The following is a 54405-nucleotide window of genomic DNA, read 5'->3' as shown; positions in this document are numbered from 1 at the left end:
CCGCCCTTGCGGGTGAGGTAGGCCGGGCTGACCGCCTTGGCGATGGCCCGGCCGCCCAGGACCGGGCTGTACCGCTCGGTCGCGGGCCGGACGACGACGCCCTCCCGCAGGTGCGCCTCCCGGCCGGAGACCGTCTCCCGGCCGGTCGCGTGCGCGAGGACGGTGTCCAGGTCGTACGGGCCGGAGTACAGGCGCGGGACGAGCGGGACCTCGCCGGGCTCCAGGACCTCGGCCGGGTCCAGCCAGCGGACCTGTCCGTCGATCTCGGCGGACACGTCGAACAGCGCGTACCCGACGGTCTCGCTCCGGGCGTCGGCGCCGTACGCCAGGTCCTGGACCCCGGAGCCGTACACCTCGCCGAAGAGGCCGACGCGGCGGGCGCCGAGGCGCTTCGCCAGGCGCTCGGCGACGGCGGCCAGGCCGTGGCCGTGGACGGCGCGCCAGTACAGGTTGCGCGGGTCCTCCTTGAGCGCGAGGCCCTTGGCCCCGAAGCCCTTGGAGGAGACCCGGACGCGCCCGTCCTCGGCCCCGTACGTCAGCAGGCAGGCCGTGCCGTGCAGCTTCTCCGTCAGGACGACGGGCTCGCCGGGCTCGAAGACGTCCGGATACCGCTGGATGTTCTCGACGTCGACCCAGGGCAGCAGGTCGGGGGCGCTCTCCACGTCCCCGCTCATGTGCGTCGGTATCGGCGGCGCCCACTTGACGATGCCGAGCCGCTCCGCGAAGTCGGTGCCCTCGGCCGCGGCCCGTACGAGGTCGGTGTCCGCGAGGGCGCCGGGACGGCAGACGAGCCCCTGGGACAGCTCCCCGCGCAGCCGCACCGCCTTGACCCGGTCCGCGTTCCCCCCGGCGAGGCGCCCGGTCAGTCCCAGCTCCTCGATGAGCGCGGCGGGCAGCACCGCCTGCTCGGGGATGTAGACGGCGGCGTCGCCGGTCTCGTAGGCGCCCTTGGCGACGACGGCCCGGTAGAGGCCGACCTGGGCCAGTTCCAGGGCGTCGGCGTTGGGATGGGGGTGGACGGTCAGGACTTCGGCGGTGACGCGCAGGGTCGACATGGTTCAGGACTCCGGTTCCGGTGGCTCGGGTGTCGCTCTCATCCCGGCCACCCTGCCGGGCCGGGAAACCGGTGGCCCACCGGTTTTCGCGGCTGGTAGCGTCACGCGCCCCCGTCTCCCGGCGGGTCCAGGCCCGGCAGGACGTCCTGCTCCACCTCGTGGCGGCGGGTGCGGATGTCCGGGCCCGGCGGATGGAGCTTGGCGTCACAGGTCGGGCCGAGGCCGGTGCGGCGCGAGTCCGCGCCCTTCAGGGGGCGGCCGCAGAGCCGGCACCGGATCCGGCGCGGCGCCCCCTCCGTGGTGGAGTCGATCGCGATTGCCATTGGTTCGTCGCCCATGGTCAGATCAAACCCCATCCCCCGTGCGCACGAGGAGCGGCCATGAGCCTGTACGACATCCCGCTGAAGACCCTGACCGGCGAGCCGGTCTCCCTGGCCGACTACCGGGACCGCGCGGTCCTGGTCGTGAACGTCGCCTCCAAGTGCGGTCTGACCCCGCAGTACGCGGGCCTGGAGCGGCTGCAGAAGGAGTACGGGGAGCGCGGCTTCACCGTGCTCGGCGTGCCCTGCAACCAGTTCGCGGGCCAGGAGCCGGGCAGCGCGGAGGACATCCAGACGTTCTGCTCGACGACGTACGGGGTGTCCTTCCCGCTCCTGGAGAAGACGGACGTCAACGGCGCGGACCGCCACCCGCTCTACGTGGAGCTGGTGAAGGTCGCGGACGCCGGGGGCGAGGCCGGTGACGTGCAGTGGAACTTCGAGAAGTTCCTGATCGGCCGGGACGGGCAGGTCACGCGCTTCCGTCCGCGCACCGAGCCGGACGCCCCCGAGGTCGTGGCGGCCATCGAGGCGCAGCTTGTCTGACGTACTGCTCGACGCGGGGGTGGTCGAGCGGCTGCGGGCCGCCGGCTGCGTCTTCGCCGAGGAGGAGGCCGCGATGCTGCTCGCGGCGGCGCCCGGGCCCGCCGAGCTCGACCTGATGGTCGAGCGGCGGGCCTCCGGGCTGCCCCTCGAGCACGTCGTGGGGTGGGCGGAGTTCGCCGGGCTGCGGATCGCCGTCGGCCCCGGGGTGTTCGTGCCCCGGCGGCGGACCGGGTTCCTGGTCGAGCGGGCCGTGGCCCTCGCCGCGCCCGGCGCGCTCTGCGTCGACCTGTGCTGCGGCTCGGGCGCGGCGGCCGCGGTGCTGCTCGACCGGGTCGAGGGCGCGGAGGTGCACGCCTCGGACGTCGAACCGGCGGCGGTGGACTGCGCCCGGTGGAACGTCGAACCGCGCGGCGGCCGGGTGTACGAGGGGGACCTCTTCGCGCCGCTGCCGCCGGAGCTGCGGGGCCGGGTCGAGGTCCTGGTCGCCAACGTGCCGTACGTGCCCACCGGGGACATCGGCCTGCTGCCGCCCGAGGCCCGCGACCACGAGCCGCTCGTCACGCTCGACGGCGGCCCGGACGGCCTCGACGTGCTGCGGCGGGTCGTCGCCGGGGCGCCGGAGTGGCTGGCGCCGGGCGGACACCTGCTGGCGGAGACGAGCGAGCGGCAGGCAGCGCGGGCGGTGGAGGCGGTCTCCGCGCACGGCCTGGAGGCGCGGATCGTCACGTGCGAGGAGCTGTACGCGACGGTGCTCGTCGCCACGCGGGCGGGGTGACGGGGGCCTTCCCGGAAGGCCCGTGGCGGATCGGCGGCTTTTACCGGATCGGCGGGTCGGCGGGTCGGCGGGTCAGCGGGTCGACGGCTCAGCGGGTCGACGGCTCAGCGGCTCAGCGGCTCAGCGGCCGAAGGTGTCGATGTTCTCGACGAGCCAGCGGCCGTCCCGGTGGACGACGTCCACGGCGAACATGGCGCCCGCGTAGACCCCCTGGTCCTGGGCCTTCGGCTGCTTGCCGCCGGTCTTGGCGGTCCCGGCCGTGCTCACGCTGCTCTGGTCGGCGTAGACCAGGACCCGGGCGCGTTCGCCGTCGATCCGCTCGACCGCGCTGTCGGTGACCGCCGTGGTGATCACCGTCTTCTGCTCGGCCGCCCGGGCGAGGACCCCGCCGAGGAGCGTCCGGTGCTGTTCGACCGCCTTCCCGGTGAGGAGGGTCTTCCCGGCCTTCTCGAAGGGGGCCGTGTCGGCGTGGTCGTAGGAGAAGAGCGCGGCGACGGCCGCGGCGGTCTGCCCCTTGATCTCGCTGGTACGGGCGAGGTCGGTGAGGGCGGTGTTGCCGCGCGCGGGGTCGTCGCGGAGCTCTCCCGCCCGGCTGTGCGCCCATCCGGCGAAGCCGCCGAGGAGGAGGGTCAGCACGCAGAGGACCACGAGGGGGGCGAGGCGGCGTGACCGGGTCCTGTCCCCGGCGGCCTCCCGCCCCGGCTCCCCGGCCCTCTCCCGTACGGGCTTCTCCGGTGCTCCGGCCTTCTCCCGTACGGGTTTCTCCGCCGTCCGCTGCCGGGGTTCGGTGGCGGGGTCGGTCAGGAGGCCCACGGAGGCGCGGGGGCGGGGGCCCGTGCCCTCGGGCGCGGCGGCGAGGGCCTGGCGGCGGCGCTGGCGGTTGAGGTGGTGGCGGGGCGTGGGCATCGTGCGTCGTCCTTTCGGGTGCGGGCGGCTCTCGCGGGTGCGGTCCGGTCAGCCGGCCGCCGTGCCGCCCACGGGGGCCTGCCCCAGGGCGCTGAGCTTCCACTGCCCGTCGGTCCTGGTGAGTTCGCCCAGCATGCGGCTGTCCTTGTCCGTGCTCTTGCTGTCGGGCGTCGTGACGGTGATGCGGAGGGCGACGAGCAGCCGGGCCCGCCCCGCGCGGTCGTCGAGTTCCGTGACGGCGCCGGACAGCACCCGGGCCGTGGTCACCGTCTTCGCGGCCTTCACCTGCCCGGCGAACTCCGTGCGTCCGCCCACGAGCTGCTCGTGGAGTTCGCCGGTCGTGGAGGACTCCCAGAGGTCGAGGCCCTGGTCCACGCGCCGGTGGTCGAGCGTGTTGAGGTTCTGCACGGCCTGCTCCCCCGCCGCGAGCGCCCGGTCGCGCTGCACGGCGTACGCGGCGGAGTCGTCGTGGGCGGCGGCGTACCAGTCCCGGCCCGCCCAGGCCGCGAAGGCGCCCGCGACCAGGGTGAGGACGAGGGCCACGGCCAGGGCGGGGCGGATGCCCGCCGGGGTGCGGACCGCGCGTGTCATGGGGTTCTCCCGTCTCCCGCTCGTGTGCGTGCTCGTGCGCACGCTCAGCGGGCCTTGATGTCGACGATCAGCCACCGGCCGTCGCGGAACTCCGCGGTGACGGTGAGCTGGGCGGCCGCGGACGTGGCGGGCGCCTCGCCCCGCCGCGAGGTCTGGTCGAGGAACACGAGGAGGCGCGCGGTGTTCCCCTTGAGCTCGATCACCCCGGTGCGGACGGCCTGGGTGGTGAGGGTGATGCGCTGCTCGACCAGGCCGGCGCGGACCTGCGCGAACAGGTCGGCGTACTGGCGGGCGGCGCGTCCGCCGAGGACGGTTCCGGCGGAGCGTTCGGCGGCGTCGGGCTGGGCGGGCGCGTAGGAGAAGACCCGGGCGAGGCCTTCGCCGACGTCGCCGCCGACGCGGGTGGTGGCGGCGGTGTCGGTGAGGGCGTGGTTGCGGGCCGACGGGGTCGACCGGAGCTGGTGGGCCCCGTAGAAGAACGCGCTTCCGCCGAGGAGGAGGGCGACGACGGTCGTGACGAGGGCGATCCGCCGCAGGCGGGGGGTGAACCGACCGGTGGCGGTGCCGGTGCCGGTGTCCGGGCCGCTGTCACCGTCGTCCGGGGCGGCCGTCCCGGAGACCTCCGCGTCCGGGACCTCTCCGGCGGGTCCGTCGGCCGGGGCATCCGTCCCGGAGCCCTCCGCGTCCGGGGCCTCTTCGGCGGGTCCGTCGGCCGGGGCGGTCGTCTCCGGGGTCGTCCCGGCCGACGTCGCTCCGGGGTCCCGGACCTTCCCGTCCGTGTCCCCGGCCGGTCCGGTCGTCGTCTCCTCCGGGTCCGGCGAGGCGTCCCGGGGTGCTCCCCCCGCGCTCTCCGGAACCCAGCGGACCGTTCCGCGCAGCAGTCGCGTCACTCGTCCCCGCCCTCCTTCTTCTCGTTCTCCTCCGCGCCGGCGACGGGGACCGCGCTCAGGGCCGCGACCTTCCACGTGGTCTCGCCGGTGCGGGTCAGGACGGCTTCCAGGCGCTTGCGGTCGGTGGTCGGGGCGGTGCCCCCGCGCGGGGTGACGTCGACGCGCACGGTCGCGATGAGCTTCGCCGTACCGGCGCGCGTGTCGAGCGCGGTGAGCGCGGCCTCGGTGACCTCGGCCCGCGCCGAGGCGCCCACCGCGGGCGCGGTGCGGCCCAGTTCGGTGCGGAGCGGGCCGGTGGAGGCGTCGCGCCAGGCCCGTACGCCCGCTTCGGCGCGCTCACGGGTCGAGGCGTCGAGCGTGTTCAGGGCCGTGAGGCGCTGCCGGCCCTCGGTGAGCGCCGCGTCCCGCTCGCGGCTGAAGGAGAGGCCCTCGTCGGAGCGGGCCTGCGCGTAGGTCCACGCGCCGGTCCCGCAGAAGCCGAGGGCGACGACGAGGGCGCCGGTGCCGAGGATCCTCGCCCGCCTCACCGCGCGCTCCCGGTGCCCAGGCCGAGGAGCCCGGCCATGTCCGTCGGCCCGGCGCCCTGGCCGGGCAGCGCGAGCGCGCCGGGCAGGGCCTGCTTCCGCGAGTCAGCCGTACCGGTCGCGCTGCCCGAGGGCAGGGAGCCCGGCTTGGCGGGGGCGGGCACGGGGCCGCCCTTCGGGGCGTTCGCCGAGCCGCGCACGTTGATCCCGGCCGCCGCGGAACCCGTGCAGGCCGCGCCGGTGTTGAGGGCGGGCGCGGTGCCCAGGTCGAGGCCGTTGCGGTAGCGCGTGCCGCCGTACCCGGAGGTGCAGGGCAGCGGTTTGAAGAAGGTGACGGCCATGCCGAAGTTCACCTTTCCGCCGTCGACGGCGGTGGCTCCGGCCGAGACGGCCGCCGGGTACTTCACGAGCAGTTCCTCGATGCCGCGCTGCCGTGTGACGGCGACCTCCGAGGTGGTCAGGAGGTTGGCGAGGACGACGCCCAGGCTCGGGTCGAGGTCGCGCAGGAGCCCGCTGACCTGGCCGGCCGCGTCGGGGGTGACGGTCAGGACGCGCCGCAGGTCGGCGTCGGAGCCCTTGAGGGCGGCGGCGAGGTCGCGCGCTCCGGTGGCGAAGCCCCGGATGGCGCGGCTCTCGTCGGCCTGGGTGCGCAGGACGACCTCGCCGTCGTTGATGAGCCGGGTGGTGGACGGCAGGGCCAGGTCGGCGGCCTGGACGAACGCGCTGCCGTTGTCCAGGAGGGCCTGGAGGTCGTCTCCGTGTCCCTCGAAGGCCTTGCCGAACTCGTCGACGACCGTGCGCAGGGACTCCAGGGGTACGGAGGCGGTGAGGTCGTTCATGCTCGCGAGCACGTCGGTGACCGGGGCCGGCACCTGGGTGTCGTCCTGTTCGATGCGGGCGCCGTCGGCGAGGTAGGGGCCGCCGTCGCTCTCGGGGCGCAGGTCGACGTACTGCTCGCCGACGGCGGAGAGTCCGGCGACCACGGCCTGCGCGTCGGCGGGGATCCGGGGGGCCGACTTCTTGATGCGCAGTTCGGCGACGACCCCTTCGGCGGTGAGGCCGATGTCGCCGACGCGTCCGACGGAGACGCCCCGGTAGGTGACGTCGGAGTGGGTGAACAGGCCTCCCGTACGGGCGAGGTGGACCTTGACGGTGTAGTGGTCGGCGACGCCGACGTGGCGGCCGAGGTCCGCGTAGCGGACGCCGACGAAGCCGAGGACGAGGACGGCGATGACGAGGAACGCGAGGTTCTTCAGCCGTACGGTGCGGGTGATCACCGGTTCTCGCCTCCGTGCGTCGGGGTGCCGCCCGTGCGGACGGGTGGCAGCGGCAGGGTCGGTCCGGCGCTCTGTCCCTGTCCTTGGCCCTGTCCCTGGCCCTGTCCCTGGGCCTGGGCCTGTCCCCGGCGGGCGCCCGGCTCGGGCTCCGGTTCCGGTTCGGGCTCGGGCTCGGGCTCCGGGTCGGTCGTCTCCGGGGACGACGGGGTGGGGTCGGGGGTGGGCTCCGTCTCGGGGATCAGGGGCGGGATCACCTCGGTGCCGGGGGCGGCGGCGAGGTGCAGATAGGCGTTGAGGTAGTCGCCCTTGATGCCCCGCATCACCTCGTCGGTGAAGGGGTACGTCAGCAGGACCTGGAGCGATTCGGGCAGGTCGGCGCCGGCGTCCGCGAGCGCCTTGAGGGTCGGTGCGAGGGCCTTCAGGTCGGCCACCATGTCCTTCTGGCTCGCGTTGACGGTGGAGACGGCGACGCCGGACAGGGTGTCCAGGGCGCGCAGCATGGTGAGCAGGGAGCCCCGCTGGTTCTCCAGCGTCTTCAGGCCGGGCGAGAGGCCGGTGAGGACCGTGTCGACGTCCTTCTTGCGGCTGGCGAGGGTGGCGGAGAGCCGGTTGATCCCGTCGAGGGCGCGGGTGATGTCGCCGCGGTGCGCGTCCAGGTCGGTGACCAGGGTGTTCACCCGCTTCAGCATCGAGCGGACCTCGGGCTCGCGTCCGCCGAGCGCCGCGTTGAGCTCCCGGGTGATGGTCTTGAGCTGGTTGACGCCGCCGCCGTTGAGCAGCAGGGACAGGGCGCCGAAGACCTCCTCGACCTCCGTGTTCCGGCCGGTGCGCGCCAGCGGGATGACGCTGCCGTCGACGAGCCGCCCGCCGTCGTCCTGCCGTGCGGCCGCCTGCCGCGCGCCGCCGCGCTCGGTGCCGCTCCGGTTCGGCGCGACGAGCTGGACGTACTTCTCGCCCAGGAGGCTGGACTGCTCCAGGCGCGCGCCGGCGTCGGCGGGCAGCCGGACGTCGCCGTTGATCTTCAGGGTGACCCGGGCGGTCCAGCTCCCGGGCACCAGCTCGATGGCGGTGACGCGCCCGACGGCGACGTCGTCGACCTTGACCGCGGACTGCGGCACGAGGCTCAGTACGTCCTGGAGTTCGGCGGTGACCGTGTAGGGGTGGGAGCCGAGGTCGGCGCCGCCGGGCAGCGGCAGGTCCTCGATGCCGTCGAACCGGAGCGGGTTCGCGGGGACCGCGCCGAGGACGACGGCGATGCCCAGGCCGAGGGCGACGGTGGCGACGGCTCCGGCGCCGAGGAGCTTCCCGGAGGGCGAGGTGCCGCGGCTCATCGCTCCCCCTTCCCGGTGCCCGCCGCGGAGCCGCCGGCCACCGGCAGCGGGAGCAGCGGTCCGCCCAGGCTGATCTCGTTGAGGTTGGCGCGGCCGTCGAGGGTGCGGGTGGCCGGGTTGTAGGCGTTGACGAGGTTGCCGGCGGCGAGCGGGCCGACGTCGAGGGCCTCGGCGAGGGAGGCGCGCTGGTCGACGAGGGTCTGGGTGAGGGGCACGAGCCGGTCGACGTTCTTCTTCAGCTCGCCGCGGTTGTCCTTGATGAAGGTCTTGACCTGGGCGAGGGCCTTGCCGAGCTCCTTGAGGGCGCCGGTGAGGTCGTCCTTGTTGTCGGCGAAGTAGCCGACGACCTCGTCCAGCCGCTCCTGCGCGGTGCGGACGTCGCCGTCCTTGTCCTTGAGCATGGTGGTGAAGGTCTGGAGCTGTCCGAGGCTGGTGAACAGCTGCTCGCTGCTGCCGTCGAGGGTCTTGGCGGCCTTGCCGAACTCCTCGATGGAGGTGCCGATGGAGGCGCCGTTGCCCTTGAGGTTCTTCGCGCCGGTGTTCAGGAGCTCGGACAGGGCTCCGGCGGAGTTGGCGCCGTTCGGGCCGAGCGCCTCGCTCAGGTCGGTGATCGACGCGTAGAGCTGGTCGATCTCGACGGGGACGCGGTTGCGGGAGGCCGGCAGTTCGGCGCCGTCGGCGAGGGCGGGGCCGGTGCTGTAGGCGGGGGCGAGCTGGACGTAGCGGTCGGCGACGATGCTCGGGGCGACGACGGCGGCCCGGACGCCGGCGGGGACGCGGACGCCCTCGTCGAGGTGGAGCCGGACGCGGACGCGGGTGCCCTGCGGTTCGACGGACTCGACCTCCCCGACCCGTACGCCGAGGACGCGCAGGTCGGATCCGGCGTAGACGCCGACGGCCCGGTCGAAGTAGGCGGTGATGCGGGTGCCGTCGGGTTCGAGGACGCGTACGGCGACGAATCCGCAGGCGGCGAGCACCACGAGGGCGAGTCCGGCGGCGAGGGGCGTTCTGGGCCTGGTCATCATTCACCGCTCCCCTTGGCCGTCGCCGTCTTTTTCGGCGGCAGGCATCCGGTCGTGGGCTGCGAGGCTTCGGGCAGGTAGGTCCGGGGCACCACGCCGCACAGGTAGCTGTCGAACCAGCGCCCGTTGCCGAGGGTGTTGCCGACGAGCCGGTAGTACGGGCCGACGAGCGCGAGGGTCTTGTCGAGCTGGCCGCTGTTCTTCTCCAGGACGGCGGTGACGCGGCCGAGGGCCTTGAGGGTCGGGCCGAGCTGCCGGTCGTTGTCGCCGACGAGGCCGCCGAGCTGGGTGCCCAGTTCCCTGCTGCCCCTGAGCAGGGCGCGGATGGCGTCGCGGCGCTTCTTGAGCTCCCCGAGCAGGGAGCCGCCGTCCTCGATGAGCGTCTCGAAGCTGGACTTCTTGTCCTCCAGGGTCTTGGTGAACTTCTTGCTGTTCTCCAGGAGCCGGGCGAGTTCGGTGTCGCGCTTGGAGACGGACCGGGACAGTTCGGACAGGCCGGTGGCGGCGTTGCGGACGTGCGGCGGGGAGTTCTTGAAGGTGTCGGAGATGGTCTCGAAGCTCTCCGCGAGCTTCTCGGTGTCGATGGCGTCGACGGTGCCGCTGAGGTCCTGGAAGGCCTGCGTCACGTCGTACGGGGAGGTGGTGCGGGACTGCGGGATGCGGGTGCCGGGGTCCTGCGGGGCGGAGCCCAGCGGGTCGAGCGCCAGGTACTTCTCGCCGAGGAGGGTCTTGATGGCGATGGCGGCGGTCGACCGGTCGCCGACCCAGGCGTCGCCGACCTCGAACGTCACCTTGACCTTGGGTCCGTCGAGGGCGACTCCGGTGACCTTGCCGACCTTGACGCCGGCGATGCGCACCTCGTCGCCCTCGTCGAGTCCGGCGGCCTCGGTGAAGTCGGCGCTGTAGGCGGTGTCGCCGCCGACGAGGGGGAGCCGTTCCACGTTGTAGGCCAGGGCGGCGAGGAGGGCGAGGAGGAGGAGTCCGACGAGGGCGACGGCGACGGGGCTGCGTTCCTTGACCGGCTTGAACCGGGGGCGGGGGCTCATCCGCGGCACCTCGATTCGGTCACGGCGACGCCGGTCGGGGGCTTGGAGCCGTCGGAGGTTCCCACGCCGCTCACGCGCGCCTCGCAGAGGTAGAGGTTGAACCACGACCCGTACGAGGAGAGGCGGGCCAGGGCGGTCAGCTTGGCGGGGGTGTTGGCGAGGAAGAACTCGATGCGGGGGGTGTGCTCGCCGAGGTTCCCGGAGAGCCGGCCCAGTTCGCGGATGTCCTGTTTGAGGGGGGCGCGGCCCTCCTGGAACAGTCCGGCGGTCGTGGTGGTGAGGTCGCCGATGGCCTGGACGGCCTGGCCGAGGGGCTTGCGGTCGGCGTTGAAGCCGGTGACGAGCTTCTGGAGGGTGACGACGAGCTCGTTGAAGCCGGCCTCGCGGGTGTTGAGGGTGGTCAGGACGGTGTTGAGGTGGGTGACGACCTGGCCGATGACCTCGTCCTTGGCGGCGACGGTCTTCGTGAGGGAGCCGATGTGCCGCAGGAGGCTGTCGACGGTTCCGCTCTCGCCCTGGAGGACCTGGACGAGGGAGCCGGCGAGGTCGTTGACGTCGGCGGGCGAGAGGCCCTCGAAGAGCGGCTTGAAGCCGTTGAACAGCAGGGTGAGGTCGAGCGCGGGCGTGGTGCGCTCCAGGGGGATGGTGTCGCCGTCCTGGAGGGTGCCGGCGAGGTCCCCGCTGCCGCGGTCGAGGGAGACGTACCGCTGGCCGACCATGTTGAGGTACTTCACGGCGGCGGTCGCGGAGCGGGGCAGGGAGCGGTCCTCGCGGACCGTGAAGGTGACCTGGGCGGTGCGGCGTTCGACGACGCGCACGCCGGTCACCTCGCCCACCTTCACCCCCGCGATGCGGACGGAGTCGCCCTCGGAGAGGCCGGTGACGTCGGTGAAGAGCGCCTTGTACGAGCGGGTGGCGGAGCCGACGCCGGTGTTGGCGATGCTGAGGCCGAGGACGGTGGTGGCGAGGGCCGTGACGAGGACGAACACCAGGGACTTCAGGACCGTCCCGGTCAGGCCGCGCCGTCGCGTGTGGGCGGGGGGCTTCGTCATCGGAGGGTCACCTCCGCTCCGCGGAGGGCCGGTCCGGCGAGGAGGCTGCTCCAGTCCGGCAGGTCGCCGGGCCGCTTCTTCGCGGCGGGGGCGAGGAGTTCGTTGACGAGGTCGTTCTCCTGCGGGGAGTTGGCGGGCCCGAGGTCCTGGTCGGCGGCGGCGGAGGCCCGGGCGGCGGGCGCGGCCGGGACGCCGAGGTAGGGCACGGGGTGGCAGCGCGGGCCGCCGCCGGAGCCGTAGGAGGGGGCGTCGCGGCCGGGGACGTAGGCGCCGCGCGCGGGCACGGTGGTGACGTTCACGTGGATTCCCGGCCGGTTCGTGCCCTTGCCGAGCGCCTTGTCCATGGCGGGCACGAACTGGGCGAGGGTGCGCAGGGTGCAGGGGAAGGACGGGGAGTACTCGGCGAGCAGCTCCAGGGTGGGCCTGCTCGTGGCGCTGAGCCGGATGATGTTGTCCTTGTTCTGGCGCAGGAAGGCGGTCAGGTCCTGGGCCGTCCGGGTGGTGGCGCCGAGGGCGCCGGCCAGTTCGGCCTCCTTCTCGGCGAGGGTGCCGCTGGTGGTGGTGAAGTCGGTGAGCGCGGTGACGATGTCCGGGGCGGCGTCCGCGTAGAGGTGGCTGACCTTCACGAGTTCTTTCAGGTTGCGGTTGAGGGCGGGCAGCTGGGGGTTGAACTCGCGGAGGTGGGCGTCGAGTTGTCCGAGGGTGTCGCCGAGCTTGTCGCCGCGTCCCTCCAGGGCCCGGGAGACGGCGGAGAGGGTCGCCGAGAGCTTCTGCGGCTGGACGGCGGTCAGCAGCGGCAGGACGTTGTCGAGGACCTGCTGGAGTTCGACGGCGTTGCCGGAGCGGTCCTCGGGGATGACGGCCCCGGGGCCGAGCGGTTTCGCCGAGGGGTTCGCGGGCGGTACGAGGGCGACGAACCGTTCGCCGAACAGCGTGGTGGGCAGCATCTGGGCGCTTACGTCGGAGGGGACGTGGTCCAGGGTCCCGGGCCGCATGGCGAGGGTGAGCCGGGCTCCGGTGCCGGTGGTGTCGATGGCGCGGACCTCGCCTATGACGACGCCGCGCAGCTTCACCTCGGCGCCGAGGTGCATCTCGTTGCCGACGCTGCCGGTCTCGACGACGACCGGGTCGGAGTCGGTGAAACGCTTGTCGTAGACGGCGACCGCCAGCCAGGCGAGCAGGGCGGGCACCAGCAGGAAGACGACGCCGGCGGACCGGCGGCGCAGGGTCTCGCCTCGTGGATCGCTCATCTCACCCCGCCACCTTCACGGTCGTGGTCGCGCCCCAGAGGGCCAGCGACAGGAAGAAGTCGGTGACGCTGATCAGCACGATGGCGTTGCGCACGGAGCGGCCGACGGCGATGCCGACGCCGGCGGGGCCACCGGAGGCGCGGAAGCCGTAGTAGCAGTGGGCGATGATCACCATCACGCTGAAGATCAGCACTTTGAGCACCGACAGGAGGACGTCCGTCGGTGACAGGAAGAGGTTGAAGTAGTGGTCGTAGGTCCCCGCCGACTGGCCGTTGAAGAGGACCGTGATGTAGCGGGAGGCCAGGTAGGAGGAGAGCAGGCCGATCGCGTAGAGCGGGACGATGGCGACGACGCCGGCGATGATCCGGGTGGTGACCAGGTACGGCATGGAGCGGATGCCCATGCCTTCGAGGGCGTCGACCTCCTCGTTGATGCGCATGGCGCCGAGCTGGGCGGTGAAGCCGGCGCCGACGGTCGCGGAGAGCGCGAGTCCGGCGACGAGCGGGGCGATCTCCCGGGTGTTGAAGTAGGCGGAGACGAAGCCGGTGAAGGCTGCGGTGCCGATCTGTTCGAGGGCCGCGTGGCCCTGGAGGCCGACGACGGTGCCGGTGAAGAGGGTCATCGCGACCATCACGCCAATGGTGCCGCCGATGACGCCGAGGCCGCCGGAGCCGAAGGCGACCTCGGCGAGGAGCCGTTGCACCTCCTTGAGGTAGCGGCGCAGGGTCCGCGGGATCCAGAGCAGCGCCCTGACGTAGAACAGGAGCTGGTCGCCGGAGCGGTCGAGCCAGACGAACGGGGAGGCCATCGGCCTCAGCCTCCCTTCGGCGGGACGATCTGCAGGTAGATGCCCGTCAGCACCATGTTCACGAAGAACAGCAGCAGGAAGGTGATGACGACGGACTGGTTGACGGCGTCGCCCACGCCCTTGGGGCCGCCGCGGGGGTTGAGTCCCCGGTAGGAGGCGACGATGCCCGCGATGAACCCGAAGATCAGGGCCTTGAGTTCGCTGATGTAGAGGTCGGGCAGCTGGGCGAGGGCGGAGAAGCTGGCGAGGTAGGCGCCGGGGGTGCCGCCCTGGAGGACGATGTTGAAGAAGTAGCCGCCCAGGGTGCCGACGACGGAAACCATGCCGTTGAGGAGCACGGCGACCGCCATGGTGGCGAGGACGCGCGGGACGACCAGGCGCTGCACGGGCGAGACGCCCATGACCTCCATGGCGTCGAGCTCCTCCCGGATCTTGCGGGAGCCGAGGTCGGCGCAGATGGCGGAGCCGCCGGCGCCGGCGATCAGGAGGGCGACGATGAGCGGGCTGGCCTGCTGGATGACGGCGAGGACGCTGGCGCCGCCGGTGAAGGACTGGGCGCCGAGCTGCTGGGTGAGCGAGCCGACCTGGAGGGCGATCACGGCGCCGAACGGGATCGAGACGAGCGCGGCCGGCAGGATGGTGACGCTCGCGACGAACCAGAACTGCTCGATGAACTCCCGGAACTGGAAGGGGCGCCGGAAGACGGCCCGGCTCACCTCGGCGGCGAGGGCGAAGAGGCGGCCGGTCTGCCGCAGCGCGCCGGTGATCACGCGCCGCTCCCGGCGGCCGGCATGCGCAGGGTGGGCGCCCCGGCGGTCCGCGCGTAGGTGTCCTGGATGGCGGCGCGGGCGGCGGGCGGCAGCCGGTCGAGCATGCCGAGGACCCGCTCGCGGCGGCGTGCGACGGCCGCGCGGGGCGGCAGGCCGGGCGAGGGTTCGAGCTGCGGGACGATGACGCGGGGCCCGCCCGTCCGTACGCCTCCGGCGCCGTCCGCCTCGGCGGCGAGGGTGGCCGCGTCCTTCTCCTCGGACATGCCGATGGGGCCTTCGCGGCGGCCGGCGAGGAACTGGGTGACGACCGGTTCGTCGCTGGTGAGGAGGACTTCGCGGGGGCCGAAGGTGACGAGCTCGCGCCGGAAGAACATCCCCATGTTGTCGGGGACGGTGGCGGCGATGTCCAGGTTGTGGGTGACGATGAGCATCGTCGCGTCGATCCGCGCGTTGAGGTCGATGAGCAGCTGGGAGAGGTACGCGGTGCGGACGGGGTCGAGGCCGGAGTCCGGTTCGTCGCACAGCACGATCTGCGGGTCGAGGACGAGGGCGCGGGCGAGGCCGGCGCGCTTGCGCATGCCGCCGCTGATCTCGCCCGGCAGCTTCCCCTCGGCGCCGAGGAGGCCGACGAGTTCGATCCTCTCCATGACGATGCGGCGGATCTCCGACTCCCGCTTGCGGGTGTGCTCGCGCAGCGGGAAGGCGATGTTGTCGAAGAGGGTCATGGAGCCGAAGAGGGCCCCGTCCTGGAACATGAGGCCGAAGAGCTTGCGGGTCTCGTAGATGTCGCGTTCGGGGCTGCTGACCATGTCGACCCCGTTGATGAGGACACGGCCGCGCTGGGGTTTCAGCAGTCCGATGAGCGATTTCAGGAAGACCGTCTTGCCGGTTCCGGAAGGGCCGAGCATCACGCTCACCTCTCCGGCCGGCAATGTCAGCGTCACGTCCTGCCAGATGTTCTGCTTGCCGAAGGACATGGTCAGACCCTCAACAGCTACTTCGATTCCCATACCACCTCCAGCAGGCGTGAGTCGGGCGTGCGCCGCGGGCGCACGTTAAGTCGGTGCGGATCACCGGGACAATAGGCGCGGCGCCGCAATCCTTGATCCGCTTCCGTACTTGTCACCGCGGAGACAAACTTGGAGCTGTCTTTGTCTCCGCCGAGACACAGTGGGCATCGCTTCTCCCCAGGGCCCGGCAGGCGGGTCTCCGCCGGCGGAGTTCCGCCCCGGTGCGGTGCTCGGGTCGGCCCACAGGGCTGCGCCGACCTGCGACTGAGCACCGCCCGGGGAACGTTACGGCCGAGTAACCTCTCGGGGCAATACCGGGTTCCGAGTTTTCGGAAGACAGGGGAGAACGGCCGGATATTTGTCATCGGGGAAACAGTTCCGCCGTCCGGATTATCACTGGGAAGAGCGAATACAAGCCTCTCGGGGGCTCTCGGGGCCGTCGCGCCACGGCTTGTTCCGAACCCTCGGACGATCGATCATAATTGTCGACATTGCGCACCCCGGAACCAAGGCGATTCTCGTTACCGCTCACCCACTTGACAGGCAATGGGACGACTTAAAAGAATCATGGACTTCGCCATTGTTCAGCTAAGTTTCCCGCAAGTAACGTCAGGTTTCGCAGCCGGGCAATCCCGTGCCGCCGGCCGCTCGTCCCCCTCCACCGCGGCCACCTCTGCCGGTCAATCCCCAAGGAGAGTCCCAGAGCCATGAAGAAGCCCATCAGAAAGCTCGCCGTCGTCGCCGGTGGCGCCTCCGCCGCGTTCGCCCTCGCGGTGTCCCCGGCGTCGGCCGTGCCCTCGACGGTCTGGACCGTCAGCCCGGCGCCGTCGCCGGTCGGCGTCTCCGCGACGAACAGCGGGAACATCGTGCTGAGCGTCAACGGCATCGCCATGACGTGTACGAAGTCGGCCGCCACGGCCTCGATGTCCAGCGCCACCGGCAACCCGGCGACCGTCGCCTCCATCAGCGCCATCTCCTTCGGCGCCTCCGGCGCCCCCTGCACCAGCGTCCTGGGCAACGTGACCACCGTCGCGACCACCCCCTGGACCATCGTGGCGCAGGACTACACCGCCGGGACCGGGGTCACCAAGGGCTACGTCGGGAACGTCGACGCCAAGGTGACCGTGGGCGCCTGCGTCTTCCGCGTCACGGGCAAGGCGTCCGGCACGTACACCAACTCGACGGGCAAGCTGTCCGTCAACAGCCTCGCCGGCGAACTGACCGTCGTCTCGTCGACCGGTTGCGGCAGCGCCGTCCCGGTCGGCGCCAAGCCGACCTTCAAGGGCGACTACCTCGTCAAGAAGACGGGCACCACCGTCATCCCGACGATCGTCGGCTCCAACCCGTAAGGCGTTCCCTTCGCGTCCGCCCGGTCGGCGACCCCGGCCGGGCGGGCGCGGGCTGTCCGCGCACCCCACCGCCCTTCCCCTCCGCTCCCGCGCGGGGGCGACGACCACCGAGGAGAGTCCCGCACCGTGAAGAAGCCGATCAGGAAGTGCGGCATCGCCGCCGGAGCGGCCGCGGCCGCGTTCGTCCTCACGGTGACCCCTGCCTCGGCGGCCCCCTCGACCGTCTGGACCGTGGGTCCGTCACCGGTCGGCGTCTCCGCGACGAACAGCGCGAACGTCGTCATGCTCATCGAACTCGTCAAGGACAACGGCGTCGCCGTGACGTGCTCGCGGTCGTCCTTCTCGGGCGGCCTGCGGAGCGCCACCGGCAACCCCGCCACCGTCGGCACCGTCGACTCCTTCGCGTTCGGCGCCTCCGGCGCGCCCTGCAGCAGCGTGCTCGGCACCATGAGCTTCGCCCCCACCACCCCCTGGATCCTCGTCGCCCGGGACCACGACGCCTCCACCGGCGTCACCAGGGGCCACCTCGGCGACGTCGACACCCGGGTCACCTGGGGCGCCTGTGTCTTCCGCGTCCGCGGGACGATACCCGTCACCTACACCAACGCGACGGGCAGGCTGAACCTCGCCGGCACGACCGGCGGTCTGACCGTCGTCTCGCAGACCAACTGCGGTGAAGCCGCCCCGGTCGGCGCCAGTCTGGTCGTCAAGGCCGACTACCTGCTCAAGAAGACGGGCACCGCCACCGTTCCGACGATCGTCGGCTCCCACCCGTAAGGGCGCGGCTTCCCGCCTTCGCGGGCCGACCGCGCCCCGCGCCGGCCCCTCCTCCCGTCGGCCCCCAACGACCCGAGCGGAGCACCCAGATGAGAGCCCCCGGGCCCACCACTCGATCCCCCCGCGTCCGCGCGCGCGGCGCGACGATCGCCGCGTTCGTGGCGCTCGCCCCCCTGCTCCCGGCCTCGGCCGTCGCCATGGGGACGCTGAAGGTCGACACCGCACTGCCCTACGTCTGCACCCTGCCTTCGGGACAGCAGCCCGCGACGGTACGGATCACGGCGACCTTCCCCGAACGGGCGGCCGTGGGCGAGGAGATACGCCCCGCCGACGTCACCACGACGGTGGAGCTCCCCGCCGGGGCCGTGGCCGACCTCACCGCGCTCAAGGCCGCCACCGTACGGGCGGAGACGCGGCTCGCGGTCGGCGTGGCCCAGCGGGAGCAGCACGCGGAAGCCGTGTGGAGCGGTACGTCGCAGCCCGTCGCCGTGCCCGCCGGAGGACCTCTCGCACTCACCACGACCGGGGACGTTCCCTTCCTGACGACGGACACCCCCGGCGATCTGACCCTCGTCGCCGGGGCGTTCGCCGTCGACCTCGCCCCGAGCACGGCCGACGGCGCGGCCACCACTCCCGCGGCCCTCTCCGTCACCTGTGCCCCCGGCCCGGACGCCGGGGAGCGCACGCGGCTCGCCACCCTCCCGGTCGGCGCGGACGCCCCCACCACGGAACCGACCTCCCCTCCCACGTCATCGGCCGTCCCTTCGCCGTCCGCCCCCTCGTCCGGTCCGCCCGCGCCGTCGCTCCCGGCGGACCGGACGGCCCCGGCGAAGCCGGAGACCACGAAGGGGACGAGCGGAGCCCCGAAGGGTCCGCAGGTCGGCCGGCAGACGGACGGGAGCGCGACGGCGGCCGACGGGACCGCGTCCCCCACGCCGGCGACCCGGCCGGCGGCGCCCCCCTGCCTGACCGAGAATCCGACGCCCATGTCGCTGTCCGCCTACGTCACCGGCTACACCAACGTGCGGAAGCTGAAGGGCGCCTCGCTCCTCCCGCTGTCCTGCATGCTGATCGAACAGGGCCTCTCGGGAGAGCCGCCCTACCCCGCCCCACCGGGCGAGATCAACTTCTTCGTCCCGTCGACGGCCAACCTGTCCTACCAGGGGCGCAAACAGACCCCGCCCTTCACCTCCACCTTCCTGACCTTCGACTTCCAGCCGGTCACGGCGACCATGGTCCTGGAACAGACCGGTCCCATCACGGTCGAAGCGCTCCTGCGCATCTTCCTGTCGGACTTCTCGAACTTCACGGAGACCGTGGTCCGGGCACCGCTCGTCCTGCGCGTCCTCGACGTCAAGGTCAACGGCGTCGAACTGGACGTGGGCCCCTCCTGCCGTACGGCGCAGCCGCTCACCTCCACCGATCCCGACCCCGCCCGGCACCCGGGGAAGCACCTGGTGCTCCTGGGGGAGGGACGACTCGTCAACGGCACCGACGCCGTCGGTTACCTGGTCTCCAGTGGCGGCCCGCTCACCGGCGAGACGACCATTCCGGCCTTCGAGGGCTGCGGTGCCGGCGGAGAGGACCTCGACCGGCTGCTCACCGCCTCCATCTCCGGTCCCGGCAACTACGTGAAGCAGATCCAGGGCCAGACCTGTGCCGTCGACCCCAACGCCTGGAACCCGCTCGAGTGCACCGAGGACTCCCAGCCCCTCGTCATCCCCAAGCCCGAGCGCTGACCCGCCCCGCCCCGTCCCGTTCCCCTTCCGCCAGAAAGGCCTCTGCCATGCCCCTCCTCCCCGCCCGGACGAAACTGGCCACCGTCTCCGCCCTCACCGCCCTCGGCGCCTTCGCCTCCATGGGCACGGCGACCGCCGCCGCCCCCGAGCTGAACGGCGGCTGGGGGCCGTCCACCCGCTGCCCCGTCGACGCCCCGGCGATGCTCGCCGCCGACGGCCTCGACAGGACGCCGCAGTGCGTCGCCTCCTTCTCGCTCAGCGGCTCCATCAAGCTGGGCAAGACGACCGTGAACACCGGGAAGACCAACCTCCAGATCGGTGCCATCCAGAACGCCGACGGCACCAGCACGGTCGTCGCCCCGCCCGCCGGCTCGATCATCGCCGACTCCGCCACCGTCCCCGGCGGCCTGCTCGGCCTGATGTGTCCGAGCGACATCCCGTTCATCACCAGCATCTGCAAGCAGCTGAGCGACGGGAAGCTCAACAAGATCACCGCCACCCTGGAGTCGGCCGGCACCCCCTCGGACTTCGACCAGATCGCGGGCGTCCTCACCGACCAGCCGATCGTCACCCTCCCGGTCCGGATCCGCCTGGAGAACCCGTTCCTCGGCAGCAACTGCTACATCGGGACGAAGGAGAAGCCGATCCTCCTGCGCCCGCGCAACTTCACCGCGCCCGAGTTCGGCCTGGAGCGCTTCAGCGCCGACGGCACCCCGAACGAGGAGGGCGACATCAGCCGCATCAACCTCCTCGGCTCCACCCAGGGCGACAACACCTTCGCCGTCCCCGGCGCCAGCGGCTGCGGCCTCGGGCTGCTCGGCCTGATCGACGGCGCGGTCAACCTCAAGACGGGCCTGCCCTCCCCCGCCGGGAAGAACAGCCTCGTCCTCAACAACACCCAGACCTATCTGACCGGCCTGTACGCGCCGGGCGTCGTCGCCCCCGACGCCGGGAAGGTCTTCTCGCAGAGCTGGCACTCCGCCGTAAAGTAACGGCCACCCAAGGGCGATTACCGGCCTAGTCGGCGGCGCACGCCCTCACGGGGACGCCAACTCCTGCGCAAGTTGTGTACAGCACGGAGCAGTTGTCCTAGCTTCAGCAGTCCCCGCAGGTACGCACCTGACGGCCGTGGCGGCGCCCCGTTCTCCGGGCAGGGCGCCGCACCGCCGTTCCCCCACCGGTCGCGCAGAAGAGCAAGGGATCGGTCCATGCCCGCTATCGCACAGCCGCCGAGCGTCGGCGAGCCCATCGACCCGCTCCCCCGGGAGTTCGCCGATCTGATGAGGCCGGAGATCCCCGGTCTCATCAAGGAGATCGGCGTGGAGGTCCAGCGGACCTATCCGGTGTACGCCCACCTCTTCAACGGGCCCCACTCGGACGCGATCCGCCAGGGCGTGGAGCAGGCCCTGGCGGCCTTCGTGGACCGGGTCGCCGACCCCGGGACGAATTCGGCCCTCCGCGACGAACTGCTGCGCAAGTTCGGCCGGGTGGAGGCCTACGAGGGCCGCGACCTGGACACCCTGCAGGGCGCCTACCGGCTCGGCGCCCGCATCGCGCTGCGCCGGGCCAAGAGCATCGGGCGCACGTACAACCTCTCCCCCACCCTCATCCTGGCCTTCGCGGACGCCCTCTTCGCCTACGTCGAGGAGCTGGAGGCGCTCTCCCGCGAGGGGTACGTCATGGTCCAGGGCCGCGCGATGTCGGACACCGCGGCGCTGCGCAGACAGCTCCTCCACCTCGTCCTCGCCGGTCCGCCGCTGCCCCGGACGACCATCGCCGAGCTGTGCCGGGAGTCCTCCTGGGAACTGCCCGCCGAGTGCACCATGGTCGCCTTACGGGCCCCGGTCGCCGAACTCGTCCAGGCGGGCCTCGACCGGGACGTCCTCGCCGACCTCAGCCTCCCCCAGCCGCACCTGCTCATCCCCGGCCCGCTGACCGCCGAGCGCTTCGCGATGCTCGAATCCGCCCTGGCCGGCACCCCCGCCGTCGTCGGCCTGACCGTTCCGCCCCCGCAGGCCGCCCACTCCATCCGCTGGGCCCGGCGCGTCCTCCAGCTCGTCGACGACGGCATCGTGCCGGACGCGCCGCTCGTGCGCTGCGAGGAGCACCTGACAACGTTGTGGTTGCTCTCCGACCCGGTGCTCGTCCACCACCTCGCCGCGCGCGAACTGGCCCCGCTCGACGGCCTGTCCGGCAGCCGGCGCGACCGGCTGATCGAGACCCTGCGCGTCCACGTCTCCACCCGGGCCCCGGCCGAGCAGGTCGGCGAGGTGCTGGGCGTGCACGCCCAGACGGTCCGCTACCGGCTGCGGAACCTGGACAACCACTTCGGCGACCGGCTCCTCGACCCCGACCGCCGCTTCGCCCTCGAAGCGGTCCTGCGTTCGCTGCACCTCGGGGACGGGAAGCGGAAGGACTGAGTCCGAGCGGGATCACCTCCGTACGATCACCATGTGATCGGATGGCGGTCATGAACGATCGGACCCTGTACCTGTTCAGCAGCGCCGCCTCCCCCGTCTTCGACGTCGCACGGGTCGTCGAGGAGGCGCAGGCCGACGGCTGGGACGTGTGCCTCGGCCTCACGCCGACGGCCGCCCGCTGGCTCGCCGGCTCCCTCGACGGCCTCGCCGCGCTCACCGGGCATCCCGTGCGCTGGGACCACCGGCTGCCCGGCGAGCCGGCCGTGTGGCCGGAGCCGGATGCGATCGTGGTCGCGCCGGCCACCTTCAACACGGTCAACCGGTGGGCGCTCGGGCTCACGGACACGTGGCTCGTCGCGGTGGTGGCCGAGGGCATCGGGAAGCGGATCCCCATGGCGGTGATGCCGTGCGTGAACTCCGCGTACGCCGCGCACCCCCGGTTCGGCCTGTCCCTGGACATCCTGCGCGGCGCCGGGGTGCGGGTCCTGTACGGCGAGGGAGGGTTCGTGCCGCACGAGCCGGGCCAGGGGGATCCGGCGGCCTACCCGTGGCGGACCGCCCTGGACGCGGTCGGGGACGTGCTCCGGCCGTTCTGACGCGTCCGCCCCGCGCCCCGGGAGGGGGCGCGGGGCGAACACGCGCTCCGGCGACCTGACTTACTTGGCGATCGTCCGGCTGATGACCAGGCGCTGGATCTCGCTGGTGCCCTCGAAGATGGTGTAGATGGCGGCGTCCCGGTGCATGCGCTCCACCGGGTACTCGCGGGTGTAGCCGTTGCCGCCGAGGATCTGGATGGCCTGGCCGGTGACCTCCTTGGCGACCTCGCTGGCGTACAGCTTGGACATGGAGCCCTCGGCCGAGGTGAAGGGCTTGCCGGCGGTCGCCATCCAGGAGGCGCGCCAGACCAGGAGGCGGGCCGCGTCGATCCGGGTGGCCATGTCGGCGAGCTGGAAGGCGACGCCCTGGTTCTCGATGATCGGACGGCCGAACTGGACGCGGGTCTTCGCGTAGTCGAGGGCGACCTCGTACGCGGCGCGGGCGGTGCCGACGGCCATGGCGCCGACGGCGGGGCGGGAGGCCTCGAAGGTGGCCATGGCGGCGTTCTTCACGCGCTCGCCGCCCGCCTTCGCCTTCTCCCGGGCGCGGGCGAGGCGCTCGTCCAGCTTCTCCTTGCCGCCGAGGAGGCAGTGGCCGGGGATCCGGACGTCCTCCAGGACGACCTCGGCGGTGTGGGAGGCGCGGATGCCGTGCTTCTGGAACTTCTGGCCCTGGGAGAGGCCGGGGGTGTTCGGCGGCACGATGAAGGAGGCGTGGCCCTTGGAGCCGAGCTCCGGGTCGACGACGGCGACGACGACGTGGACGTTGGCGATGCCGCCGTTGGTCGCCCAGGTCTTGGTGCCGTTGAGGACCCACTCGTCCTTGGCCCCGTCGTACACGGCCCGGGTGCGCATGGAGGCGACGTCCGAGCCGGCGTCGGGCTCGGAGGAGCAGAAGGCGGCGACCTTGACGTCGTTCGCGTCGCCGTACATCTGCGGGACCCAGGTGCCGATCTGCTCCTCGGTGCCGTTGGCGAGGACGCCGACGGCGGCGAGGCCGGTGCCGACGATGGAGAGGGCGATGCCCGCGTCGCCCCAGAAGAGCTCCTCCATCGTCATGGGGATGCCGAGGCCGGTCGGGTCGAAGAACTGCTGGGCGTAGAAGTCGAGGGAGTAGATTCCGAGCTTGGCCGCCTCCTGGATGATCGGCCAGGGGGTCTCCTCACGCTCGTCCCACTCGGCGGCCGCGGGACGCATGACGTCGGCCGCGAAGCCGTGGAGCCAGTCGCGCACCTGCTTCTGGTCCTCGTTGAGTTCGAACGTGAACTCGCCCATTTTCCCTCCCAGCAGTATGTTACTTGCGGTAACAGCAGTCTGTTACCGCCGGGTAGGGGCTGTCAACCTGCGCGGGAGCGGTTCGGCCCGACCGGCACCGGAACCGGGCCGGGTGTTACGTTGCGACGGCCCGGCGGACACTGAACACGGAACCGCGGAACCGCCGGGCGCGGAACCGCGGGATCGAGACCGTACGGCCGGGGAGACAGGCACATGGACATCGCGCACCGGACCACCGACCAGCAGACGCCCGCCGAGCAGCGGCGGCGCGAGCTGCTGGAGGCGGCGGACCGGGTGGTGCTCCGGGACGGTCCCAAGGCGTCCATGAACGCGATCGCGGCCGAGGCCGGCATCACCAAGCCGATCCTCTACCGCCACTTCGGCGACAAGGGCGGCCTGTACCGCGCCCTCGCCACCCGGCACACCGACGCGCTCCTCGGCGCCCTGCGGGCCGCGCTCGACGCCCCCTCCGACCGGCGCCGCCGGGTCGAGTCCACCCTCGACACCTACCTCGCCTCGATCGAGGCGATGCCGCAGGTCTACCGCTTCCTCATGCACCCCGCCGAGGAGCCCCACCAGACCGAGCAGGGCTTCGACGTCGGCCGCCACTCGGCCCCGCTGCTTCGCCGCATGGGCGAGGAGCTCGGCCAGGTCATCGCCGAACGCGTCGACCTGGGCCCCGGCGCCGAGGCCCAGGCCCGGATCTGGGGCCACGGCATCGTCGGCATGATGCACGCGGCCGGCGACTGGTGGCTCGGCGAGCGCCCCTGCTCCCGCGCCGAACTCGTCCGCAGTCTGGCGGACCTCCTCTGGGGCCGCCTGGCCGAGGCCGACGACCGGGCGGACGGGCCGGGCTTCTAGGGCGTGCCAGGCGTCGCGGCCCACCCGAGCCTGATCCGCCGGACACGCCCCAGGGCTCCCGGGAAGGCCCCGTGGGCTCGCCCGGAAGCACCCTCAGCCCTCCAGAACCGCCGCCCCGCCGCCCCACGGCTGCTTGCGGACCGCCCGCAGCAGACGTGACCTCCGCCACCCCGTGACGTGGTCCGCGTAGACCCCGCCCTCCAGGTGGTCGGCCTCGTGCTGGAGGCAGCGGGCGAAGAAACCCGTGCCCTCGACCCGTATCGGAGCCCCGTCCAGGTCCACGCCCTCCACCACCGCGCGGTCGAAACGGGGCGTCGGGGCCTCCAGGCCCGGCAGGGAGAGACACCCTTCCGGCCCCCTGAACACATCTCCGTCCGCCTCCACCAGGCGCGGGTTCACCACGTGCCCCAGGTGGCGGACCTCGTCGTCGTCGGGGCAGTCGTACACGAAGACCCGCAGGCCCACGCCCACCTGGTTCGCCGCCAGACCCACCCCGTTCGCCGCGTACATCGTGGCGAACATGTCCTCGACGAGCCGGGCCAGTTCGGGTCCGAAGTCGGTGACGGGCGCGCAGGGCGCGTGCAGCACGGGGTCGCCGAGCAGGGTCATCGCTCGGACCAGGCCGGAACTGCCGGGGATGGGGCGGTTTCGCATGCCGGTAAGGGTACGGTCCGCCGTGACCTGCCTGTTTCATAGGATCGCTCGGCGGTGCCGCTGTTCGGGCTCCTGGCCGGATCTCGATAGGCTGAGCCCGGACCGACGCGAGGAGGAACAAGAACGATGTCAGGACACCCCGGTAATCCAGAGCCGCTGTCGCCGCGCGCCAAGCTGGCCGTGACGGCGGGCAGGGCCGCGGCCGCGGTGTCGCGGGCGGCGGGTCGCGGAAGCGGATCGGTGATCGGCGGCAAGGTGGCGCTGAGGCTCGACCCCGACCTCCTCGGGCGCCTCGCCCAGCATCTGGACGTCGTCCTGGTGTCGGCGACCAACGGCAAGACGACGACGACCCGGCTGATCGCGGAGGCCCTGCGCGCCGCCGGCCCCGTCGTCTCGAACGCGCTCGGCGCGAACATGCCCGCGGGCATCACCTCGGCGCTCGCCGGCGGCTCGGACTCCCGGTACGGCGTGATCGAGGTCGACGAGAAGTACCTCGCGGGCGTCGCCCGGGACACCACGCCCAAGGCGATCGCGCTGCTCAACCTCTCCCGCGACCAGCTCGACCGCGCCGCCGAGACCCGGATGCTCGCCGAGAAGTGGCGCGAGGGCCTCAACGGCACCAAGGCCGTGGTCATCGCCAACGCCGACGACCCGCTGATCGTGTGGGCCGCCTCCTCCTCCCCGAACGTGGTGTGGGTCGCCGCGGGCCAGGAGTGGAAGGACGACGCCTGGTCGTGCCCCGCCTGCGGCGGCGTCATGCAGCGCCCCGGCGACGACTGGTTCTGCGGCGAGTGCGGCTTCCGGCGCCCCGCGCCGAGCTGGGCGCTCAGCGGCGACCACGTGCTCGACCCGCACGGCTCGGCCTGGCCGATCCGGCTCCAGCTCCCCGGCCGCGCCAACAAGGCGAACGCCACCACCTCGGCCGCCGTCGCCGCCGTCTTCGGGGTGCCGCCGCAGGTGGCCCTGGAGCGCATGTACCAGGTGCAGGCCGTCGCCGGCCGCTACGACGTGGTCTCCTTCCAGAACCGCGACCTGCGTCTGCTCCTCGCGAAGAACCCGGCCGGCTGGCTGGAGACGTTCTCGCTCATCGACGGCCCGCCGGCCCCGGTGATCCTCTCCGTCAACGCGCGCGGCGCCGACGGCACGGACACCTCCTGGCTGTGGGACGTCGACTACGGCCGGCTCGCCGGCCACCCGATCATGGTGATCGGCGACCGCCGGCTCGACCTGGCGGTCCGCCTGGAGGTCGCGGGCGTGGACTTCCGCGTCTGCGAGAGCCTCGACGAGGCCGTCGCGATGGCCCCGCCCGGGCAGATCGAGCTGATCGCCAACTACACCGCCTTCCAGGACGTCCGCCGCCGCGTCGGCAACTGACCCGTAGAGGACATGCAGCATGAGTGACAGCAGCCTGCGCCTGGTCTGGGTCTACCCGGACCTGCTCAGCACCTACGGCGACCAGGGCAACGTCCTCGTCGTCGAGCGCCGCGCCGTGCAGCGCGGCCTCAGCGTCGAGCGCGTCGACGTCCGCAGCGACCAGCCGGTGCCGACCTCGGGCGACATCTACCTGATCGGCGGCGGCGAGGACCGCCCGCAGCGGCTCGCGGCCGAGCGGCTGCGGCGGGACGGCGGCCTGAGCCGGGCCGCCTCCAACGGCGCGATCATCTTCTCGGTCTGCGCCGGCTACCAGATCCTGGGCCACGAGTTCATCAACGACCTCGGCGAGCGCGAGGCCGGCCTCGGGCTCATCGACGTGATCTCGACCCGCGGCGAGGGCGAGCGGTGCGTCGGCGACGTCCTCGCGGACATCGACCCGCGCCTGGGCCTGCCCCAGCTCACCGGGTTCGAGAACCACCAGGGCATCACCCACCTCGGCCCGACGGCCCGGCCGTTCGCCCGGACCGTCCTCGGCAAGGGCAACGGCACCGGCGACGGCACCGAGGGCGCGTACAACGAGACCGTCTTCGGCACGTACATGCACGGCCCCGTCATGGCCCGCAACCCGCAGATCGCGGACCTGCTCCTGAAGCTGGCCCTCGACGTGAACGCGCTGCCGCCGACGGACGACCGCTGGTACGAGGCGCTGCGCGCCGAGCGCATCGCGGCGGCCACGCAGCCCGCCTGACCGGTCCGCACGGTCCGTCCGCACCTCTCGTACACACGTGCGTTGTCCACGGTGCGGACATCCGGTTCGGCCCCGCCACCCGGCGGCGATAGGGTGGCGGGGATCCAGCCGGACGACGTGGTCCGGGAGTCGGCCCACGTTGCAAAGGTTTATGGGCTATGCGCATTGGCGTGCTCACCTCCGGCGGAGACTGCCCCGGTCTGAACGCTGTCATCCGGTCCGTCGTGCACCGCGCCGTGGTGGACCACGGCGACGAGGTCATCGGCTTCCACGACGGGTGGAAGGGCCTCCTGGAGTGCGACTACCGCAAGCTGGACCTGGACGCGGTGGGCGGCATACTCGCCCGCGGCGGCACCATCCTCGGCTCCTCGCGGGTCCAGCCCGCGCACCTGGTCGACGGCGTCGAGCGCGCCCGGGGCCACGTCGCGGACCTCGGTCTCGACGCGATCATCCCGATCGGCGGCGAGGGCACCCTGAAGGCGGCGAACCTGCTCTCCGAGGCGGGCCTGCCGATCGTCGGCGTCCCGAAGACCATCGACAACGACATCGCCTCCACCGACGTCACCTTCGGCTTCGACACGGCCGTCACCGTGGCGACCGAGGCCCTCGACCGGCTGAAGACCACCGCCGAGTCCCACCAGCGGGTCCTGGTCGTCGAGGTCATGGGCCGCCACACCGGCTGGATAGCGCTGCACTCCGGCATGGCGGCCGGCGCGCACGCGGTCGTCGTGCCCGAGCGCCCCTTCGACATGGACGAGCTGACCGCCCGGGTCGGCGCCCGCTTCGCGGACGGCAAGCGGTTCGCGATCGTGGTGGTCGCGGAGGGCGCGAAGCCGCGCGAGGGCTCGATGGAGTTCAAGACCGCCGGCACCGACATCTACGGCCACGAGCGCTTCACCGGCGTCGCCAACCAGCTCTCCGTGGAGCTGGAGCGGCGGCTCGGCAAGGAGGCCCGTCCGGTCATCCTCGGCCACGTCCAGCGCGGCGGCACCCCGACCGCGTACGACCGCGTCCTCGCGACCCGCTTCGGCTGGCACGCGGTGGAGGCGGCGCACCGCGGCGAGTTCGGCATGCTGACCGCGCTGCGCGGCACGGACATCGTGATGGTCCCGCTGGCGCAGGCCGTGGAGACCCTCAAGACGGTCCCGGCCGACCGCTACGCCGAGGCGGAGTGCGTGCTCTGACGGCTCCCGTGCGTGACCGTACGCCTTCCCGTACGTGACACCCGCCCCCGGTCGCGATCGCGGCCGGGGGCGGTTCTAGTCTGGTGCGGACAACAAGCGCGAATCGGGCTCCAGGAGTGTACGGATGGATCACAGCGGGCACGGCATGACCACGGACCTGCCGCCGTTCACGCTGGGGCGGGGCCTGGAGTTCTCTCCCGACCTCTTCTTCCTGGTCGGCTGTCTCGCGGCGCTCGGCCTGTACGGGTGGGGCGTGGCGCGGCTGCGGCGGCGCGGGGACGCGTGGCCGGTGAGCCGGACGGTGTTCTTCACGGTCGGCGTCCTCACCGTCGCGCTCGTGATGTGCACCAAGCTGAACGACTACGGCATGGTCATGTTCAGCGTGCACATGGTGCAGCACATGGTGATCTCCATGCTGTCGCCGATCCTGCTGCTGCTCGGCGCGCCGGTGACGCTGGCGCTGCGGGCGCTGCCGGTGGCGGGCCGCGGCTCGACCGGGCCGCGCGAGCTGCTCCTGAAGCTGCTGCACAGCCGGTACATGAAGGTGATCACGCACCCCGGCTTCACCATCCCGATGTTCATCGCGAGCCTCTACGCGCTGTACTTCACGCCGCTCTTCGACTTCCTCATGGGGTCGAAGCCGGGGCACATCGGGATGATGGTCCACTTCCTGATGGTCGGCGTGGTGTTCTTCTGGCCGATCATGGGCGTGGACCCGGGCCCGCACCGGCCGGGGTACGTGATGCGGATGCTGGAGCTGTTCGCGGGCATGCCGTTCCACGCCTTCTTCGGCATCGCGCTGATGATGGCCTCGGAGCCGATGGTCGGGACGTACGCGAGCCCGCCGGCCTCGCTGGGGATCGACGCGCTCTCCGACCAGAACGCGGCGGGCGGCATCGCCTGGGCGTTCAGCGAGATCCCGTCCGTGCTCGTCCTGATCGCGCTCGTCTACCAGTGGTACCACTCCGAGCAGCGGCAGGCGGTCCGCAAGGACCGGGCCGCCGACCGGGACGGCGACAAGGAGCTGGAGGCGTACAACGCGTACCTGGCCTCGCTCCGGGCGCGGGGGAACTGACCTCCGGAAGGTCGTGGACGGGTCCGGTGCCGGTGCGGCGCCGGGCCCGTTCCGCGTGTGGAAGCCGGTTTCCGGCGCACGCCGGAGCGTCCGGGGAGTAGCGCGCGCCCCCCTCTCCGGGTCACGATGGTCGGGACGGCTTCCGCGGTCTCGGTCGCCTCGGTCGGGAGGAGGACGGACTGATGTCCGGTCCCACGAAGACGATGACGGTGCTCACCTGCGCCGCGCTGGTCCTGACGACGGCGTACACGGTGGCGCTCGGCAGCAGCGGCTGGCTCTGGTTCGGTCTGATGGTGCTGATCGTGGTGACGATCGGGGTCGCCGCGTCGGAGAGCAAGGCGGCCTCCGCCGGTCCGCGCCGCCGCCCGCCGGACCGCTCGGGGCCCACGGGTCCCATGGGTCCCACGGGCCTCTGACGGCTTCCGTACGCCTTATCCGCGCGGCGCGAGGACGATCCAGACCTGCCCCGGGGCGAAGGCCAGGGGCGCCCCGTCCGGGGTGGTGAAGGACGTGCCGGACGCGGCGGAGGGCCGGGACCAGCGGGCCTCGTGGGCGCGTCCGTCGCGCAGGACGAGCGCGCTGCCCTCGCCGACGGTCTCGGTGTACGGGGAGACCGCGCCGGTCCGGTCGCGGAAGTCGGAGGGGCGGACGGTGACGCGCTGGACGACGACCGTCTCCGGGGTGAGCGGTCCGGTGTCGGTGGCGCGGGCCTCGCGGCCGTCCATGGCGACCCGCCAGGCGCGGTCGGCGGCGGACCAGGTGAAGGTGTAGCGGGCCGCCGGGTAGCGGACGGTCGAGGTGGTGGTCGGGGTGCCGTCAGGCGGGGCGGCCCCGAAGCGGAGGCCGATGTCGCGGGCGTCCCCGGCCTCCGGGGCGGCGGCGAGGGCGCGGGCGGGGCGCAGGTAGAGGTTGTGCGGTGCGGCCCGGTCAGGCGAGCGCAGGAAGGCCCCGGGCGCGGTGCTCTCGGTGACCGGGTACAGCGGCGCGGCGGCGAGCAGCGGGTTCAGGGCGGACTGCGCCCCGGAGTAGGCGAGGGCGGGCCGGCCGAAGGCGGCGAGCAGGGCGATGTCGGACTCGCGGGCACTGCGGACGGGTCCGGCGCGCTCGGGGAGGCGGGAGGAGTAGACGGCCAGGAGGCGGGTGGCGCCGCCCTCGACCTGTTCGACGTAGACGAGGTCGGCCGCGCCGAGCCCGGTGTGGGGACGGGCCGCCGCCACGTTGTCGATCTTGACGGCGAGGACGGGTCCCGGTTCGGCGGGGAGGCCCGTGAAGGGCGAGCGGCCGGCCGGGGCCGTGGTGCCGGGAGGCGGGTCCGGCGCGGCCGTGCCGGAGCAGCCGTACAGCCCGGCCGCCGTCAGCGCGCAGAGGAACGCGGTGAGGATCCGGCCGGGGCGTCTCGTGCCGTGCCCGTTGGTCATGGCGTGCCCGTCGGTCATGGTGACGCTCTCCCACCAGTGGACCACGGGCCCGCGCGCGGATACAACGGGCGTGGCGGGAAGACGAACCCATGACAGACGGACTGTCGGACGGGCGAACGGGGTCGCGAGTGTTCTACCAACTGATGAAGTACGTGCTCCTCGGGCCGCTGCTCAAGCTGCTGTTCCGGCCGCGGATCGAGGGGCTCGGGCACGTCCCGGCGGAGGGGGCCGCGATCGTGGCGGGCAACCACCTCTCCTTCTCCGACCACTTCCTGATGCCGGCCGTCCTGGACCGGCGGATCACCTTCCTGGCGAAGCAGGAGTACTTCACGGGGCCGGGTCTCAAGGGCCGGCTGACGGCCGCCTTCTTCCGGGCCGCCGGGCAGATCCCGGTGGACCGCTCGGGCAAGGAGGCCGGACAGGCGGCGATCCGCGAGGGCCTGTGCGTCCTCGACCGGGGCGAGCTGCTCGGCATCTATCCCGAGGGGACCCGTTCGCACGACGGGCGGCTCTACAAGGGCAAGGTGGGCGTGGCGGTGATGGCGCTGCGGGCCGGGGTGCCGGTGGTGCCCTGCGCGATGGTGGGGACCTTCGAGATCCAGCCGCCGGGGCGGGTCGTGCCGCGGATTCGCCGGGTCACCATCCGGTTCGGGGAACCGATGGACTTCTCCCGGTTCGCCGGACAGGAGGGCGAGAAGGCGGTGGTCCGCGCGGTCACGGACGAGATCATGTACGAGATCCTGCGCCTGTCGGGGCAGGAGTACGTCGACGAGTACGCGGCGGTGGTGAAGGCCGCGGAGGCCGGGGGCGGAAAGCCCGGGGGCCCGCCGGACGAGGGGCCGCGAAAGTTCCCCGGCGGGGAACGCTGAGGGCGGATCCGCGCACGGCGCAATCCCCTGGGCCCGCGGACCGGACGGTCGTAGCGTCCCGTCCATGACCAAGGGACACGCGTTCGTGCTGGGGGCGTCGGGACAGGTGGGGCGGGCGGCCGTGCGGGCCCTCGTCGCGGACGGCTGGGAGGTGACGGCCGCCTCGCGGGGTGGCAGGAGGGACGACGGGTGGCCGGAGGAGGTCCGGTCGGTGCGGCTCGACCGGAACGAGGAGGGGGCGCTCGCGGCCGGGATCGGTGACGGCTGCGACGTGCTCGTGGACATCGTGGCGTACGACCGGCGGCACGCCCGGCAGTTGGCGGGGCTCGCCGGCCGGATCGGCTCGGCGGTGGTGGTGTCGAGCGGCGCCGTCTACGAGGACGACCGGGGGCGCAGCTTCGACACCCAGGACGAGCCGGACGGATTCCCCGCCTATCCGGTGCCGATCCCGGAGGAGTGGCCGACGGTCGCGCCGGGCGACACCACGTACGGCACGCGGAAGATCGCCCTGGAGCGGGAGTTGCTGGCGGCGGGCGGGGCGCTGCCGACGACGCTGCTGCGGGCGGGCGCGATCCACGGGCCGTACTGCCCGGGGCCGCGCGAGCTGTGGTTCGTGAAGCGGGCGCTCGACGGGCGGCCGGTGCGCGTCCTGGCGTACGGCGGGAGGTCGCGGTTCCATCCGGCGCACGTGGACAACCTCGCGGAGCTGATCAGGCTGGCGGCGGCGAGGCCGGGGAGCCGGGTGCTCAACGGCGCCGACCCGCAGGCGCCGACGGTGGCGGAGATCGGGGCCGCGGTCGACGCGGTCCTGGGCGTGGAGAGCGAGCGGGTGCTGATCGAGGGACCGCCGGAGGGGCCCGGGGGCCTGGTGGGGCTCACGCCGTGGACCGCGGAGCATCCGATCGTCTACGACATGGCGGCGGCGGAGCGGGAGTTGGGGTACCGGCCGGTGGTGTCGTACGCCGACTCGCTGCCGGAGACGGTGGAGTGGCTGGCCGGGCGGGTGCGGGAGCGGGAGTGGCGGGAGGCGTTCCCGGGCCTCGCGAAGTACGGGGTGGACTGGTTCGACTACGCGGCGGAGGACGCCTGGCTCGCGGCGCGCGGGTGACGCCGGGGGTGGAGGGAAGGGCGGGCTGCCCTTCCCTCCACCCCCGTGCCCGTGCCGTTACGGCTGCGGGGTGGCGTGCGGGGCGCAGGTCTGGTCCCTGGCGTCCAGCTTCCCGGTCAGCAGGTAGGCCTCGACCTTGGTGTTGAGGCACGGGTTGACCAGGCCGGTGACGCCGTGCGAACCGGCGTCCCGCTCCGTGATCAGGCGCGAGCCCTTGAAGCGCTTGTGCAGTTCGACGGCGCCGGTGTACGGGGTGGCGGCGTCGCGCTCGGCCTGGGCGATGAGCACCGGCGGCAGGCCCCGGTGGGTCTTCACCTCGACCGGCCGCTGGCGCGGGGCCGCCCAGGTGGCGCAGGGCAGGTTCATCCAGGCGTTGGCCCAGGTCATGAACGGGTACTTCCGGTGGAGGCGGGTGTTGTCCCGGTCCCACTTCTGCCAGCTGGTCGGCCAGGGGGCGTCGGCGCACTCGACGGCGGTGTAGACGGCGTTGCCGTTCTCCGAGGCGATGTTGCCGGCCGTGTCGGTGAGGTCGGCGGCGGCCGAGTCGATCAGCGGCTGCGGGTCGCCGGCGGCGTACGCGCTCCAGGCCTCCGCGACCGGGGCCCACATGGAGTCGTAATAGGGCGCGTTCTGGAAGAAGCCGATGAGTTCGGCCGGTCCGACCTTGCCGCCGAGCGGGTTCTTCTTGGCGGCGGCGCGCAGGACGTCCCACTGCTTGCGGACCTCGGTGTAGCTGTCGCCGAGGTGGTAGGTGGCGTCGTGCCGGGCCACCCAGGTCATCCAGTCCTTGAGCCGGCCCTCGAAGGCGATGTCCTGGTCGAGGTTGGCCTCGTACCAGATCTTGTCCCGGGACGGGTCGACGACGCTGTCGAGGACCATGCGGCGGACGTGGGTGGGGAAGAGGGTCCCGTAGACCGCGCCGAGGTAGGTGCCGTAGGAGACGCCGACGAAGTTGAGCTTCTTCTCGCCGAGGGCGGCGCGGATGACGTCGAGGTCGCGGGCGCTGTTGGGCGTGGTCATGAAGGGCAGCATCGCGCTGCTCTTCTCGGCGCAGCCCTTGGCGTACTCGGCGGCGAGCTTGCGCTGGGCGCGCTTGTCTGCCTCGTCGTCGGGGACCGGGTCGGCCTTGGGGCCCTTGACGAACTCGGTCGGGTCGACGCAGGAGATGGGGGCCGAGTGGCCGACGCCGCGCGGGTCGAAGCCGACGAAGTCGTAGGCCTTGGCGGCCCCCGCCCAGATGGCGTTCTTGGTGGTGACGCGGCGCGGGAAGCGCAGGCCGGAGGCGCCGGGGCCGCCGGGGTTGTAGAGCAGGGCGCCCTGGCGCTCGGCGGGGGTGCCGGTGGAGTTGACGCGGTCCACGGCGAGCTTGATCTTCTTGCCGTTGGGCTTGGCGTAGTCGACGGGGACGGTGACCCAGCCGCACTGGATCGGCTTCTCCAGGCCCCAGTCGGCCGGACAGTCCTGCCAGTCGACGCCCGTGGCGGCGGCGCGGGCGGCGGCGACGGCGACGCCGAGGGATTCGGCGTCGCGGTGGTCGCGGTCGCTGTGGGCGCTCGCCGCCGGAGCCGCGAGCGCGCCCGCGACGAGCGTGCCCGCTATCAGGGTGCCGGCCGAACCGAGCACTGTCGTACGTCTCATGGGTCCTCCCCCGGGGATGGCGCCGTTTCCCGTGGTGGCGCCGGGTTTCGGTGGTCCAGGGGATCCTTTCGTCCGTGGGGCCCACGGGGAAAGGGCGAACACCTGTTTCTTTGCCGAACCCATAACCGGTGAGCGGTGTACCGCTGAGCGGTGAACCCCCTCCGGTTCCGGCCGGGGAGCCTCCCGGTTCCGGCCGGTGGGGCTCAGAACGGGGCGAGGGCGTCCAGGGCGGTGTCGAGGAGGCGGCGCAGGATCAGGGCGTCCGGGGCCACGGCGGTGACGAGGGCGGCGGGGCCCGCGAGCGGGGCGATCACCGCGTGTTCCCCGAGCAGCCGGGTCTCCACCGGTTTCTCCGCGAACGCCGGGTCGACGACGAGGAGTTGCCCGGTGGCCCGGTGGCCGCCGAGGACCGCGCCGCCGTCCCAGCCGCCGGGGGCGCCGGGGCCGAAGGACAGCTCCTGGTCGAGCAGGGGGCGCCCGGCGCGGCGGACGGTGAGCCGGGTGGCGAGGGTGCCGGGCGGTTCGCCGTGCCGCCCGAGGACCTGCTCCTCGCGCAGGACGAGCCGCGCGGTGGGGGCGAGTTCGACCGTGGTGCGCATCCGCAGGTGCGAGCCGTGGACGGAGACCACCTGCTCGGGCAGCCAGCGGAGCACGCCGTCGTCGGCGACGTCGATCCGGACGTCGTACGCGGCGGGGTCGGCGCTCCGGCCCGGCAGGGCGAGGGTGGCGGCGGCCGAGTCGACCAGGAGCCGGGCCCCGGCCCGTACCCCGGTCTCGATCGCGAGTCGGTCGCCGCCGAGCGGGGCGCTCATCGCCCCGACGACGGTGACCCGGGTGTACGGCTCCGGTGCCCGGGTGCGGCGCAGGGCGAGGGGGCCGTCGCTCACCAGGAGCGGCAGCCCGCCGTCGGCGTCGGCGGCGATCCGGGCGGTGGCGCGCAGGCTCACGCGGTCCATGCCGCGAGCCGGGACCGGACCCAGTCGGCGACGGGGCCGACGCCCTCCGCCGAGCGCAGGGAGGTGAAGAGGACGGGCAGTTCGCCGCGCTGCTCCTCGGCGTCGCGGGCCATCCGCTCCAGGTCGGAGCCGACGTACGGGGCGAGGTCGGTCTTGTTGACGACGAGGAGGTCGGCGGTGGTGACGCCGGGGCCGCCCTTGCGCGGGATGTCGTCGCCGCCGGCGACGTCGATGACGAAGACCTGGGCGTCGACGAGGCCCCGGGAGAAGGTGGCGGTGAGGTTGTCGCCGCCGGACTCGACGAGGATGAGGTCGAGCGGTCCGACGGCGTCCTCCAGCTCCTCGACGGCTTCGAGGTTGGCGGAGATGTCGTCGCGGATGGCGGTGTGCGGACAGGCGCCGGTCTCCACGGCCCGGATGCGCTCGGGCGGCAGGACGGCCTCGCGGAGCAGGAACTCGGCGTCCTCGCGGGTGTAGATGTCGTTGGTGACGACGGCGAGGGAGAGGGTGTCGCGCAGGGCGCGGCAGAGGGCGGCGACGGTGGCGGTCTTGCCGGAGCCGACCGGCCCGCCGAGTCCGACGCGCAGGGCGCGGCGGGTGCCGTCGGGGCGGTGGGCGTCGGCGGAGACGGCGCCGTGGTGGGTGTGGGCGTGGCCGAGGTGCATGGGGCGGCTCCGGGGTGGTCGTGTCACGGGAGGGGGACGTGCTGTCGGGGTCGGGTCGTGGGGGGTGTCGGGGCGTCAGGACGCGAAGAGGCGGACCGGCCAGGACGCGTGCTGTTCGGCGGTGAGGTCGAGCAGGGGCGCGGAGGCGGCCGGCAGGGCGTCCACGCCCTCCCGGGCGGCCGCCGCCGCCCGCTCGGCCACGTCGTCCATCTCGGGTGCGAGGCGGGCGAGGACGGCGGTGGCCCGGTAGGGGTCGAGGCCGAGGAGGCGCACCACCGCGGTCGCGGGGCCGCCGACCGTCTCGTACGCGACGCAGTGCGCCGCGTCCCCGGGGCCGAGTCCGGCGGCGCGGGCGGCGGCGCCGAGGACGACGGGCTGGTGGGCGCCGCGCGGGAAGGCCGCCGCGAGGGCGTCGAGTTCGGGGTCCGGCCAAGCGGCGCGGGCGGCCCGCATCATCTGGCGGCCGAGCCTGCGGGCGGCGGCGCGCAGGGCGGGCGAGGGGGTGCGGGCGTCGGCCGCCGCGTCGAGCGCGTGCGGGTCGAGTCCGTGCGCGGCTCCGGCGGCGAGTCCCGCGGAGGTGAGGCCCGTGGTGTGCAGGCGCCCCCGGCAGAAGGCCTCCAGGTCGTCGGCGTCCTTGATCCGGCCGGCCTTGACGGCGGCCTCGGCGCCGCCGGAGTGGGCGTGCCCGCCGGCGGGGAAGCGCCCGTCGGCGAGCACGAGGAGGGCCGATCGCGCCCCCGGTCGCACCCCCATCAGAAGAGGAAGTAGCGCTGGGCCATGGGCAGTTCGGCGGCGGGGGCCGGTTCGACCGCCTCGCCGTCGATGGTCACCGTGAAGGTGTCCGCGTCGACCTCGACCCGGGGCAGCGCGTCGTTCTCGCGCATGTCGGCCTTGGTGACCCTTCGGGTGTTGCCGATGGCGGTGAACTCCTTGTTCACGCCCAGACGTCGCGGCAGGTCGTCCTCGATCGCCGCCTCCGCGACGAAGTTGAACGAGCCGGCCGCCGCGGCCTTGCCGAGCGCGCCGAACATCGGGCGCGGCAGGACCGGCTGGGGCGTGGGGATGGAGGCGTTGGCGTCGCCCATCTGCGCGTACGCGATCTGGCCGCCCTTGAGGACGACGAGCGGCTTCACGCCGAAGAAGGCGGGCTCCCAGAGCACCAGGTCCGCGAGCTTCCCGGGCTCGACGGAGCCGATGAGGTGGTCCATGCCCTGAGCGGCGGCCGGGTTGATCGTGTACTTGGCGACGTAGCGGCGCGCCCGGTGGTTGTCGGCGCGGCCGTCGCCGGGCAGGGCGCCGCGCCGCTTCTTCATGACGTGGGCGGTCTGCCAGGTCCGCATGACCACCTCGCCGATCCGGCCCATGGCCTGGGAGTCGGAGGAGATGATCGAGATGGCGCCGAGGTCGTGCAGGACGTCCTCGGCGGCGATGGTGGAGGGCCGGATGCGGGACTCCGCGAAGGCGAGGTCCTCGGGGACGGCCGGGTTGAGGTGGTGACAGACCATCAGCATGTCGAGGTGTTCCTCGATGGTGTTGACGGTGTGCGGCCGGGTCGGGTTGGTGGAGCTGGGCAGGACGTACGGCTCGGAGACGACCGTGATGATGTCGGGGGCGTGCCCGCCGCCGGCGCCCTCGGTGTGGTACGCGTGGACGGTGCGGCCTGCGATGGCGGCGAGGGTGTCGCCGACGAAGCCCGCCTCGTTCAGGGTGTCGGTGTGGATGGCGAGCTGGGCGCCGGTCTCCTCGCAGACGTCCAGGCAGGTGTCGATGACGGCCGGGGTGGCGCCCCAGTCCTCGTGGATCTTGAATCCGAGGGCTCCGCCGCGCAGTTGGGAGTGCATGGCCTCGCGGGACATGGTGTTGCCCTTGCCGAGGAGGCCGATGTTGACCGGGAAGGTGTCCAGGGCCTCGAACATCCGGGCCAGGTGCCAGGGTCCGGGGGTGATCGTGGTCGCCTTGGTGCCCTCGGCGGGTCCGGTGCCGCCGCCGACGAGGGTGGTGACGCCGGTGGCGAGGGCCTGCTCGACGACGGTCGGCGAGATGAAGTGGACGTGGGCGTCGACGGCTCCGGCGGTGACGATCCGCCCGTTGCCGACGACGATCTCGGTCTCGGGGCCGATCACGAGGTCGGGGTGGACGCCGTCCATGGTGTCGGGGTTGCCGGCCTTGCCGAGGGCGGTGATCCGCCCGTCGCGGATGCCGATGTCGGCCTTGACGATCCCCCAGTGGTCGATGACCACGGCGCCGGTGATCACGGTGTCGGGGGCGCCCTCGGCGCGGGTGGTGCGGGCCTGTCCCATGGACTCGCGGACGACCTTGCCGCCGCCGAAGACGGCCTCCTCGCCGGCCCGGCCGGGGCCGCCGCAGCGGTCCTCCTCGATCTCCACGAGGAGGTCGGTGTCGGCGAGGCGGATCCGGTCGCCGGTGGTGGGGCCGAACAGGTCGGCGTAGACGGAGCGGTGCAGCTCAGGCACGGGGGCCTCCGTCCGTGCCGGTGTCCGCGCCGGGTGCGGCCGCGCGGCCGGCGTCGAGCGGGCCGGCGGTCTCGCCGCGCAGTCCGGGCACGATCCGGCGGCCGGCGATCGGGACGAGCTCGACCTCGACGGGGATGCCGGGCTCGAAGCGGACGGCGGTCCCGGCGGCGATGTGCAGCCGCCGTCCGCGCGCGGCGGCGCGGTCGAACTCCAGGCCGGGGTTGACCTCGGCGAAGTGGTAGTGGGAGCCGACCTGGACGGGCCGGTCGGCGGCGTTGAGCACGGTGAGGCGGGTGACGGGGCGCCCCTCGTTGAGGGCGACGGGGCCGTCCGCGTACAGGATCTCTCCGGGGATCATCGGCGGCGCCCGTTCAGACGATGGGGTCGTGGACGGTGACGAGCTTGGTGCCGTCCGGGAAGGTGGCCTCGACCTGGACGTCGTGGATCATCTCGGGGATGCCCTCCATGACGTCGTCGCGGGTGAGCACCTTGCGGCCGGAGGCCATCAGCTCGGCGACGGTCCGGCCGTCGCGGGCGCCCTCCAGGATGTGGGAGGTCAGGAGGGCGACGGCCTCGGGGTGGTTGAGCCGTACGCCCCGGGCCCTGCGCTTCTCGGCCACGTCCGCCGCCACATGGATGAGCAGGCGTTCCTGCTCGTGCGGGCTCAGTTGCACTCTTCCACCTCACAGTCGTCGACCGGGACGGCACCCGGACAGCTGCGGACCCTACCGACCGTCAACACTCTGTTGAACTGCCTGGATGCGGCCCGCGGCGAGACATTGCACGTTAGGGCGGAAGTTTTTCCGGCTCGTTAACTCCGGCTTTGCGTTCTCATGATCATCCGACCGATGACACCCGCGCGGGCCTCCTAGGGGGCGCCGGGCTCGCGGTGGCGGGCGGCGAGGCCGAAGCGCCCCTGTTCGCCGGGAGCGGAGTCGAGGGAGTGGAAGCCGGAGACCGAGCGGATCACCCGCTCCTCCTCCTGCTGCGCCGCCCCTTCGAGTACGTCCAGGTCAGCGGCGGACACCAGGGCGACGAGGGGCTTCCCGTGGCGGGTGACGACGACGCGTTCACCGCCGTACACGACGCGGTTGATGAGGTCCGCGAGCTCGGCTCGCGCTTGCGTCACCGGGATCTCGTAGGTCATGCTCCTCATCTTACGGCCTGTACGTCCTGTACATTTTTTACAGATGGAGGCGCCCGCCATGGATGCGCGACACGTCCTGCCCGAGTTCACGGAGCGGACCGGCTCCGGCACCCGGACCCTCGATCCGTACACGAAGCTGCTGGAGTCCCGGATCGTCCTCCTCGGCACCCGGGTCGACGAGATCTCGTCCAACGACGTGATCACCCAGCTCCTGTACCTGGAGTACGCGGCGCCCGAGCAGGACATCGCGCTCTACATCAACTCCCCCGGCGGCTCCGTCACCTCCATGACCGCCATCCACGACACGATCCGGACGCTCGCCTGCGACGTGGCGACCACCTGTCTGGGCCAGGCCGCCTCCACCGCCGCCGTCCTGCTCGCCGCCGGCACCCCGGGCAAGCGGACGATGCTCCCCGGCGCCCGCGTCACGCTCCGGCAGCCCGCCGTGGAGGAGCCCCTGCGCGGGCAGCCGAGCGACCTCGACGTCCAGGCCCGCGAACTGCTCCGCCAGCGCGCCCTGATGGCCGGGCTGCTCGCCGGGCACACCGGACGGAGCAGCGAGCGGGTCGAGGCCGACCTCGACCGCCTCACGGTCCTGGACGCCCCGGCCGCGGTCGAGTACGGGCTCGTGGACCACGTGATCACGAGCCGGCGCGCCGCGGCCGGCGGCACGGCGCGGTGAGCGGACCGTGGTTCCCGAGCCGCCGCCGCTGCCGGCCCTGACCCGGGCCGAGGGCGAGCTGATCGACGCGTACCTCGCGGTCGTCGACCTCCTGGGAAAGATCAATCCATCCAGAAGTACGCATACCTATGGGGCCTTGAGGGCGGCTCAGGCCCTGGTGGGACGCGCGGAGGAGCTGCGCGAGGCGCTGGCGCTCATGCACGCGCGGGGCGAGAGCGAGGTCCACGCGGACACCCTGGCGCGCGCCCTGCGGGTGTTGGACGGGGAGCGGCGGGCCGGCCGGGTCACGCTCCCCCGGACATGACGGAGTTGACATTCCGGCATGTCGTGTCGAGGGCCGGACGGCCGACACCCCCCACCGGAACGACTCGTCCGTTCGGTTGAGTCGACGAGTCGACATATGGCTCGGGCGAGTTGCGCACGGGGGGTACACATCTGGCGGAATCGGGCGTTCCTTTGCTGGTGCGGGGCCCGCCGGCCAAACCTCCAACAATCACGAAAGCATCCTGTCCACCCGAATGGATCAGTCGTGAGGACTCTCACATAACGCCGTTTCCACTCGGATTTCGACCAGGCTGTGGGGCAAGATCCCTGCCGACGACAAGCCCCCGCCATCCGAGGCGGGGCGGTCTGGGCGGACGCCGAGTCCTGCCGCCGTCCCGGACGCCTGGTCGACAGGATTGGATCGGCAGGAGTGGAGGACCCGAGCAGTACGGGCCGTACGCGCTGTTTCCGCAGCGGGGCCGGCCCTTGGGGTGAAGCCGCAACCGCGGCCGGGCATCTTCGCCTGCCCGAACCCGACAGGTCATCCTTCACAGGCGGCTGACGAAGGGTTGCGCATGACTGCGCAGATGTACGTCCCGTCCCTGCTGTCCCGGGCCGGAGCCGTCTCGGCTCTCACCCTCGCCGCCGTCGGCGGCACGCTGTTCGCGCCGGGCGCGGCACCGGAGGCACAGGCGGCGACCGCACACGCGAACAAGGCGCTGAGCGTCGCCGCCGCCAAGAAGGGGGCGCCCTACCGCTACGGGGCCACGGGACCCTCACGGTTCGACTGCTCGGGCCTGACGCTCTACGCGTACAAGCAGGCGGGCAAGTCGCTGCCCCGCACCGCGCAGCAGCAGTACAACAAGACGAGCCGCGTCTCCGCCGGCAGCAGACAGCAGGGCGACCTGGTCTTCTTCCACTCCGGCGGGAAGGTCTACCACGTGGGCATCTACGCCGGGAGCGGCAAGATCTGGCACTCGCCCAAGACGGGCTCCTGGGTGAAGCTCGACAAGATCTGGACCTCGAAGGTCTCCTACGGACGCGTCCGGTGACCCCGCCCGGGCGCTGAGCGGGCGCCGGAGGAGAGGCCGGGGAGTGCGGTGGCGCCGCCGCACCCGAACCGTCTCCGCCGGACCGGCCACGACCCGCCGCATCGGCCCCGCCCCACAGCCCCGGCCACGACCCGCCGGACCGTCTCTAACAGACCACCGGCGCGGCCGCCTTCCACGGCAGGGTGATGCCGACCGTCTTGCCGCCGTCCGGGGTCGGGGTCACCGAGAGGCGGCCGCCGGACTCCGCCGCCAGGGAACGGATGATGACCATGCCGCGCCCGTTGTCCTGCTGGACCGCCGCGGGGAGGCGGCGGGGCAGGCGCGGATGGCTGTCCGTGACGCCGACGTGGAGCTGTTCCCCGCGCTCCAGGCGGACGTCGACCGTGAAGGTGGGCGACTGGCCGAAGGTGTGCAGGACGGCGTTGGTGGCCAGTTCCGAGACGATCAGACGGACCGCGTCCGCCTGGTCGGAGAGTTCGTCGAGGCCCCAGCCGGTGAGGACCTCCGCGACGTACCGCCGGGCGGTGGGGACCGAGGCGGGCTCGCTCGGCAGGGTGACGGTTGCTTCCTGATGGTCTGCCATGGAGACTCTGTCCCTTTCCCGCCGGGGCCGCTGCCCCGGATAGCACTGCGCGTCAGAGCCCCACCGATGGTGCCGCGCCGTACCGGGTTCCACCAGGGCGGAACCGCCTCTGTCGCCCGAAGCGGTGAACCGTACGAACGGTGAACGCCCCCGCCCCGGCCCTCAGGCGGCGGGCGCGGTCCGCAGGACCGTCTCCACCGCGCGGCCGATCTGCGCGTCCGTCAGGTCGGCGCGGGCCGTCAGGCGCAGGCGCGAGACGCCGTCGGGGACGGACGGGGGCCGGAAGCAGCCGACCGCCAGGCCCTGTTCCCGGCAGTCCGCCGCCCAGCGCAGCGCCGCCTCCGGGGAGGGGGCGCGGACCGAGACCACGGCCGCGTCGGGCCGGGCCGCGGTCAGACCGGCCGCGGTCAGCCGCTCGTACAGGGTGGTGGCGACGGTGCGGACCCGCTCGGCGAGCCCCGGTTCGGCGGCGATCAGCCGCAGGCTCGCGAGGGCGCCGCCGACGGCGGCCGGGGCGAGGCCGGTGTCGAAGATGAAGGTGCGGGCGGCGTTCACCAGGTGCTCGATCACCCGGGCCGGGCCGAGGACCGCGCCGCCCTGGCTGCCCAGGGACTTGGAGAGGGTCAGGGTGGCGACCACGTCCTCGTCGCCCGCGAGCCCGGCGCCGTGCGGCGCGCCCCGGCCCCCGTCGCCGAGGACGCCGAAGCCGTGGGCGTCGTCCACGACGAGACCGGCGCCGTGCGCGCGGCAGGCGGCGGCGAACTCCGCGAGCGGGGCCCGGTCGCCGTCGACGGAGAAGACGGAGTCGCTGACGACGAGGGCCCGGCGCCCGGGGTGCGCCTCCAGGGTCTTCCGTACGGCCTCGGGGTCGGCGTGCGGGACGACGGCGGTCTCGGCGCGCGCCAGGCGGCAGCCGTCCACCAGGGAGGCGTGGTTGGCGGCGTCCGAGACGATCAGGGAGTCCCGGCCGCCGAGCGCGGTGAGCACGGCGAGGTTGGCGGTGTAGCCGGAGGAGAAGACGAGGGCCGCCTCGAAGCCGCAGAAGGCGGCGAGTTCGCGCTCCAGATCGGTGTGGAGCAGGGTGGTGCCGGTGACGAGCCGGGAGCCGGTGGAGCCGGCGCCCCAGCGCCGGGCCGCCTCGGCCGCCGCCCCGGTGACCTCGGGCCTGCGGGTGAGGCCGAGGTAGTCGTTGCCCGCCAGGTCGAGGAGGTCCGACTCGGCCGCCCGGGGCCGCAGCGTACGGACGAGGCCGGCGTCGGCCCGGCGGCGCGCCTCGGCCCCGGTCCAGTCGAACGCGGTGCGGCGCGGGCCCGCGGCCCGTGTGTCGTCGGCCTGTGGCATGCGGGATCCTCCGTCGGCGCCTCCGGCCGTCCGGCCGGTGCCTTTTGTAGGCAGCGCACAGACCCTAACCGGAGGAGACCGGGATCGTGGTGTGGTCATCCACACACCCCGAACGGCGCCGTTTGTTCGGATCCTCCTTGGCCCGGAGGCGGGCGGTAGGCCAGGATCAGCGGTTATGGACCTGCTGAACACGCTGGTGGAGAAGGGGCTGCGGCGCGAGCCGCCGACCCGTGAAGAAGCGCTCGCCGTCCTGGCGACCTCCGACGACGAACTGCTCGATGTGGTGGCCGCGGCCGGCAAGGTGCGCCGTCAGTGGTTCGGGCGGCGGGTGAAGCTCAACTACCTGGTCAACCTGAAGTCCGGCCTGTGCCCCGAGGACTGCTCGTACTGTTCGCAGCGGCTCGGCTCCAAGGCGGAGATCCTCAAGTACACCTGGCTGAAGCCGGACGAGGCCTCGAAGGCGGCCGCGGCGGGCGTCGCGGGCGGCGCCAAGCGGGTCTGCCTGGTGGCGAGCGGACGCGGTCCGACGGACCGGGACGTCGAGCGCGTCGGCAGGACCATCGAGGCCATCAAGGAGGAGAACGAGGGCGTCGAGGTGTGCGCCTGCCTCGGTCTGCTCTCGGACGGCCAGGCGGAGCGGCTGCGGGAGGCCGGCGCCGACGCGTACAACCACAACCTGAACACCTCCGAGGCGACGTACGGCGGGATCACCAAGACCCACACGTACGCCGACCGGGTGGACACCGTGCAGAAGGCGCACGCCGCCGGGCTCTCGGCCTGCTCGGGCCTGATCGCGGGCATGGGCGAGGCCGACGAGGACCTGGTCGACGTCGTGTACGCGCTGCGGGAGCTGGGCTCGGACTCGGTGCCGGTCAACTTCCTCATCCCCTTCGAGGGCACCCCGCTCGCCAAGGAGTGGAACCTGACTCCGCAGCGCTGCCTGCGGATCCTGGCGATGGTGCGGTTCGTCTGCCCCGACGTCGAGGTGCGGATCGCCGGCGGCCGCGAGGTGCACCTGCGCTCGATGCAGCCGCTCGCGCTGCACATCGCGAACTCGATCTTCCTGGGCGACTACCTGACCAGCGAGGGCCAGGCCGGTCAGGCCGACCTGGACATGATCGCGGACGCGGGCTTCGAGGTGGAGGGCGCGGGCACGCCCACGCTGCCCGCCCACCGCGCGGACGCGCTCGCGGCGGCCGGCGGCGGCTGCGGTTCGGGCGCGGGCGCGGAGGCCGGTGGCGGGTGCGGCTCGGGCACTCCGGCGGCGGAGGGCGGCGCGGGCTGCGGCTCGCACTCCGGCGGCGGCTGCGGTCCGTGCGGCGGACACGCCCCGGTCCCGGAGCCCGCCGAGGCGCCGGCCGCCGAGGCCGGGCCGGGCGGCGCCCGGACCGATCTGGTGGCGGTGCGCCGCCGGGGAGCCGGGACGGACCTCGCGCCGAATGCGTAACGACGAGCTCCTCGCCCTGGACCGGGCGCACGTCTGGCACCCGTACGGCCCCATGCCGGGCCGCACGGACCCGCTGGTCGTCGCGTCCGCGTCCGGGGTGCGCCTCCGGCTCGCCGAACCCGCCGAGGGGCGGGACGAGTTGATCGACGGCATGTCCTCGTGGTGGTCGGCGGTGCACGGCTACAACCACCCCGTCCTCAACGAGGCGGTGCGCGGCCAGCTCGACCGGATGAGCCACGTCATGTTCGGCGGGCTCACCCACGAGCCGGCCGTCCGCCTCGCGAGCCGGCTCGTGGAGATCACCCCCGAGCCGCTGCGGCACGTCTTCCTCAGCGACTCGGGCTCGGTCTCCGTCGAGGTGGCGGTCAAGATGTGCCTGCAGTACTGGCGTTCGCTCGGCCGCCCGGAGAAGCGGCGGCTCTTCACCTGGCGCGGCGGCTACCACGGGGACACCTGGCAGCCGATGTCGGTGTGCGACCCCGAGGGCGGGATGCACGAGCTGTGGACCGGGGTCCTCCAGCCGCAGGTCTTCACGGACGCCCCGCCGGCCGCGTACGAGGAGTCGTACGCCGAGCTGCTGCGGACCGCGATCGGGCGGCACGCGCACGAGCTGGCCGCGGTGGTCGTGGAGCCGGTGGTGCAGGGCGCGGGCGGGATGCGCTTCCACGACCCGGCGTATCTGCGGGTGCTGCGGGAGGCCTGCGACGAGCACGGCGTGCTGCTGGTGTTCGACGAGATCGCGACCGGGTTCGGGCGCACGGGCACGCTGTTCGCGGCCGACGCGGCCGGGGTCTCCCCCGACGTGATGTGCGTGGGCAAGGCGCTGACGGGCGGTTACCTGTCGATGGCCGCGACGCTCTGCACGGGCCGGGTGGCCGACGGGATCTCGCGGGGCGAGGTGCCGGTCCTGGCGCACGGGCCGACCTTCATGGGCAACCCGCTGGCCTCGGCGGTGGCTCTGGCCTCGATCGACCTGCTGCTCTCGCAGGACTGGCAGGTCGAGGTCAAGCGGATCGAGGCCGGGCTGCGCGAGGGGCTCGCCCCGGCCGCGGACCTGCCGGGCGTGCGGGAGGTGCGGGTGCTCGGCGCGATCGGGGTCGTCCAGCTCGACCACGGGGTCGACATGGCGGCGGCGACGCGCGCGGCGGTCCGGGAGGGCGTGTGGCTGCGCCCGTTCCGGGACCTGATCTACACGATGCCGCCGTACGTGACGGGCGACGAGGACGTGGCCCGGATCTGCGCGGCGGTACGGGCCGCCGCGGCGGCGGGCTGAACGGAAGAAGGATGGAGCGGGCAGTGGGAATCGTCGTCGTCAGCGGCACCGGGACCGAGATCGGCAAGACGGTCGTGACCGCGGCGGTCGCCGCGGCGGCGACCGCCGCCGGGCGGTCGGTCGCGGTCCTGAAGCCCGCGCAGACGGGTGTCGGACCGGACGAGCGGGGTGACGCGGACGAGGTCGTACGGCTCTCGGGCGCGGCCGCCTCGGCCGAGCTGGGCCGCTTCCCGGAGCCGCTGGCCCCGGGGACGGCCGCCCGGCGGGCCGGTCTCGCGCCCGTCGGGCCCGGGGAGGTCGCCGAGGCCGCCCGGAAGCTGGCCGCCGAGCACGACCTGGTGCTCGTGGAGGGGGCGGGCGGGCTGCTCGTCCGCTTCGACGGGGAGGGCGGCACGCTCGCGGACGCGGCGGCGCTGCTCGGCGCGCCGGTCCTGGTGGTGGCCCCGGCCGGGCTCGGGACGCTCAACTCGACGTCCCTGACGGCCGAGGCGCTGCGGGCGCGCGGGATCGAGCAGCTCGGCGTGGTGGTCGGCAGCTGGCCGGCCGCGCCGGACCTGGCGGCCCGCTGCAACCTGGCCGACCTGCCGGAGGCGGCGGGCGCGCCGCTGCTCGGAGCCGTGCCGGAGGGCTCGGGGACCCTGTCCCCGGCGGAGTTCCGGGCGGCGGCGGGCGGCTGGCTGGCCCCGGCCCTGGGCGGGACGTGGGACGCGGAGGCGTTCACGGAGACGCACGCGGAGCCTTACGGGGGCTGACCGGCGGGTCGGGGCGGGGGCGGTGCGAAGGGGTGCGGGGCGACCGGGCCCCCGGCCGTCGGCCGTCGGCCGTGCGAAGGAGCCCGGGCCGGCGGGACTCCGACCACCGGCCGCATGAAGAGGCGCGGGGCGGCCAGCGCCCCGGCCCGTCGTCCGGCCCCGGACCGCGCGGCTTCGTAGGCTGGACGTACGCGCGTCCAGGCACGAGGAGTCCCCGATGTCGTCTCCGCGGTCGGCGCCCGGCGGTCCGCCCCGGGTGCACCACCCCCTCTTCGCCCGCTTCTACGCCCGGTTCAGCGTCTCCGCCGAGACGCGGGGCGGGCTCGGGGCCCTGCGGGCCGAGCTGCTCGCCGGGCTCGCCGGACGGGTCGTCGAGGTCGGGGCGGGAAACGGGCTGAACTTCGGGCACTACCCGGTCGGGGTCACGGAGGTCGTGGCCGTCGAGCCGGAGGACCGGCTGCGCCGGCTGGCCGAGCGGGCCGCGCGGCGGGCCGCCGTTCCGGTGACCGTGGTGCCGGGGACGGCCGAGGCGCTGCCGGCGGAGGACGGCGCCTTCGACGCGGCGGTGGTCTCCCTGGTCCTGTGCACGGTACGGGACGTGCCGGCGGCCCTCGCGGAGCTGCGCCGGGTCCTGCGCCCGGACGGCGAGCTGCGCTTCTTCGAGCACGGGGCGGCGGACACGCCGGGGCTCGCGCGGGTGCAGCGGGGCCTCGACCGCACGGTGTGGCCGCTGCTCTTCGGCGGCTGCCACACCTCCCGCGACCCGCTGGCGGAGATCGGGAGGGCCGGGTTCGCCCTCGGCCCGTACCGCTCCTTCGACGTCCCGGGGAGCGGGCCCCGGCTGCCGTCCTCCCCCTGCGTCCTGGGCACGGCGCGGCGGTGAGGCGGCACCGTCCCGCTCCCCGGAACCTCCTGGCACGGCCGGAGGTTCCCGTGATGGGATCCGGCCATGATCGATCTGCAGATACGTGCCGCCACCGTCGACGAGGCCGAAACCGTTCTGGCCTTCTGGCGGGAGTCCGCCGAGGGGACGTCGATATCGGACGACGTGCCCGGGGTCGCCCGGCTCGTCGAGCGCGATCCGGAGGCCCTGCTCCTCGCCCTGGCCGACGGGCGGATCGTGGGGTCCGTGATCGCCGGCTGGGACGGCTGGCGCGCCTCCCTCTACCGGCTGGCCGTCCTGCCCGCGTACCGGCGCCGGGGGATCTCCACCGCGCTCCTGCGGGCGGCCGAGGAGCGGTTCGCCGCGCTCGGCGGACGGCGCGCGGACGCCATGGTCCTGGAGGCGAACGGAACGGGACGGATGGTGTGGGCGGCTGCCGGGTACGAGCGCGAGGACCGCTGGCGCCGCTGGGTGAAGCCGCTCGCGAAGTGAGGAGGGCAAGGGTGATCAGCAGCCCGCTTTGCCTGTCCTTTACCATGGTCCCCCACATTCCGACGACCGAAAGGTGTGAGCGTCCGCCCATGGGCGAGCCTCCCAGTAGCACTGGTTCCGAAAGACTCGAAAGCTCCGGCTCCGGCCGCCGACGCCGAGCGATCCTCCTCCCGCCGCGTGATCATGGGACGGAGGTGAACCGATGACCGAAGTGCTCCTGCTCCTCCTCGCGCTCCTGCTCTCCCTCGCGTGCGGCGCCTTCGTCGCGGCCGAGTTCTCGCTGACCACGGTCGAGCGCGGCGAGCTCGAGGCCGCGGCGAAGCGCGGCGAGCGCGGCGCGGCGGGCGCGCTGAAGGCCGTCAGGTCGCTGACGTTCCAGCTCTCCGGCGCCCAGCTCGGCATCACCGTCACCAACCTGGTGGTCGGCATGCTGGCCGAGCCGTCGATCGCCGCGCTGATCAAGGGCCCGGTCGAGGCCCTCGGCCTCTCCGCCGCGGTGGCCTCCTCGGTGGCCCTGGTCCTGGGCACCGCCCTGTCGACCGTGGTCCTGATGGTGGTCGGCGAGCTGGTCCCCAAGAACTGGGCCATCTCCTCGCCGCTCGCCGTGGCGAAGGTCGTGGCCACCCCGCAGCGCGTGTTCACGGCCGCCTTCAAGCCGCTGATCAGCCACCTCAACAACACCGCGAACCGGATCCTGCGCCGGCTCGGCATGGAGCCGACCGAGGAGCTGGCCTCCGCGCGCTCCCCGCAGGAGCTGGTGGCCCTCGCCCGGCACTCCGCGAAGGAGGGGGCCCTGGAGGCGGACACGGCCGAGCTGTTCGTCCGCACCCTCAACCTGGCGGAGCTGACCGCCGAGAACGTGATGACGCCCCGCGTGCAGGTCACCGCCCTGGACGTGCAGGCCACCGCCGAGGACGTGGCGAACGCGACCCGTGCGACCGGCCTGTCCCGCTTCCCGGTCTACCGGGACAGCCTGGACGCGGTCGTCGGCATCGCCCACATCAAGGACGTCCTCGCCATACCGGCCGCCGAGCGGTACCGCCGCCCGATCGGCGAGATGCTGCGCGAGCCGCTGCTCGTCCCCGAGACGCTGACCGTCGACAAGCTCCTCGACCGGCTGTCCGGGAAGCAGACGATGGCGGTCGTCATCGACGAGTACGGCGGTACGGCCGGGGTCGTCACCCTGGAGGACATCGTCGAGGAGGTCGTCGGCGAGGTGCGCGACGAGCACGACCCGCACGAGACCCCCGACCTGGCACGGGCCGGCGAGGACGCGGACGGGCGCGCGCTGTGGTCCGCCGACGGCGCGGCCCGCACCGACCAGCTCGGCGCGATCGGCCTGAAGGTGCCGGACGGCCCGTACGAGACGCTCGCGGGCTTCGTCGCCCACGAGCTGGGCCGCATCCCGGCCGTCGGCGACGGCGTGGAGCTGGCCGGCTGGCGGCTCGACGTCGTGGACGCCTCGGGCCGGCGCGCGGCCCGCGTGCTGCTGCACGAGCCCGTGCACGCCGTCGAGGACGAGACCGGGGAGGCCGGCCGATGATCGCGATCCAGTTGCTGATCGGCCTGCTCACCCTGGTCGTCAACGCCTTCTTCGTCGGCGCCGAGTTCGCCCTGATCTCGGTCCGCCGCAGCCAGATCGAGCCCCTGGCCGAGGCCGGGGACAAGCGGGCGCGCAGTGTCGTCTGGGGCCTGGAGCACGTCTCCGCGATGCTCGCGGCGGCCCAGCTCGGCATCACGCTCTGCACCCTGGTCCTCGGCATCGTCGCCGAGCCGGCCATCGCGCACCTGCTCGAACCGGTCTTCGACGCGGTCGGCGTCCCGCACGGTCTGGTGCACCCGATCTCGTTCGTGATCGCCCTGTCGCTCGCGACGTACCTGCACATGCTGCTCGGCGAGATGGTGCCGAAGAACATCGCGCTCGCCGAGCCGACGCGCTCCGCGCTGCTCCTCGGGCCGCCCCTGGTGACGCTCGCGCGGGCGCTGCGGCCGGTGATCTTCACGGTCAACGCCTTCGCGAACACCCTGCTCAAGCTGTTGCGGGTGGAGGTCAAGGACGAGGTCTCCGCGACCTTCTCGGACGACGAGCTGGCCCGCCTGGTCACCGACGCCGGTGATGCCGGACTCCTGGACGACCGGGCCGCCGAGCGGCTGCACGACGCCCTGGAGCTGGGCCGGCGTCCCGTGCGGGACGTGGTGATGCCGGCGGAGAAGGTGGTGTCCACCCCGGTCGGCACCACCCCGGAGGAGCTGGAGGCGCTGTCGGCGCGGACCGGGTTCTCCCGCTTCCCCGTGGTCGACCCCGAGCGGCACATCCTGGGCTATCTGCACGTCAAGGACGCCCTGGACATCGTCCCGCGCGACCTGCCGTTCCCGGTGACGTCGCTGCGGCCGATCGCCCGGGTGCGGGCGGACACGCCGCTGGACGACGTCCTGACCGCGATGCGCCGCAGCCGGACGCACCTGGCGGCGGTGCTCGACGAGAACGACCGGCCGGCCGGTCTCGTGGCGATGGAGGACGTGCTGCGCGAGCTGGTGGGGCGCCCCGCGGCGTCGTGACCGGTCCGTGGAAGCGGAAACAGAAGGGCCCCGGGATCCGTCCCGGGGCCCTTCGGGCTTCGTTCAGGGCGCGGTGGCGGCCAGCCAGTCGTCCAGGAGGCCCCGGTCGCCGGTGTGCGCGAAGCACGGCTCCTCGGCCCCGTACCGGTGGTGCAGCAGGAGCAGCAGCTCCCCGGCGTCCGCCTCGACGGCGGCGGTCGGCTCGGCGCCGCCGCTCCCCCGGGTCCAGGTGAAGCCGCCCCCGCCGAGGGCGAGGGTCCAGACGGCGCCGGCGTCGCGGGCGGTGAGGCGCAGGACCGTCCCGTCCCGGCCGAGCCGGGAGACCGGCTCGGCGATCCGGGCGATGTACGGGGCGTCGGTCAGGAAGTGGTCGACGGCGTCCGCGGCCGTGCCGGGGTCGAGGGGGCCGGTCTTCCCGTCGACGGCGAGTTCGGCGTCGGCGAGGTGGACCAGGGTCTCGAAGAGCACGTGGCGGGGGTAGTGGCGGACGTGCGGGTCGGCGCCCGGGGACCAGACGGGGGCGTCCGGGTCGGCGTCGCGGGCGGTGGCGGCGAACCGCTCGGCGCCGGCGACGAGCCAGTCGGCGTACGCGGCGGGGTCGGCCGGCGGGTCGAGGGGGAGGTCCTCCGCGAGGACGCGGACGGCGGAGCGGGTCCGTACGAGGTGCTCGGCCCAGCGGTGGACGGCGCCGACGTGCCGGGCGAGGTCCGCGAGGGTCCGGTCGGGGCGGCCGGGGACGGGGGTGTCGGGGTCGGCGTCGCGGACGACGGCGGCGAGGCGCCGGGTGTGGTCCAGGGCGGCGTCGCAGGCGGCGGCGTGGGTGTCCTCGGTGAGGCCGAAGCCCTCGGAGACCTTGAGCAGCCCGTCCCGCCGGGGGCCCTCGGGCTCACGCAGGGCGGCCGCGCGGAACAGCCCGTCGAGGGTCCGCCGGTCGGCTGCCGTGAGCCCGGCGAGGGTGTGTCCGGTGGACTCCAGCCACTTCACCGCCGTGTCGGGGTCGAGGACGTCCTCGTCGGAGTTCTCGACCGCCGTCACCAGTCCGGCCAGGGCCTCGGCCAGGGCGCTCAGGAGCGCGTCGCTCATCGGGTTTCCCCTCCCGGGTTCTCCACGGCATGCCTCGCATACCGCGCGGTATGATCGCTCCGCCATGGAGATCAATGCCACGTACAACAGTTTCGTCGCCCTCGGCGACAGCTTCACCGAGGGTATGTCGGACCTGAGGCCCGACGGTTCCTACGGCGGCTGGGCCGACGCCCTCGCGGGCCGTCTCGCCACCCGCTCCCCCGGCTTCCGCTACGCGAACCTCGCCGTGCGCGGGAAGCTCATCGGACAGATCGTCGAGGAGCAAGTCGGCCCGGCCGCAACGATGGAGGCCGATGTCGTCACCCTCGTCGGCGGCCTCAACGACACCCTCCGGCCCAAGGTCGACATGGTCCGGGTGAGGGACCTCCTCACCGAGGCAGTGGAACGCCTCACACCCGCCTGCGGACAGCTCGTCCTGATGCGCAGCCCCGGCCGGAACGGGCCCGTCATGGAGCGCTTCCGGCCCCGGATGGAGGAGCTCTTCGCCCACATCGACGCGCTCGCCGCCCGGCACGGCGCCCTGGTCGTCGACCTGTACGGGGCGCCGTCGCTCGGCGACCCCCGCCTCTGGGACGTGGACCGGCTCCACCTGACGGCCGAGGGGCACCGGCGGGTCGCCGAGGCCGTGTGGCAGGCCCTCGGCCTGGAGCCCGAGGAGGACTGGCGCACCCCGCTGCCGCCGACCGCGCGCCCGCGCTGGGCGAGCCGGCGGCTCGCGGACGCCCGCTTCGCCAGGCAGCACCTGGGCCCCTGGATCGGCCGGCGCCTGACCGGCCGCTCCTCCGGCGACGGCCGCGCGCCCAAGCGCCCGGAGCTGCTTCCGTACGCGCCCTCGGTGCCCGTCCGGGCCGAGCGGCCGTGACCCGCGTCTCGTAGCAAGCTCCACATCGGACGGCGGCGCCGACCTGCAGAAACCGCCAGGTAAACTCTGCCCACGTGACTGCTGTGACTGCGAAGCCCCGCATCCCCAACGTTCTGGCCGGCCGCTACGCCTCCGCGGAGCTCGCCGTCCTCTGGTCCCCCGAGCAGAAGGTGAAGCTGGAGCGGCAGCTGTGGCTCGCCGTGCTGCGTGCGCAGAAGGACCTCGGGATCGAGGTTCCGGAGGAGGCCCTCGCCGACTACGAGCGCGTCCTCGACCAGGTCGACCTCGGCTCCATCGCCGAGCGCGAGAAGGTCACCCGGCACGACGTGAAGGCCCGCATCGAGGAGTTCAACGCCCTCGCCGGTCACGAGCACGTCCACAAGGGCATGACCTCGCGCGACCTCACCGAGAACGTCGAGCAGCTCCAGATCCGGCTCTCCCTGGAGCTGATGCGGGACCGCACGGTCGCCGTCCTCGCCCGCCTGGGCAGGCTCTCCGCCGAGTACGCCGAGCTGGTCGTGGCCGGCCGCTCGCACAACGTCGCCGCCCAGGCGACCACCCTCGGCAAGCGGTTCGCGACGGCGGCGGACGAGCTGCTCGTGGCGTACGCGCGCCTGGAGGAGCTGCTCGGCCGCTACCCGCTGCGCGGCATCAAGGGCCCGGTCGGCACCGCGCAGGACATGCTCGACCTGCTCGGCGGCGACGCCGGCAAGCTGGCCGACCTGGAGCGCCGGATCGCCGGCCACCTCGGCTTCGCGCACGCCTTCACCTCGGTCGGCCAGGTCTACCCGCGCTCGCTCGACTACGACGTGGTCACCACCCTGGTCCAGCTGGCCGCCGCGCCGTCCTCGACCGCCAAGACGATCCGTCTGATGGCGGGCCACGAGCTGGTCACCGAGGGCTTCAAGCCCGGCCAGGTCGGCTCCTCGGCGATGCCGCACAAGATGAACACCCGCTCCTGCGAGCGCGTCAACGGCCTCATGGTCATCCTGCGCGGCTACGCCTCGATGACCGGCGAGCTGGCCGGCGACCAGTGGAACGAGGGCGACGTGTCCTGCTCCGTGGTCCGCCGGGTCGCGCTGCCGGACGCCTTCTTCGCCCTGGACGGCCTCCTGGAGACCTTCCTGACCGTGCTCGACGAGTTCGGCGCCTTCCCGGCCGTCGTCGCCCGCGAGCTGGACCGCTACCTGCCCTTCCTGGCGACCACCAAGGTCCTCATGGGCGCCGTGCGCGCCGGGGTCGGCCGCGAGGTCGCCCACGAGGCCATCAAGGAGAACGCCGTGGCCTCCGCGCTCGCCATGCGCGAGCAGGGCGCCGAGCGCAACGAGCTGCTCGACAAGCTGGCCGCCGACGAGCGCATCCCGCTGGACCGGGCGCAGCTCGACGAGCTGATGGCGGACAAGCTGTCCTTCACGGGCGCCGCCGCCGGCCAGGTCGCCACCGTGGTCTCCCGCGTCGACGAGATCGTGAAGCAGCACCCGGAGGCCGCCGCCTACACCCCCGGGGCGATCCTCTGACGCCCTCTCCCCGGTTCACCCGGCAGGAGCTGGAGGCGGCGGGGGGGCCCCGCGGGGCGGCCGGGGGGGGGGGCGGGCGGGCCGGGGGGGGGTGGGGGGGGAGCCCCCGGGGGGGGGA

57 protein-coding genes and 1 riboswitch (1 of these 58 only partly in view) are annotated in these 54405 nt (G+C 73.3%); of the genes, 28 read left to right on the top strand and 29 right to left on the bottom strand.

Annotation, left to right across the window (positions count from 1 at the left end; translation table 11 throughout):
- Together ACWGSR_RS25405 and ACWGSR_RS25400 are read right to left on the bottom strand one after the other, a co-directional pair.
- On the bottom strand, positions 1-1055 hold the 5' portion of the coding sequence (locus ACWGSR_RS25405; protein ID WP_453569216.1) for an RNA ligase (ATP). Its footprint begins 16 nt before the window's first position; 1055 of the gene's 1071 nt are visible here — the first part of the coding sequence; the start codon lies at positions 1053-1055; its stop codon lies beyond the left edge, outside the window.
- Positions 1056-1156: 101 nt separating this feature from the next.
- A complete protein-coding gene (locus ACWGSR_RS25400) occupies positions 1157-1393 on the bottom strand; it encodes a DUF6011 domain-containing protein (protein ID WP_376234437.1) in 237 nt (78 codons plus the stop codon).
- Positions 1394-1435: 42 nt separating this feature from the next.
- On the opposite strand from ACWGSR_RS25400, the gene ACWGSR_RS25395 reads away from it, so the two are divergent.
- Positions 1436-1918 carry a glutathione peroxidase gene (locus tag ACWGSR_RS25395; protein WP_376234434.1) on the top strand — a complete coding sequence of 161 codons (483 nt, stop codon included), beginning with the start codon at positions 1436-1438 and terminating at the stop codon, positions 1916-1918.
- Entirely contained in the window at positions 1911-2693 is a 783-nt protein-coding gene (locus tag ACWGSR_RS25390; RefSeq protein WP_376234431.1) for a putative protein N(5)-glutamine methyltransferase, read from the top strand. The genes ACWGSR_RS25395 and ACWGSR_RS25390 overlap by 8 nt, the downstream gene beginning before the upstream one ends.
- Positions 2694-2813: 120 nt before the next feature.
- Here the strand turns inward: ACWGSR_RS25390 and ACWGSR_RS25385 are convergent, their stop codons facing one another.
- The 13 genes from ACWGSR_RS25385 to ACWGSR_RS25325 are packed head-to-tail and all read right to left on the bottom strand — an operon-like array spanning position 2814 to position 15170.
- Complete coding sequence (locus tag ACWGSR_RS25385) at positions 2814-3599, bottom strand: hypothetical protein (protein ID WP_453569214.1); 786 nt, start codon at positions 3597-3599, stop codon at positions 2814-2816.
- 48 nt (positions 3600-3647) lie between these two features.
- Positions 3648-4190 (bottom strand): nuclear transport factor 2 family protein, encoded by a 543-nt coding sequence (locus tag ACWGSR_RS25380; RefSeq protein ID WP_453569213.1) that lies wholly within the window; start codon positions 4188-4190, stop codon positions 3648-3650.
- A gap of 44 nt (positions 4191-4234) precedes the next feature.
- A complete protein-coding gene (locus tag ACWGSR_RS25375; RefSeq protein WP_453569211.1) occupies positions 4235-5080 on the bottom strand; it encodes a hypothetical protein in 846 nt (281 codons plus the stop codon).
- Entirely contained in the window at positions 5077-5607 is a 531-nt protein-coding gene (locus tag ACWGSR_RS25370; RefSeq protein ID WP_453569209.1) for a hypothetical protein, read from the bottom strand. The genes ACWGSR_RS25375 and ACWGSR_RS25370 overlap by 4 nt, the downstream gene beginning before the upstream one ends.
- Positions 5604-6881, bottom strand: coding sequence for an MCE family protein (locus ACWGSR_RS25365; RefSeq protein ID WP_453569207.1), 1278 nt, complete (start codon positions 6879-6881; stop codon positions 5604-5606). The genes ACWGSR_RS25370 and ACWGSR_RS25365 overlap by 4 nt, the downstream gene beginning before the upstream one ends.
- Complete coding sequence (locus ACWGSR_RS25360; protein ID WP_453569205.1) at positions 6878-8212, bottom strand: MlaD family protein; 1335 nt, start codon at positions 8210-8212, stop codon at positions 6878-6880. The genes ACWGSR_RS25365 and ACWGSR_RS25360 overlap by 4 nt, the downstream gene beginning before the upstream one ends.
- Positions 8209-9234 carry an MCE family protein gene (locus ACWGSR_RS25355; protein ID WP_376234416.1) on the bottom strand — a complete coding sequence of 342 codons (1026 nt, stop codon included), beginning with the start codon at positions 9232-9234 and terminating at the stop codon, positions 8209-8211. The genes ACWGSR_RS25360 and ACWGSR_RS25355 overlap by 4 nt, the downstream gene beginning before the upstream one ends.
- Positions 9234-10280, bottom strand: a complete 1047-nt coding sequence (locus tag ACWGSR_RS25350; RefSeq protein WP_453569203.1) for an MCE family protein — start codon at positions 10278-10280, stop codon at positions 9234-9236. The genes ACWGSR_RS25355 and ACWGSR_RS25350 overlap by 1 nt, the downstream gene beginning before the upstream one ends.
- Complete coding sequence (locus ACWGSR_RS25345) at positions 10277-11332, bottom strand: MCE family protein (protein WP_453569201.1); 1056 nt, start codon at positions 11330-11332, stop codon at positions 10277-10279. Before ACWGSR_RS25345 ends, ACWGSR_RS25350 begins: the two co-directional genes overlap by 4 nt.
- Positions 11329-12582 carry an MCE family protein gene (locus tag ACWGSR_RS25340; protein ID WP_432126738.1) on the bottom strand — a complete coding sequence of 418 codons (1254 nt, stop codon included), beginning with the start codon at positions 12580-12582 and terminating at the stop codon, positions 11329-11331. The genes ACWGSR_RS25345 and ACWGSR_RS25340 overlap by 4 nt, the downstream gene beginning before the upstream one ends.
- 1 nt (position 12583) lies before the next feature.
- Positions 12584-13390, bottom strand: a complete 807-nt coding sequence (locus tag ACWGSR_RS25335; RefSeq protein ID WP_366372521.1) for an MlaE family ABC transporter permease — start codon at positions 13388-13390, stop codon at positions 12584-12586.
- Between the two features lie 5 nt (positions 13391-13395).
- Entirely contained in the window at positions 13396-14160 is a 765-nt protein-coding gene (locus tag ACWGSR_RS25330) for an MlaE family ABC transporter permease (RefSeq protein WP_376234407.1), read from the bottom strand.
- The gene (locus ACWGSR_RS25325) at positions 14157-15170 is read right to left on the bottom strand and encodes an ABC transporter ATP-binding protein (RefSeq protein ID WP_453569198.1); all 1014 of its coding nucleotides are present in this window, start codon (positions 15168-15170) and stop codon (positions 14157-14159) included. The genes ACWGSR_RS25330 and ACWGSR_RS25325 overlap by 4 nt, the downstream gene beginning before the upstream one ends.
- A gap of 707 nt (positions 15171-15877) precedes the next feature.
- Here ACWGSR_RS25325 and ACWGSR_RS25320 point away from each other — a divergent pair.
- The 6 genes from ACWGSR_RS25320 to ACWGSR_RS25295 all read left to right on the top strand — a co-directional run bounded on the left by ACWGSR_RS25320 (position 15878) and on the right by ACWGSR_RS25295 (position 22051).
- The gene (locus ACWGSR_RS25320) at positions 15878-16519 is read left to right on the top strand and encodes a hypothetical protein (protein ID WP_376234403.1); all 642 of its coding nucleotides are present in this window, start codon (positions 15878-15880) and stop codon (positions 16517-16519) included.
- 126 nt (positions 16520-16645) lie between these two features.
- Positions 16646-17296 carry a hypothetical protein gene (locus ACWGSR_RS25315; protein WP_453569195.1) on the top strand — a complete coding sequence of 217 codons (651 nt, stop codon included), beginning with the start codon at positions 16646-16648 and terminating at the stop codon, positions 17294-17296.
- An 89-nt stretch (positions 17297-17385) separates the two neighbouring features.
- The gene (locus ACWGSR_RS25310; protein ID WP_376234399.1) at positions 17386-19035 is read left to right on the top strand and encodes a DUF6801 domain-containing protein; all 1650 of its coding nucleotides are present in this window, start codon (positions 17386-17388) and stop codon (positions 19033-19035) included.
- Positions 19036-19082: 47 nt separating this feature from the next.
- The gene (locus ACWGSR_RS25305) at positions 19083-20027 is read left to right on the top strand and encodes a hypothetical protein (protein WP_453569193.1); all 945 of its coding nucleotides are present in this window, start codon (positions 19083-19085) and stop codon (positions 20025-20027) included.
- Positions 20028-20243: 216 nt separating this feature from the next.
- On the top strand, positions 20244-21455 hold the full coding sequence (locus ACWGSR_RS25300; RefSeq protein WP_453569191.1) for a PucR family transcriptional regulator: 1212 nt from the start codon (positions 20244-20246) through the stop codon (positions 21453-21455).
- A 50-nt stretch (positions 21456-21505) separates the two neighbouring features.
- A complete protein-coding gene (locus ACWGSR_RS25295) occupies positions 21506-22051 on the top strand; it encodes a flavoprotein (RefSeq protein ID WP_376234393.1) in 546 nt (181 codons plus the stop codon).
- A gap of 60 nt (positions 22052-22111) precedes the next feature.
- On the opposite strand, the gene ACWGSR_RS25290 is transcribed toward ACWGSR_RS25295, so the two are convergent.
- On the bottom strand, positions 22112-23326 hold the full coding sequence (locus ACWGSR_RS25290) for an acyl-CoA dehydrogenase family protein (RefSeq protein ID WP_376234391.1): 1215 nt from the start codon (positions 23324-23326) through the stop codon (positions 22112-22114).
- A 213-nt stretch (positions 23327-23539) separates the two neighbouring features.
- Here ACWGSR_RS25290 and ACWGSR_RS25285 point away from each other — a divergent pair, with 213 nt between their 5' ends.
- Positions 23540-24187, top strand: a complete 648-nt coding sequence (locus ACWGSR_RS25285; RefSeq protein WP_376234389.1) for a TetR family transcriptional regulator — start codon at positions 23540-23542, stop codon at positions 24185-24187.
- Between the two features lie 93 nt (positions 24188-24280).
- Here the strand turns inward: ACWGSR_RS25285 and def are convergent, their stop codons facing one another.
- Positions 24281-24841, bottom strand: coding sequence for a peptide deformylase (gene def, locus ACWGSR_RS25280; RefSeq protein ID WP_376234386.1), 561 nt, complete (start codon positions 24839-24841; stop codon positions 24281-24283).
- Between the two features lie 126 nt (positions 24842-24967).
- Between def and ACWGSR_RS25275 the strand changes: the two genes are divergently transcribed.
- The 5 genes from ACWGSR_RS25275 to ACWGSR_RS25255 all read left to right on the top strand — a co-directional run bounded on the left by ACWGSR_RS25275 (position 24968) and on the right by ACWGSR_RS25255 (position 29638).
- Positions 24968-26215 carry a Mur ligase family protein gene (locus ACWGSR_RS25275; protein WP_366372509.1) on the top strand — a complete coding sequence of 416 codons (1248 nt, stop codon included), beginning with the start codon at positions 24968-24970 and terminating at the stop codon, positions 26213-26215.
- Positions 26216-26234: 19 nt separating this feature from the next.
- A complete protein-coding gene (locus ACWGSR_RS25270) occupies positions 26235-26963 on the top strand; it encodes a type 1 glutamine amidotransferase (RefSeq protein WP_376234382.1) in 729 nt (242 codons plus the stop codon).
- 158 nt (positions 26964-27121) lie between these two features.
- On the top strand, positions 27122-28147 hold the full coding sequence (locus ACWGSR_RS25265) for a 6-phosphofructokinase (RefSeq protein ID WP_366372507.1): 1026 nt from the start codon (positions 27122-27124) through the stop codon (positions 28145-28147).
- A 124-nt stretch (positions 28148-28271) separates the two neighbouring features.
- Positions 28272-29222, top strand: coding sequence for a cytochrome c oxidase assembly protein (locus ACWGSR_RS25260; RefSeq protein WP_453569187.1), 951 nt, complete (start codon positions 28272-28274; stop codon positions 29220-29222).
- A 182-nt stretch (positions 29223-29404) separates the two neighbouring features.
- On the top strand, positions 29405-29638 hold the full coding sequence (locus ACWGSR_RS25255) for a hypothetical protein (protein ID WP_453569185.1): 234 nt from the start codon (positions 29405-29407) through the stop codon (positions 29636-29638).
- A gap of 15 nt (positions 29639-29653) precedes the next feature.
- Here ACWGSR_RS25255 and ACWGSR_RS25250 read toward each other — a convergent pair whose 3' ends face one another.
- A complete protein-coding gene (locus ACWGSR_RS25250) occupies positions 29654-30658 on the bottom strand; it encodes a DUF3048 domain-containing protein (protein WP_453569183.1) in 1005 nt (334 codons plus the stop codon).
- Between the two features lie 110 nt (positions 30659-30768).
- Between ACWGSR_RS25250 and ACWGSR_RS25245 the strand changes: the two genes are divergently transcribed.
- Positions 30769-31509: a lysophospholipid acyltransferase family protein gene (locus ACWGSR_RS25245; protein WP_376234376.1), complete on the top strand. Its 741-nt coding sequence runs from the start codon at positions 30769-30771 to the stop codon at positions 31507-31509.
- Between the two features lie 64 nt (positions 31510-31573).
- On the top strand, positions 31574-32617 hold the full coding sequence (locus tag ACWGSR_RS25240; RefSeq protein WP_453569180.1) for an NAD-dependent epimerase/dehydratase family protein: 1044 nt from the start codon (positions 31574-31576) through the stop codon (positions 32615-32617).
- A 57-nt stretch (positions 32618-32674) separates the two neighbouring features.
- Here the strand turns inward: ACWGSR_RS25240 and ACWGSR_RS25235 are convergent, their stop codons facing one another.
- The 8 genes from ACWGSR_RS25235 to ACWGSR_RS25200 all read right to left on the bottom strand — a co-directional run bounded on the left by ACWGSR_RS25235 (position 32675) and on the right by ACWGSR_RS25200 (position 39497).
- Entirely contained in the window at positions 32675-34255 is a 1581-nt protein-coding gene (locus tag ACWGSR_RS25235) for an alpha/beta hydrolase (protein WP_453569178.1), read from the bottom strand.
- Between the two features lie 203 nt (positions 34256-34458).
- The gene (locus ACWGSR_RS25230; RefSeq protein WP_453569329.1) at positions 34459-35202 is read right to left on the bottom strand and encodes an urease accessory protein UreD; all 744 of its coding nucleotides are present in this window, start codon (positions 35200-35202) and stop codon (positions 34459-34461) included.
- Positions 35199-35876 (bottom strand): urease accessory protein UreG, encoded by a 678-nt coding sequence (gene ureG / locus ACWGSR_RS25225; protein ID WP_376234368.1) that lies wholly within the window; start codon positions 35874-35876, stop codon positions 35199-35201. Before ureG ends, ACWGSR_RS25230 begins: the two co-directional genes overlap by 4 nt.
- Positions 35877-35951: 75 nt before the next feature.
- The gene (locus tag ACWGSR_RS25220; protein ID WP_453569176.1) at positions 35952-36629 is read right to left on the bottom strand and encodes an urease accessory protein UreF; all 678 of its coding nucleotides are present in this window, start codon (positions 36627-36629) and stop codon (positions 35952-35954) included.
- Positions 36629-38350: an urease subunit alpha gene (locus ACWGSR_RS25215; protein WP_376234363.1), complete on the bottom strand. Its 1722-nt coding sequence runs from the start codon at positions 38348-38350 to the stop codon at positions 36629-36631. The genes ACWGSR_RS25220 and ACWGSR_RS25215 overlap by 1 nt, the downstream gene beginning before the upstream one ends.
- Positions 38343-38708, bottom strand: coding sequence for an urease subunit beta (locus ACWGSR_RS25210; RefSeq protein ID WP_376234360.1), 366 nt, complete (start codon positions 38706-38708; stop codon positions 38343-38345). The genes ACWGSR_RS25215 and ACWGSR_RS25210 overlap by 8 nt, the downstream gene beginning before the upstream one ends.
- Before the next feature lie 13 nt (positions 38709-38721).
- Entirely contained in the window at positions 38722-39024 is a 303-nt protein-coding gene (locus tag ACWGSR_RS25205) for an urease subunit gamma (protein WP_030214289.1), read from the bottom strand.
- A 194-nt stretch (positions 39025-39218) separates the two neighbouring features.
- Positions 39219-39497 carry a type II toxin-antitoxin system Phd/YefM family antitoxin gene (locus tag ACWGSR_RS25200; protein ID WP_376234357.1) on the bottom strand — a complete coding sequence of 93 codons (279 nt, stop codon included), beginning with the start codon at positions 39495-39497 and terminating at the stop codon, positions 39219-39221.
- A gap of 58 nt (positions 39498-39555) precedes the next feature.
- Between ACWGSR_RS25200 and ACWGSR_RS25195 the strand changes: the two genes are divergently transcribed.
- From ACWGSR_RS25195 to ACWGSR_RS25185, 3 genes are all read left to right on the top strand, one after another.
- Positions 39556-40179 (top strand): ATP-dependent Clp protease proteolytic subunit, encoded by a 624-nt coding sequence (locus ACWGSR_RS25195; RefSeq protein WP_376234355.1) that lies wholly within the window; start codon positions 39556-39558, stop codon positions 40177-40179.
- 7 nt (positions 40180-40186) lie between these two features.
- Positions 40187-40483 carry a hypothetical protein gene (locus ACWGSR_RS25190; protein ID WP_376234352.1) on the top strand — a complete coding sequence of 99 codons (297 nt, stop codon included), beginning with the start codon at positions 40187-40189 and terminating at the stop codon, positions 40481-40483.
- A gap of 350 nt (positions 40484-40833) precedes the next feature.
- Positions 40834-41015: riboswitch (cyclic di-AMP (ydaO/yuaA leader) on the top strand.
- Between the two features lie 3 nt (positions 41016-41018).
- On the top strand, positions 41019-41495 hold the full coding sequence (locus tag ACWGSR_RS25185) for a C40 family peptidase (RefSeq protein WP_376234350.1): 477 nt from the start codon (positions 41019-41021) through the stop codon (positions 41493-41495).
- Positions 41496-41640: 145 nt separating this feature from the next.
- On the opposite strand, the gene ACWGSR_RS25180 is transcribed toward ACWGSR_RS25185, so the two are convergent.
- Entirely contained in the window at positions 41641-42078 is a 438-nt protein-coding gene (locus ACWGSR_RS25180; protein WP_376234347.1) for an ATP-binding protein, read from the bottom strand.
- Between the two features lie 162 nt (positions 42079-42240).
- A complete protein-coding gene (locus ACWGSR_RS25175) occupies positions 42241-43419 on the bottom strand; it encodes an 8-amino-7-oxononanoate synthase (protein WP_453569171.1) in 1179 nt (392 codons plus the stop codon).
- Between the two features lie 175 nt (positions 43420-43594).
- On the opposite strand from ACWGSR_RS25175, the gene bioB reads away from it, so the two are divergent.
- The 7 genes from bioB (at position 43595) to ACWGSR_RS25140 (ending at position 50825) form a co-directional block, all read left to right on the top strand.
- Complete coding sequence (gene bioB / locus ACWGSR_RS25170) at positions 43595-44866, top strand: biotin synthase BioB (RefSeq protein WP_453569169.1); 1272 nt, start codon at positions 43595-43597, stop codon at positions 44864-44866.
- Positions 44859-46139, top strand: a complete 1281-nt coding sequence (locus tag ACWGSR_RS25165) for an adenosylmethionine--8-amino-7-oxononanoate transaminase (protein ID WP_376234339.1) — start codon at positions 44859-44861, stop codon at positions 46137-46139. The genes bioB and ACWGSR_RS25165 overlap by 8 nt, the downstream gene beginning before the upstream one ends.
- An 11-nt stretch (positions 46140-46150) precedes the next feature.
- Positions 46151-46891, top strand: a complete 741-nt coding sequence (gene bioD, locus ACWGSR_RS25160) for a dethiobiotin synthase (protein WP_376234337.1) — start codon at positions 46151-46153, stop codon at positions 46889-46891.
- A 217-nt stretch (positions 46892-47108) separates the two neighbouring features.
- Positions 47109-47774 (top strand): class I SAM-dependent methyltransferase, encoded by a 666-nt coding sequence (locus tag ACWGSR_RS25155; RefSeq protein ID WP_376234335.1) that lies wholly within the window; start codon positions 47109-47111, stop codon positions 47772-47774.
- Positions 47775-47840: 66 nt separating this feature from the next.
- Entirely contained in the window at positions 47841-48266 is a 426-nt protein-coding gene (locus tag ACWGSR_RS25150) for a GNAT family N-acetyltransferase (RefSeq protein WP_376234332.1), read from the top strand.
- A gap of 202 nt (positions 48267-48468) precedes the next feature.
- Positions 48469-49809 carry a hemolysin family protein gene (locus ACWGSR_RS25145; protein WP_453569166.1) on the top strand — a complete coding sequence of 447 codons (1341 nt, stop codon included), beginning with the start codon at positions 48469-48471 and terminating at the stop codon, positions 49807-49809.
- Positions 49806-50825: a hemolysin family protein gene (locus ACWGSR_RS25140; RefSeq protein ID WP_376234327.1), complete on the top strand. Its 1020-nt coding sequence runs from the start codon at positions 49806-49808 to the stop codon at positions 50823-50825. Before ACWGSR_RS25145 ends, ACWGSR_RS25140 begins: the two co-directional genes overlap by 4 nt.
- A gap of 63 nt (positions 50826-50888) precedes the next feature.
- On the opposite strand, the gene ACWGSR_RS25135 is transcribed toward ACWGSR_RS25140, so the two are convergent.
- Positions 50889-51908, bottom strand: a complete 1020-nt coding sequence (locus ACWGSR_RS25135; protein ID WP_453569164.1) for a maleylpyruvate isomerase N-terminal domain-containing protein — start codon at positions 51906-51908, stop codon at positions 50889-50891.
- 64 nt (positions 51909-51972) lie between these two features.
- On the opposite strand from ACWGSR_RS25135, the gene ACWGSR_RS25130 reads away from it, so the two are divergent.
- A complete protein-coding gene (locus ACWGSR_RS25130) occupies positions 51973-52770 on the top strand; it encodes an SGNH/GDSL hydrolase family protein (protein WP_453569162.1) in 798 nt (265 codons plus the stop codon).
- 74 nt (positions 52771-52844) lie between these two features.
- Entirely contained in the window at positions 52845-54287 is a 1443-nt protein-coding gene (gene purB / locus ACWGSR_RS25125) for an adenylosuccinate lyase (RefSeq protein WP_453569160.1), read from the top strand.
- The last annotated feature ends 118 nt before the right edge of the window (positions 54288-54405 follow it).

The organism is Streptomyces sp. NPDC055632 (assembly GCF_053618675.1).
This window is presented reverse-complemented; position numbering and strand designations above follow the sequence as displayed.

Excerpts from the sequence above, each read along its gene's own strand:
- ACWGSR_RS25400 (WP_376234437.1), bottom strand. The coding sequence starts at position 1,393 with ATGGGCGACGAACCAATGGCAATCGCGATCGACTCCACCACGGAGGGG.
- ACWGSR_RS25395 (WP_376234434.1), top strand. The coding sequence starts at position 1,436 with ATGAGCCTGTACGACATCCCGCTGAAGACCCTGACCGGCGAGCCGGTC.
- ACWGSR_RS25385 (WP_453569214.1), bottom strand. The coding sequence starts at position 3,599 with ATGCCCACGCCCCGCCACCACCTCAACCGCCAGCGCCGCCGCCAGGCC.
- ACWGSR_RS25380 (WP_453569213.1), bottom strand. The coding sequence starts at position 4,190 with ATGACACGCGCGGTCCGCACCCCGGCGGGCATCCGCCCCGCCCTGGCC.
- ACWGSR_RS25360 (WP_453569205.1), bottom strand. The coding sequence starts at position 8,212 with ATGAGCCGCGGCACCTCGCCCTCCGGGAAGCTCCTCGGCGCCGGAGCC.
- ACWGSR_RS25355 (WP_376234416.1), bottom strand. The coding sequence starts at position 9,234 with ATGACCAGGCCCAGAACGCCCCTCGCCGCCGGACTCGCCCTCGTGGTG.
- ACWGSR_RS25350 (WP_453569203.1), bottom strand. The coding sequence starts at position 10,280 with ATGAGCCCCCGCCCCCGGTTCAAGCCGGTCAAGGAACGCAGCCCCGTC.
- ACWGSR_RS25345 (WP_453569201.1), bottom strand. The coding sequence starts at position 11,332 with ATGACGAAGCCCCCCGCCCACACGCGACGGCGCGGCCTGACCGGGACG.
- ACWGSR_RS25340 (WP_432126738.1), bottom strand. The coding sequence starts at position 12,582 with ATGAGCGATCCACGAGGCGAGACCCTGCGCCGCCGGTCCGCCGGCGTC.
- ACWGSR_RS25335 (WP_366372521.1), bottom strand. The coding sequence starts at position 13,390 with ATGGCCTCCCCGTTCGTCTGGCTCGACCGCTCCGGCGACCAGCTCCTG.
- ACWGSR_RS25325 (WP_453569198.1), bottom strand. The coding sequence starts at position 15,170 with ATGGGAATCGAAGTAGCTGTTGAGGGTCTGACCATGTCCTTCGGCAAG.
- ACWGSR_RS25320 (WP_376234403.1), top strand. The coding sequence starts at position 15,878 with ATGAAGAAGCCCATCAGAAAGCTCGCCGTCGTCGCCGGTGGCGCCTCC.
- ACWGSR_RS25310 (WP_376234399.1), top strand. The coding sequence starts at position 17,386 with ATGAGAGCCCCCGGGCCCACCACTCGATCCCCCCGCGTCCGCGCGCGC.
- ACWGSR_RS25305 (WP_453569193.1), top strand. The coding sequence starts at position 19,083 with ATGCCCCTCCTCCCCGCCCGGACGAAACTGGCCACCGTCTCCGCCCTC.
- ACWGSR_RS25300 (WP_453569191.1), top strand. The coding sequence starts at position 20,244 with ATGCCCGCTATCGCACAGCCGCCGAGCGTCGGCGAGCCCATCGACCCG.
- ACWGSR_RS25295 (WP_376234393.1), top strand. The coding sequence starts at position 21,506 with ATGAACGATCGGACCCTGTACCTGTTCAGCAGCGCCGCCTCCCCCGTC.
- ACWGSR_RS25290 (WP_376234391.1), bottom strand. The coding sequence starts at position 23,326 with ATGGGCGAGTTCACGTTCGAACTCAACGAGGACCAGAAGCAGGTGCGC.
- ACWGSR_RS25285 (WP_376234389.1), top strand. The coding sequence starts at position 23,540 with ATGGACATCGCGCACCGGACCACCGACCAGCAGACGCCCGCCGAGCAG.
- def (WP_376234386.1), bottom strand. The coding sequence starts at position 24,841 with ATGCGAAACCGCCCCATCCCCGGCAGTTCCGGCCTGGTCCGAGCGATG.
- ACWGSR_RS25275 (WP_366372509.1), top strand. The coding sequence starts at position 24,968 with ATGTCAGGACACCCCGGTAATCCAGAGCCGCTGTCGCCGCGCGCCAAG.
- ACWGSR_RS25270 (WP_376234382.1), top strand. The coding sequence starts at position 26,235 with ATGAGTGACAGCAGCCTGCGCCTGGTCTGGGTCTACCCGGACCTGCTC.
- ACWGSR_RS25265 (WP_366372507.1), top strand. The coding sequence starts at position 27,122 with ATGCGCATTGGCGTGCTCACCTCCGGCGGAGACTGCCCCGGTCTGAAC.
- ACWGSR_RS25260 (WP_453569187.1), top strand. The coding sequence starts at position 28,272 with ATGGATCACAGCGGGCACGGCATGACCACGGACCTGCCGCCGTTCACG.
- ACWGSR_RS25255 (WP_453569185.1), top strand. The coding sequence starts at position 29,405 with ATGTCCGGTCCCACGAAGACGATGACGGTGCTCACCTGCGCCGCGCTG.
- ACWGSR_RS25250 (WP_453569183.1), bottom strand. The coding sequence starts at position 30,658 with ATGACCGACGGGCACGCCATGACCAACGGGCACGGCACGAGACGCCCC.
- ACWGSR_RS25240 (WP_453569180.1), top strand. The coding sequence starts at position 31,574 with ATGACCAAGGGACACGCGTTCGTGCTGGGGGCGTCGGGACAGGTGGGG.
- ACWGSR_RS25235 (WP_453569178.1), bottom strand. The coding sequence starts at position 34,255 with ATGAGACGTACGACAGTGCTCGGTTCGGCCGGCACCCTGATAGCGGGC.
- ureG (WP_376234368.1), bottom strand. The coding sequence starts at position 35,876 with ATGCACCTCGGCCACGCCCACACCCACCACGGCGCCGTCTCCGCCGAC.
- ACWGSR_RS25220 (WP_453569176.1), bottom strand. The coding sequence starts at position 36,629 with ATGGGGGTGCGACCGGGGGCGCGATCGGCCCTCCTCGTGCTCGCCGAC.
- ACWGSR_RS25210 (WP_376234360.1), bottom strand. The coding sequence starts at position 38,708 with ATGATCCCCGGAGAGATCCTGTACGCGGACGGCCCCGTCGCCCTCAAC.
- ACWGSR_RS25200 (WP_376234357.1), bottom strand. The coding sequence starts at position 39,497 with ATGACCTACGAGATCCCGGTGACGCAAGCGCGAGCCGAGCTCGCGGAC.
- ACWGSR_RS25195 (WP_376234355.1), top strand. The coding sequence starts at position 39,556 with ATGGATGCGCGACACGTCCTGCCCGAGTTCACGGAGCGGACCGGCTCC.
- ACWGSR_RS25185 (WP_376234350.1), top strand. The coding sequence starts at position 41,019 with ATGACTGCGCAGATGTACGTCCCGTCCCTGCTGTCCCGGGCCGGAGCC.
- ACWGSR_RS25180 (WP_376234347.1), bottom strand. The coding sequence starts at position 42,078 with ATGGCAGACCATCAGGAAGCAACCGTCACCCTGCCGAGCGAGCCCGCC.
- ACWGSR_RS25175 (WP_453569171.1), bottom strand. The coding sequence starts at position 43,419 with ATGCCACAGGCCGACGACACACGGGCCGCGGGCCCGCGCCGCACCGCG.
- bioB (WP_453569169.1), top strand. The coding sequence starts at position 43,595 with ATGGACCTGCTGAACACGCTGGTGGAGAAGGGGCTGCGGCGCGAGCCG.
- ACWGSR_RS25165 (WP_376234339.1), top strand. The coding sequence starts at position 44,859 with ATGCGTAACGACGAGCTCCTCGCCCTGGACCGGGCGCACGTCTGGCAC.
- bioD (WP_376234337.1), top strand. The coding sequence starts at position 46,151 with ATGGAGCGGGCAGTGGGAATCGTCGTCGTCAGCGGCACCGGGACCGAG.
- ACWGSR_RS25155 (WP_376234335.1), top strand. The coding sequence starts at position 47,109 with ATGTCGTCTCCGCGGTCGGCGCCCGGCGGTCCGCCCCGGGTGCACCAC.
- ACWGSR_RS25150 (WP_376234332.1), top strand. The coding sequence starts at position 47,841 with ATGATCGATCTGCAGATACGTGCCGCCACCGTCGACGAGGCCGAAACC.
- ACWGSR_RS25145 (WP_453569166.1), top strand. The coding sequence starts at position 48,469 with ATGACCGAAGTGCTCCTGCTCCTCCTCGCGCTCCTGCTCTCCCTCGCG.
- ACWGSR_RS25140 (WP_376234327.1), top strand. The coding sequence starts at position 49,806 with ATGATCGCGATCCAGTTGCTGATCGGCCTGCTCACCCTGGTCGTCAAC.
- ACWGSR_RS25135 (WP_453569164.1), bottom strand. The coding sequence starts at position 51,908 with ATGAGCGACGCGCTCCTGAGCGCCCTGGCCGAGGCCCTGGCCGGACTG.
- ACWGSR_RS25130 (WP_453569162.1), top strand. The coding sequence starts at position 51,973 with ATGGAGATCAATGCCACGTACAACAGTTTCGTCGCCCTCGGCGACAGC.